Here is a 56338-nt window from a genome sequence, read left to right as displayed (position 1 = left end):
CGGTCGCCTTCCGGGCGCAGCGCCTGCTTGGCGCTGCAGTCGTCGATCGCCTTGGTGCGCATGCTCGGGCTCTCCTGCAGCACCGTGCGCGCGTTTGCGAACTGCTCCGCGTTCATCGTGCCGGCGGTCGGCGCGCAGGCACCGGCAACGGCCAGCGTCGCGCCGACCAGCAGGAGCGTGGCGGCGGAACGGGGCATGGGCGGTCTCCCTGGTCGTTCGGTCGTTTCCGGATGGTGGGTGGGCATATCGGGCCTGGCAGTGATTCCTGTCACCCCCCATCCGGGCGACCGCAGGCATCGCGCGCGGGCACCTGCCATGGGCCGGTCGTTGACAGACTTCGTGCTCCCCCCCATTGAACCCGCTTTCCCCATAAAGTGAGCCCGATCTCACGTTCCAAGCGAAACGAGCATGCAGAACGCCGTCGTTCCTTCCCTGCTTCCCGTCTACAAGCGCAGCGACCTCGCCTTCGAGCGCGGCGAGGGCGCCTGGCTGGTGGCGACCGACGGCCGACGATTCCTCGATTTCGGCAGCGGCATCGCGGTGACCGGGCTGGGCCATGGCCACCCGCATCTGGTCAAGGCGCTCCAGGACCAGGCGGCCAGGCTCTGGCACGTCTCCAACATCTACCGGATCCCCGAGCTGGAGCGGCTGGCCGACCGGCTGGTCGGGGCGAGCTTCGCCGAGACCGTGTTCGCCTGCAACTCGGGCGCCGAGGCAATGGAGGCCTGCATCAAGGCCGCGCGGCGCTACCAATTCGCGAACGGCCGGCCGGAGCGCAATCGGATCGTCACCTTCGAAGGCGCCTTCCACGGCCGGACCATGGCAACCATCTCGGCGGCCGGATCGCCGCGCATGACCGAGGGCTTCGCCCCGCTCCTGGACGGCTTCGACCATGTGCCGTTCGGCGACCTCGGCGCACTGGAAGCCGCGATCGGCGAGCAGACCGCGGCCATCATGCTGGAGCCGATCCAGGGCGAGGGCGGCATCCGGCCGGCACCGGCCGGCTTCCTCCACGAGATCCGGCGCCTGTGTGACGAGCACGGCCTGCTGCTGGTCTATGACGAGGTCCAGTGCGGCATCGGCCGGACCGGCAAGCTGTTCGGCTACGAGTCGCTGGACGCACCCGCCCCGGACATCATGGGCATCGCCAAGGGCCTGGGCGGCGGCTTCCCGGTGGGGGCGTGCCTGCTCACCGGCCGGGCCGCCAGCGGCATGACCGCCGGCACGCACGGCTCGACCTTCGGCGGCAATCCGCTGGCCTGCGCGGTGGCGAACGCCGTGCTGGACGAGATCCTGGCACCCGGCTTCCTGGACGGGGTGGTGGAGCTGGGCGAGCGGCTGGCAGCGGGGCTCGAGGCGCTCAAGTCCCGCCACCCGGCCATCGTCCTGGAGATTCGCGGGCAGGGCCTGATCCGTGGCCTGAAGCTGGCCGGGGACAATGCCGCGTTCGTCGCCAAGGGTCGCGAGCACGGCCTCCTGACCGTGGCCGCGGCGGACAATGTCGTCCGGCTCCTGCCGCCCATGACCATCACCCCGGACGAGATCGACCAGGCGCTGGAGATGCTCGACCGGACCTGTGCGGAGTTCTCGGCATGACCCCCCGGCACTTTCTCGACCTGAGTGCCGTCGATGGCGGGACGCTCCGGGGGATCCTGGACCGCGCCGTCCAGATGAAGAGCGGGCGCGACCTCGGCCTGCCGATGGCCGGCCGCTCGCTCGCGATGATCTTCGAGAAGCCGTCCACGCGCACCCGCGTCTCCTTCGAGGTCGCGGTGCGCCAGCTGGGCGGCCATCCGGTGGTGCTGTCGTCCAAGGAGATGCAGCTCGGCCGCGGTGAGACCGTGGCCGACACCGCCAAGGTGCTCTCGCGCTATGTCGACGCGATCATGATCCGCACCGATGCGCACGAGAAGCTCCTGGAACTGGCGCATCACGCGACCGTGCCGGTGATCAACGGGCTCACCGACCACAGCCATCCCTGCCAGATCATGGCCGACGTGCTGACCTTCGAGGAGCACAAAGGGCCGATCAAGGGGAAGAAGATCGCCTGGACCGGGGACGGCAACAACGTCGCCCATTCCTTCATCCACGCGGCGGTGCGCTTCGACTTCCGCCTGGACCTGGCCTGCCCTGCCGGCCTGGAACCGGCGCCGGAGGTGGTGCGCTGGGCCGAGCAGCACCAGGGTCGCATTCGGGTGCTGCGCGACCCATATGAGGCGGTGACGGATGCGGACGCCGTCGTCGCCGATACCTGGGTGTCGATGGGCCAGGCCGATGCCGAGGAACGGCACCGCCAGCTCGAGCCCTATCGCGTGGACGACCGTCTGCTGGATGCAGCCAACCAAGGGGCGATCTTCCTCCATTGCCTGCCGGCGCATCGCGGCGAGGAGGTCACCGCAGAGGTGATCGACGGGCCGCGCTCGGTCGTGTTCGACGAGGCCGAGAACCGCCTGCATGCGCAAAAGGCGATCCTCGCTTGGTGCGTAGAAGGAACGCGCGCGTGAGCAGCACCAATTCGGTGCCGATCGATACCAGCCGCCCCTTTCAGCTCGACCGGACCGGCCTTCGCGGCCGGTCCGTGCGTCTGGGGCCGGCGCTCGACGAGATATTGGAACGGCACGACTACCCGGAGCCGGTGGCAAGGGCGCTGGGCGAGCTCGTCATGCTGGCGGCCGCCCTTGCCGGCGAGCTGAAGTTCGACGGCAGCTTCAGCCTGCAGGTGCGCGGCGAGGGGCCGGTCACCCTGATGGTGGCCGACTGCACCAATGCCGGCATCCTGCGTGGCTATGCCGCCTTCGGCGAGGCGGTCCCGCCGCAGGCCAGCACAATCGGCGAGCTGTGCGGCAAAGGGATCCTCGCCGTGACCCTCGACCAGTCGGCGGTGGGCGGCGAGACCCAGCAGGGCATCGTGGAGCTGGAAGGGGCTACCCTGACCGACTGCATGCTGACCTATTTCCAGCGCTCGCAGCAGATCCGCACCGGCATGCGCTTTGCCGTGAGCCGGGAGGGCGGGAGCTGGTCGGGCGGCGGGATCGTCGTGCAGGCCCTGCCCGAGATCGGCGGCAAGGCGGTCCTGCGCAACGACGACGAGGACGGCTGGCGCCGCGCCATGGTCCTCCTGGGCACGGTCACGCCCGAGGAGCTGCTGGGGCCCGAGCCGGACGTCGACACGGTGCTGCACCGCCTGTTCCACGAGGAGGAGGTGCGCGTCTACCCGACCCTGGCCTTGGCCCATGGCTGCCGGTGCAGCGCCGAGCGGTTCGCCGCGATCCTGCGCGGCTTCTCTTCGGAGGAAGTGGAGGAGATGCGCCAGCCGGACCGCTCCATCAGCGCCACCTGCCAGTTCTGCAGCCGGACCTACCGCTTCCAGGCCGAAGAGGTCGATGCGATCGAGACCGGCGTCCGGCACTGAGCGGCCTGACGCCGGCAGCCTCTTGGGCATCGCGCGGCGCGGCCTGCTGCTGATGCCGCTGGGCCTGGCGGCTGGCTGTACAGCGCCGCCGCCCAAGGTGGTGGCACCACCGGCGCTGGCCCCGCTCCGGCTGCGCGTCGCCACCGCCAGCTTCGTGCCGGCACCCCGCCAGCCGGACCGGTCGGGCGACATCGCCGCTGAGAACCGGCAGGAGCGGGCCCGGCAGCAGGTGGAGCGGGCGCTCGGCGGGCTGATCGAGGCGGCAGGGGGCGATGCCCATGCACGGCTGGTGCTCCTGACGGCGGACCTGACCGAGGAGAAGCTGGCTGGGAGCGGCAGCCTGGCCGGCCGGCTCGGCCTGGAAGCCACAAGCGCGCTGCGCCTGCAGCTCGCCGCCGAGCTGCTGATCACCGACCGGTTCGGCTCTCAGCTCGGCCATGCCGAGGCGAAAGCGACGCGCAGCCGCCCGATCGAGCCCGGCATTGGGCTGGCGGGGGAGACGGCGCTGGCCGACGAACTGGTCGGGGGCGGGATCCGGCTGCTGGCCCAGACGCTGCACAGGGCCACGGCCGAGCGCCTGGGACCCTGGCTCGCCTGAACCGGGCCGTGCTGCCTCAGCGCCCGGCCGACAGATCCACGGCGTAGCTGGCCAGCGGCACCGTCTCGCTCAGGAGGCCATGCTCCTGGAGGAAGGCGGCGAAGTGCTGGTAGCGGCCATGGTCGAGGGCGGCCGGGCTGTGGGCGAAGCGTCGCACGGTCGCCTCCCAGGCCACCCGGTTCGGCTCGTCGTCCAGCAGCGGGTCGGAGCCGCGATAAACGTCCCAGGCTTCCTCGGGATGGTTCAGGATCCAGTAGGTCGCCGCCTCCACGGCGCGCAGGAAGCGCAGGAGTTCCGGCCGCCCCAGTCCGTCCCGGTGCGCCACGTAGATCAGCTCGTCATAGGGCGGGACACCCTCCTCCTCGGGATAGAAGCCGCGGCCCTCGTGGCCCAGCAGCGCCATCTGCGGAATCTCGACATTGCGGAAGGCGCCGATCACCGCGTCGACCTGGCCGCTGATCAAAGAGGGCGAGAGCGAGAAGTTGACGTTGACCAGCTCGACATCGGCAGCACTGAGCCCGTGCCTGGTCAGCATGGTGCCCAGCACCGCGTCCTCGAAGCCCGCCACCGAAAAGCCGACCCGCCTGCCCTTCAGGTCCGCCACCGAGCGGATCGGGCCGTCGGCCAGCACCACCAGCGAGTTGAGCGGCGTGTCGATCAGCGTGCCGAAGCGGGCCAGCGGCAGGCCCGCCGCCACCTGGAGGTGGAGCTGGGGCTGGTAGGACACGGCGATGTCGGCCTGCCTGGCCGCCACCAGCTTGGGCGGGTCGTTCGGGTCGGCCGGTGCCACCAGCTCGACCTCCAGGTCCTCACTTGCGAAGAAGCCCCGTTCCTTCGCGATCACCAGCGGCCCGTGGTCCGGGTTGACGTACCAGTCCAGGAGCACGGTCAGCTTGTCCGCCGCCTGCGCGGGCAGCGCTGCCAGCAGGAGGGCCAGGGCCAGGATCGGGATGCGCAGCAAGAGGGGCCTCCTTCGTCTCAGCGAGGGTTCTGGTAGGTGTCGGGCTGCCAGCGGACGAGTGCCGCCATGACCCGGTCGACCGTCCACCACAGGCCGACCGCCATGACCGCCAGGATCGCCAGGGCCGCGAACATCAGGTCGACCTGCATGCGGGCATTGGCGTGCAGCATCAAAAAACCGAGGCCGCCGGACGAGCCGACCCATTCGCCGACCACCGCACCGATCGGCGCCACCGCGGCGGCCACACGCAGGCCGGAGCCCAGCGCCGGCAGCGAGGCGGGCAGGCGGATCTGCCAGAGCATGGCACTGGGCCCGGCCCCCATGACCCGCGCCAGCTCCAGCCAGCCGGTCTCGGTGCGCCGCAGCCCGTCGAAGAAGGTGAGCGTCACCGGGAAGAAGATGATCAGCACCGCCATCGCGATCTTCGATCCGAGCCCGAAGCCCAGCCAGAGCACCAGCAGCGGGGCCAGGGCGAACACCGGCAGGGCCTGGCTCATCACCAGGACCGGCATCAGCCAGCGCCGGGCATGCCGCGATGCCACCAGCAGGAGGGCGGCCAGCGCACCGGCCAGGCTGCCGAGCGCGAAGCCCAGCAGGATCTCGGTCAGCGTGATCCCGGCATGGCCGGCGAGCAGGGAAGCGCGCCCTACCAGCGCCTGGCCCACCGCCAGCGGGCCCGGCAGGATGTAGGGCGGCACGCCGGTGAGCCACACGGCGAGCTGCCAGAACAGCAGCAGCCCCCCCACCGTGCCGAGCGGACGCAGCGCCCTCATGCCGGCTCCGTCGCTTCGGCCGAGGCCAGCAGCTCGTCCATCAGCCGGGCCTGCAGCCGCAGCAGTGCCGGTGCCGCCGGATCACGCGGGATCTGGCCGTCCGGGCGGATCGGCCCCTCCAGCCGCACCGGCCGCCCGGCCAGCACCCAGACCCGGTGGCCCAGGCGCAGCGCTTCCAGGGGATGGTGGGTCACCAGCAGCACGGTGCGCCCTGCCAGCAGCTCGGCCGCCAGGTCCTGCAGCCGGTGGCGGGTCACGGCGTCGAGGGCCGAGAACGGCTCGTCCATCAGGACGATCGGCCGCTGCTCCATCAGGGTGCGCGCCAGCGCCACCCGCTGGCGCATCCCGCCGGACAGGGTGGCCGGCCGGGCCTGCGCGTAGCCGGCCAGCCCCACCCGCGCCAGGAGCTCCTCCGCCTGCTCCGCCAGTGCTGAACGCTCCCCGCGCGGCATGCCGCGCAGGCGGTGGCCCAGCAGGACGTTGTCGCGCACGCTGAGCCAGGGCAGCAGCAGGTCCTGCTGGGCCATGAACGCCACCGCGGCCGGCCCTGCCCGACCGTCCACGCGTAGCTGGCCGCCCGGCTCCAGCCCGGCGATCAGGCGCAGAAGCGTGGTCTTGCCCACGCCGGACGGCCCGAGCAGGCAGGTCCAGCGCCCGGCCGGCAGGGTGAGGTGGAGATCCTGGAAGAGAGGCTGCCCGTCGAAGCGCAGGCTCGGCACGGTCAGGGCCAGCTCGGGTCCCGGCACCGGCGCTGCGGCGCGCAGCGGATCGGGACGTGAGGAAACTGTCGATATGGCCATGCCGCTCCCATCCCTTCGCCAGTGTGAACTGGATCAGGTTCGAAGGGTCGTCATGCTGCACGGCCGGCCGCCGCGCCAATGACCTCTCAGCCCCTCGCCGGGACCCCCCTTGGACAAGGAGGGCATAGGCGTTCCCGATGCGTTTGAGAACGGTCTTTTGCCGCTGCCCGGAACCACGACCGGGCCACAGCCATTATTGCCACACTGAACTGGGTGGAGAACCGGCATGGGGACGACGGGACGGGCAGGAGCGGCCGCAGCACTCGTGCTCCTGGCCCTGGCGGGTTGCGCCGACCGGCCGGTGAGCTCGCTGGACCCGGACGAGCAGCGCGAGGTCAACGCAGCCGAGGAAGGCAGTGCCGGGGTCGGCGGCGCAACGGCGGGTGGCGTGGGCGGTGCCGGCGTCGGCGGCCCGACGGCCGGGAGTGCCAGCGGCGGCTTCGATGGTTTCGGCGGCAGCGGGGCCGGTTCGTTCACTCCCTGAGCCACGCCTGCCGCACAGTCGGCCGGCCGGTTGCAGGCATCAGGCGCCGGGAGGGAGGGCTTCTGCCTGCCGTGCCTCCTGCTCCTCGACCTCGAGATGTTCCTGCATCAGGCGGAACGACTCCTCCATGGTCGCGAGCAGCTCGCGGGACGGGGTGGCCTCGTGGCCGTCCCTCTCCAGCTCGGCGACCCGCGCCCGCTGTTCGGTCAAGCGCGCGGTCGCCTCGCGCACATGCCGCCGCGCCTGCTCCAGATTGGTTTCGTCGTCGGCCATGAGCATCGCCATCCTTGGATCCTGTCCCAATCGGCCGATGGACAGCGAGGTTCCGGAGATGCGCCCCGGCCGGATCGTCAGCGACGGGGATAGCGCAGGATCGGCATGTCGCGATGGACGTCGGCGGAGAGGAGGATGCCGAAGCCGATCAGCACGGTGAGCATCACCGTCCCGCCATAGCTGATCATCGGCAAGGGGATGCCCACCACCGGGATCAGGCCCATCACCATGGCGGTGTTGATCACGGCATAGACCGCGAAGTTCATGCTGAGCCCGATGATCACCAGCCGGGCGAACTGGCTGCGCGCGCGCGTGGCGGCATGGATGCCCATCAGCACCACGCCCAGGAACAAGGCGAGCGTCGCGGTGGCGCCGACGAAGCCGGTCTCCTCGGCGAGCGTGGTGAAGGCGAAGTCGGTGTGCTTCTCGGGCAGGTAGTTGAGCTGGGCCTGCGAGCCATGGAGGTAGCCCTTGCCCCAGAAGCCGCCCGAGCCCAGGGCGATCTTGGACTGGATGATGTGGTAGCCGGCCCCCAGCGGGTCGTTCTCGGGGTCGAGAAAGGTGAGCACGCGCTGGCGCTGGTAGTCGTGCATCATCTCCCAGCCGACCGGCAGCACCGCCAGCACCAATGCTATCACCAGCGCGAACTTCCACCAGCGCACCCCGGTGGCGAAGAACAGCGTGCCGCCCAGCGTGATCAGGGTGATCGCGGTGCCGAGGTCGGGCTGCACCATCACCAGCGCCACCGGGACCGCCACCATCAGCAGCGGCACGACCAGGAACAGGGGCCGGCGCACGTCGTCCAGCCAGGCTGGATGGAACCAGCGCGCCAGCACCAGGATCAGCGCGATCTTCATGATCTCCGACGGCTGGAGCTGGACCGGCCCCAGGTCGATCCAGCGCTGCGCCCCCTTGGCGGCAAAGCCCATCACGTCCACCGCGACCAGCAGCGCCACGCCGAACGCGAACAACGGATAGGCGATCTTGAACCAGACCCGCACGTCGACGAGCGCCAGCAGCAGCATGAGGCAGAGCCCGGCCGCCAGGCGCACGGCATGGCGGAACGCCCAGGGCTCGGGCGAGCCGCCGGCCGCCGAGTAGAGCACGGCATAGCCGACGGCACCGATCAGGCAGAGCAGGGCCACCAGCAGCCAGTTGATCGACCAGAGCTTGTCGGCCAGCGAGAGGGTAGGCGCCTTGAGGTGGAGTTCCATGCGGCAGCCCTCCTCAGGCCGGCTCGTCGGCACGCGGCGAGGCGGCCACGGTCGCGTCGAGCTGCAGGGCCCGGTCCAGCAGGTCGCGGGCGATCGGTGCAGCCACGGCCGAGCCGCCGCCGCCATGCTCGACCACCACCGCCACCGCGTAGCGCGGCTGCTCATGGGGCGCGAAGCCCACGAACAGCGCATGGTCGCGATGCTCCCAGGGGATGTCCTTGCGCTTGTAGGCGCCGGACAGGCGGTCGGCCTTGGTGATCCGCCGGACCTGGGAGGTGCCGGTCTTGCCGGCCATCAGCACGCCCGGCGTATGCAAGGCGGCCGAGCGGGCGGTGCCGGACGGGCTGTTCACCACCCGGAACATGCCGTCCAGCACCACGTCCAGATGCTCTTTGGCCACGCCCACCGGCTCCAGCGCGGTGCAGCAGGCGAGCTGGCGCTCGCCGCCCCGCACCAGCCAGGGTGCGATCTTCAGGCCGCCATTGCACAGCCGTGCTGTCATCACCGCGAGCTGCAAGGGCGTCGCCAGCACATAGCCCTGGCCGATCCCGGAGATCAGGGTCTCGCCGCGATGCCAGGGCTGGTCCAGCGTGGCGCGCTTCCAGGCGACGGTGGGCACGACGCCCGGGCGCTCGCCCGGCAGGTCGATCCCGGTGCGCTCCCCTAAGCCGAAGCGCCGGGCGTACTCGGCCAGGCGGTCGATGCCGAGCCGGCGCGCCACCTCGTAATGATAGCAGTCGCAGGAGCGCTCCAGGGACTGGGCGAGGTCGACCGCGCCATGGCCGCCCTTCTTCCAGCAATGGAACTCGATGCTGCCCATCCAGATCGAGCCGGTACAGCGGATCCTGGTGTCCGGCTTGATCACCCCGGTCTCCAGCCCGGCGATCGCGGTCATCATCTTGAAGGTCGAGCCCGGCGGGTACTCGCCCTTGAACGCCTTGTTGACCATCGGGGCGAGCTTGTCGTCGCGCAGGCTCGCCCAGTTGCGCTGCGAGATGCCGTTCTGGAACAGGCTCGGGTCGAAGCTCGGCACCGAGGCCAGCGCCAGGACGCCCCCATCGCGCACATCCAGCAGGGCCGCCGCGGCACCGGTCTCGGCGGACAGGCGGCTCATTGCGAAGCGCTGCAGGTCGAGGTCGAGCGAGAGGGTCAGGTCCTGGCCGGGCGTGCCCTCGCTGCGGTCGATCTCGCGCATCTCGCGGCCGACCGCGTTGACCTCCACCCGGGACAGGCCGGCCCTGCCACGCAGGAGCGGGTCATAGGCCCGCTCGACCCCCTGCTTGCCGATCCGGAACTCCGGCATCTGCAGGAGCGGGTCGCTCTCGCCCTTCAGCTCCGGCTCGCTCACCGGGCCGACATAGCCCAGCACATGGGCCAGCGTGGCGGCCTCGGGGTAGTGGCGGACGGTGCCCGCATCCAGGATGATGCCGGGCAGTTCGGGTGCGCGTACCGCGATCCGCGCCACCTCCTCCCAGGACAGGTCCTCGCGCACGCCCACCGGCACGAAGCGCGGCCGGGCCTGCGCCTGGGCCAGGATCTCGGCGATCCGCTCTCGTGAGAGGCCCAGCAGCCCGCCCAGGCGCTCCAGCGTGCCCGGCAGGTCGGGGGTCAGCTCGCGCACCACCCGGACCCGGTAGGTGGCGGCATTGTCCGCGAGCGGGCGGCCGCCGCGGTCCAGGATCCGGCCGCGCGACGGGAGGATCAGCCGCTCGCTGACCCGGTTGGATTCCGACAGGAGCTGGTAGCGCTGGCCTTCTGCCATCTGCAGGTACCAGAGCCGGCCGACCAGCGTGCCGAACAGCCCGCAGGTCCCCGCCCCCAGCAGGAGGGAGCGGCGCTTGAACCAGCGGAGGCGCTCAGCCTCCTGCTGCATGGCGCGCTCGCGGCAGCCGCGCATGGACCTGGATCAGCAGGACCGCGACCACCGGCCAGGCCAGCACGGTGAGCAGCGCCTGCACGGCCAGGGGGTCGATCGCCTGCCAGCGCAGGGCATGGGCGGAGGTGACGAGCCAGGCCGCCACCATCAACACCGCCACGTAGCCGGCAAAGCCGACCCAGCGCCCGAGCGGCGAGGCCGCCAGCAGGAGGCGCTGCTGCCGGGCCACCGCCTCGCGCAGCAGCAGGAGCATGGCCGGGCCCAGCCCGATCAGGCTGCCGGCGACCAGGTCGCCCGCCAGGCCCAGCAGGAACAGGGCCAGTGGCGGCAGCAGTTCCGGCCGGTGCAGCGCCCAGAAGAACACGACGGCGAAGGTCAGCCTCGGCGCCTGGGCCTGCGGGCCGGCATCGGGCAGCGGCGCCAGGTCGAGCAGCAGCGCCACGGCCACGGTGAGGATCGGCAGGAGCTGGCGCAGCCGCAGCTCGGCCTTGTGGGTGATGAGCCCGGTCACGGCAGCACCGTCCCGGTCGCGGCGATCGTCTCCACGCTGCCCGCCACGGAAGATGCGTCCATGACGGCCAAGTCCGCCCCGTCCGCCTCCGGTGCTTCCACCGGCTCGGCGCGCAGCACCTGGACATAGTCGAGCCGGCCCCAGTCGACATAGGCCGCGACCTCGACTCCGGCGGCACCGACCCGGCTGATCACGCCCACCGCGATGCCCGGCGGGATCAGCCCGCCCTCCCCTGAGGTGACCACCCGGTCGCCGAGCTGGAAGCGCGGGTCGCGCGGCAGGAAGCGCAGGCGCAGCCGGCGACCGCCGTCGCCCTCCATCAGGGCGCGGTCGCCGCTGCCCTCGACCATCACCGGGATCTTGGCGGCGGGATCGGTGATCAGCAGGACCCGGGCACTCCGCCGGCCCACCGCCACCACCCGGCCGACCAGGCCCGCCTCGTCGACCACCGCATGGCCCACCGCCACGCCGTGCCCGCTGCCGGCGTCGATCAGCCGGGTCTGGACGAAGCTGCCGGCACTGTCGCCCACGATCGCCGCGGTGGCGACCCGCATGGCCGGCGCCTCGACCGGCATGGCGGCCGCGATCCGCAGCTCGCGGTTCTCCACCGCCAGCCTGGTCGCCTCCGCCTGCCAGCCGAGCAACTGGTCGACCTGGCCGCGCAGGCGGGCGTTCTCCTCGGCCAGCGCCATGGTCTGGCCGACCGTGCGGGCGACGTCGCGCACCGCCTCGACCGGGGCGCTGACCAGGCGCAGGGCTGGGCTGGCGAGGTCACCGGCACTGGTGGCGAGCGCGTCGATCAGCTTCAGGTCGGCCTTGCCGATCACCAGCAGCATCAGGGAAGCGGCGACCAGGGCGCCCACGGTCATGCGGTCGACGACCAGCTTGAACGGCACCGACAGTCGCGGCAGGCGGCGGGCCATCGGGCTCAGGCCGGCTGCTGGGCCGAAGGCGGCGATGCGGCAGCAATGGCGTTCAAGCGGGACCTCCAGTCTTTCCCGATAACCGGGAGTGGCAGGACCGGTTTAAGGAATGAATGAAGAAACGTCCATGATATTGACATGATTTGGTGAAGGAGTTGTTGCCTCAGTAGGCGGCGTGCAACACATGGCGCAGCGACCGGTCCTCCAGGCAGCGGCCGGTGCCGGCCACCACGCAGCTCAGCGGGTCCTCCGCCCGGCTGACCGGCAGGCCGGTCGTGTAGCGCAGCACGAAGTCGAGATTGCCCAGCAGCGAGCCGCCCCCGGTGAGCACGATGCCCCGGTCGACGATGTCGGCGGACAGTTCCGGGGCGGTGTGCTCCAGGGCCGTCTTCACCGCCTCGATGATCTGGATCACCGGCTCGGCCAGCGCCTCGGCGATCTGCTTCTGGCTGATCACGATCTCCTTGGGCACGCCGTTCAAGAGGTCGCGCCCGCGCACCTCCATCACCTTGCCGTCGCCCTCCTCGGGCAGGCAGGCCGAGCCGATCGACTTCTTGATGTTCTCCGCGGTGGTGTCGCCGATCAGCAGGCTGTGGTGGCGGCGAACATAGTTGATGATCGCCTCGTCCATCTTGTTGCCACCGACCCTGACCGAGCGGGAATAGACGATGCCGCCCAGCGACATGATCGCGACCTCGGTGGTGCCGCCGCCGATATCGACCACCATCGAGCCGCTGGGCTCGGTCACCGGCAGGCCGGCGCCGATCGCTGCTGCCATCGGCTCCTCGATGAGCTGGACCCGGCGCGCTCCCGCCCCCTCGGCACTTTCCTGGATGGCGCGCCGCTCGACCGCGGTGGAGCCGGACGGCACGCAGATGATGATCGAGGGTGCGGCGAACGCCCGGCGGCGATGCGCCTTGCGGATGAAATGCTTGATCATCTCCTCGGCCACCTCGAAGTCGGCGATCACCCCGTCGCGCAGGGGGCGGATCGCCTCGATGTTGCCGGGCGTGCGGCCGAGCATCTGCTTGGCGTCGTTGCCGACCGCCACCACCTGCTTGCGGCCCTTCACCGTGGAAAGGGCCACCACGGACGGCTCGTTCAGGACGATGCCCCGGCCCTTCATGTAGACGAGCGTGTTGGCCGTGCCGAGATCGATGGCGAGGTCGGTGGAGAAGATCCCGAACAGTCTGGACAGGAACATGGGGCCGAGGTCCGTCAGGCAAGCCCGCGACAGGCGATACAACCTGCCGGCGAACCATCTCTGCCAGAAAAATCGTCACGGTTCTATCGCGCGTCGTGCGCGGCGAGTTTACCCGTGGCGGAGCCTCGGCGGTTTCTCGTGCGGTGCCCGATCGGCGGGCCGGTCAGGTCCCGGCGATCGGCGCGAAGCGTCCGTTCGCGTCCGGCGCGAATTGCGGGATGTGGCCCAGCCCGGTCACCAGGGCGGCGTCCGCGCCCAGCACGGCGCGCCACTCATGGGCCTCGGTCAGCACCACGCCGGCCCCCACCACCTCCGCACCCGCGGCACGCGCCAGCGCGATCGCACCCTTCAGGCTGGAGCCGCTCGCCACCACGTCGTCGACCACCACCGCCCGCTTGCCGGCCAGCAGCGGCACGGCGCGCCGATCGAGCAGCAGGCGCTGCTCGCCCTTGGAGGTGATCGAGGTGATCGGCTCCACCAGCGCGTCCGCCAGATGGATCTTCGGCGACTTCTGCAGGACGACATACTGGTCGAGGCCGAGTGCCCGGCTCACCTCGATGGCGACCGGGATGCCGAGCGTGGCAGGCCCCACGATCACGTCCGGGCGCAGGGGCTTCAGCCGCTCGGCCAGGGCCTTGCCGGCATGATCCAGAAAGCTCACGCCCAGGTCGATCACCATCATCAGGGAGATCGCGAAGTCCGGCTTGATCGCCACGATCGGCAGCTCGACCGGGCGGCCGGCCACGTCCACGGTCCAGTGCTGCGTCGTGACAGGGGATGGCGTCATGGTTTGCGGACCTCGTTGAGCGGCAGGCGGGGTTCCACCAGCAGGCCGACCTGGCGCCAGGTCGTGCGCTTGGTGGCGGCATCGAACCCGTTCACCGCGAGCGCAGTGGAGATCGCCTGCGCCATGCGGATGGACTGGACCAGGAGCGGGATGCCGCGGGCCAGGGCATAGCGCAGCCGGGTGTGGAAGGGCACCCCGTCGATCTCCATGCCGCGGGCACGCTGGGCATCGGCAATGCGCAGGAACTCCTCGCGCAGCATCGGGATGATCCCGAACACCAGGGACAGCACCAGCGTGGCCATGGGCGGGAAGCGCGCAGCACTGGCCGCCGCCAGGATCGAGCCGGGCGTGCTCGTCTCCATCACGAAGAAGAAGGCTGCGGTGGTGGCGACCAGCCGTGCCGCCATCCGCACCGCCGTGGGCAGTGCCTCGGCCAGCGGCTGGCCCTGCAGGCCCAGATTGATCGACCAGGTCACCAGCACCATGGCGACCAGGATGGCGGCACCCTTCAAATAGCCGCCCAGCCCCGGCACCCGCGTGACGCAGAGCAGCAAGACGACCAGGGCCGCGATCAGGACGGCCGGCCAGGGGCTGGCCACCAGCCAGGCGGCGGCCATCACGAGGAAGGCGGCCACGAGCTTCACCAGGAAATTGACCTCGTAGAGCCGCTTCACGATGCGATCCTCCAGGGCGCTTCGGGTGCCGGCCAGCCCAGGGCCTGGAAGGCTGGCGATGCCCAGCCCCCCTCGGTCGGCCCGTCCGCCGCGATCCTGCCGTCGGCCAGGATCAGGAGGCGCGGGCAGAGATCGTCGATCAGCTCCAGATCATGCGAGATCAGCAGCACGGCCCGGCCGGCCTCGTGCGAGCGGCGCAGGAACAGGTCGAGCATGGCGCGGCCCTGCCGGTCGCGGGCCAGCAAGGGCTCGTCCAGGATTGCCACGGCGCAGCCGGCCGCGTCCAGGCAGGCCAGGCCCAGCAGGGCCTGCTCGCGTGCCGACAGGGCGAACGGGCTGGCCTCCGCCTTGTCGGCCAGGCCGAACGGCGCCAGTGCCCTGGCGGCCCTGGCGCGTATCTCAGGATCGCCGATGGTCGCGGTCGAGCCGCCCACCGAGAAGGCGATCTCGTCCAGCACGGAGAGATTGAACAGCATCCGGCGCATGTTCTGCGGCAGGTAGCCGACCCGGCGCGCCCGGCGGGCGGCGGTCCAGCGCTCGGCAGGCTCGCCCTCGATCACGATCCTTCCCGCAGCGAGCGGTGCCAGACCCAGCACCGTCTGGATTAGGGTCGACTTGCCGGCACCGTTGCGCCCGACCAGGCCCGTCACCTCGCCGGCGCGCAGCTCCAGGGTGACGTCGTGCAGGACCGGCTCGCCGTTCGGCCGGGTCAGCCTGGTACGCAGCCCCTCCACCGCCAGCAGGACCCGTCCGCCCGCCGCCGCACCGGCCCGCACCGGCCGCTCCTGCCGGCGGGGCGGCAGCAGGCCGGCCTCAAGCCAGGGTGTCCGCAGCGCCAGTGCCTCCGCGGTCGGCCAGCTCCCGGCGAGCTGCCCGGCCTGCAGCAGGTGGATGCGCCCCATGGCGCCCGCCAGTGACGCCGCGTCCTGGTCGGCCGCCAGGATCAGCGGGATGCGGTCGCGCACGGCCGAGAGGCTGCGCTCCAGGCGGAGCCGGGCCGCCGGGTCGAGGCCGGTGGTGGGCTCGTCCAGCACCAGGAGCTCCGGCCGGGCGGCCAGCGCGCCGGCGAGCACGGCCATGCGCCGCTCGCCGCCGGACAGGGTCAGGACGCGCCGCCCGCCGAGGTCCTGGATCGCCAGTTCCTCGAACAGTTCCGCCAGCCGTGCCCGGATCTCGGCGCGCGGCACGCCCCGGTTCTCCAGCGGTGCTGCGACCACGTCCTCGACCTCCAGGTCGAAGAGCTGGTCGTCCAGGTTCTGGAACACGATCCCGACCCGCGAGAACAGCTCGGCCCGCTTGATCTCGGCGAAGTCGCGCTCACCCAGTTGCAGCCGGCCGGTCACCCGCTCGGCGTTGACCAGGCGCGGGACCACACCGCAGGCAGTGGCGAGCAGGGTCGACTTGCCGCTGGCCCCTGCCCCGCAGACCAGGGCACCGCAGCCCGGCTCGACCTGGAGGGATATGCCATGGAGGACGTCCTGGCCCTGATAGGCCACGACGAGGTCTTCGATCGCAAGCAAGCTGGATCCAGGTCGAAGATGGTCGGGAAGATGGGGCTCAGAAGCGGGTGAAGCCGCCCGGATGGGCGCTCTTGAGGATCTTGAGCGCGGGGATCACCAAAAGCGGCGTGCCGATCACCATCGGCACCACGTCGGACAGGCCCAGATAGGTCAGCGCCCACAGGAACGGGAAGATGCCGAGATAGGCCAGGCTGGCCGAGACCACCACGACCATGCCGAGCCCGACCAGGAGGCAGACCAGGGCGATCCTGACCAGGGCGCCGCGGCCCATGCTGGTCCGGGCCGGGTCGAACAGCATGCCGGGGATGAAGCCGGTCAGGCCCACCGCGATGCCGTCGATGATCAGCGAATGGGCCGGGATGAAGGTGCCGGCCAGCAGCGACCAGATCACCGTGCCGAGATAGCCGCAGATGAAGCCGCTCCTGGGCCCCAGCAGGATGCCGACCAGGCAGGGCAGGAAAGCGAAGATCCGCCACTGGATCACGCCCGGGACGAGCTGGATCGGGTTGGCATAGGCCCACAGCACCCCGGTCGCCGCGGCACCGACCAACGCCAGCACGATGGGAAAGAGGGTATTCTGTTCCTTGGTGTAGGTCGTCGCCATCGCCGTCCGTCCGTTGAGGCCTCTTGACGCAAACCTTCAGCAAAAACGGGACCAGGCCGCACTACGCTGCGGCCCGGCCGAAAAAATGCCCGATGTCTGGGCAGACTGCCTGAAAATTGCCCAGACGTGCCTGCGGTTTAGGCTGAGAGAGCCGCCGGCGCGGTCTTACGCCGCTTGGTGATCAGCTTGTTCAGCGCGGAGATGTAGGCGCGCGCCGAGGCCACGATGATGTCGACGTCGGAGGCCTGGCCGTTCACCGACTTGCCGTCCTCCTCGAGCTTCACCGACACCACCGCCTGGGCATCGGTGCCCTCGGTCACGGCGTTGATCTGGAAGACCTGGAGCTTGGCACTGTGCGGCACCAGCCGCTCGATCGCCTTGAAGGTGGCGTCCACCGGGCCGTCACCGAGCGAGACCGAGGTCAGCGGCTTGCCGTCGACCTCCATGTCGATCGAGGCTTCCGGCTTGATGTCCGAGCCGCACATGACGCGCAGCCGGTTGAACTTGATCGCCTGCTCACCGGTCTGGATCTCGTCGTCGACGAGCGCCACCAGGTCCTCGTCGTAGATGTCCTTCTTCTTGTCGGCGAGCGCCTTGAAGCGGACGAACGCCTCGTTCAGCGCATTGTCACCCAGCTGGTAACCCAGCTCCTCCAGCTTCTTCTTGAAGGCATGGCGGCCAGAATGCTTGCCCATGACCAGGCTGGAGCGGTGCAGGCCGACATCTTCCGGCCGCATGATCTCGTAGGTCTGCGCGTTCTTGAGCATGCCATCCTGGTGGATGCCGCTCTCGTGCGCGAACGCGTTGGCGCCGACGATCGCCTTGTTCGGCTGCACCGAGAAGCCGGTGATCGCCGAGATCAGGCGCGAGGCCTTCATGATGTCCTGGGAGATCACCCGGGTCTTGTACGGCAGCACGTCCGGCCGGGTGCGTACCGCCATCACCAGCTCTTCCAGCGCGGCGTTGCCCGCGCGCTCGCCGATGCCGTTGATGGTGCACTCGATCTGCCGGGCCCCGGCCTTCACCGCGAGCAGGCTGTTGGCGACCGCCAGGCCCAGGTCGTTGTGGCAGTGGACCGAGATGATCGCCTTGTCGATGTTCGGCACCGTGGAGCGGATCTCGCGGATCAGCTCCGCGAACTCCTCGGGATAGGCGTAGCCCACCGTGTCCGGGATGTTCACCGTGGTGGCCCCGCAGGCGATCGCCGTCTCGATGCAGCGGAACAGATAGTCCTTCTCGGTGCGCGACGCGTCCATCGCACTCCACTCGACATCGTCGGTGTAGCGGCGCGCGCGGGTCACGCTGTCGATGATCCGCTGGTGGACCTGCTCCTGGTCCAGGTTCAGCTGGTACTGGCGATGGAGCGGCGAGGTGCCGATGAAGGTGTGGATGCGCTTGCGCTTGGCCGGCTCCAGCGCCTCGGCGGCGCGATCGATGTCGGCGGCGTTGGCGCGGGCCAGCGAGCAGACCACGCTCTCGCTGACGAGCTTGGACACCTCGTTGACGCACTGGAAGTCGCCTTCGCTGGCGATCGCGAAGCCGGCCTCGATGACGTCGACACCCATGTGCTCGAGCACTTCGGCCACGCGCAGCTTCTCGCTGACGTCCATCGAGCAGCCGGGCGCCTGCTCGCCGTCACGCAGCGTCGTGTCGAAGATGATGATGCTGTCGCCGTCCTGGGTCGGGATCATGGGAGGATTTCCTGATGAGCGTGCATGATGGGTCGACGAATCACAAATCCCCTGAACGCGCGCAAAAACGCGCCGCACTCAGGGGCGGATAAGTCGAAGCAGGCCCGGCAGCGTCCGCACACGCGCCGCCGCGGGCGGGAAGCCCAGCATTGCGACGTGGTCCTGCGGACGAGAAATCATCGATCCATCCAATGCAGGCGGCGAGGCTTGCCGCTGGCAGGGCGCTTAGATGCAGCCAACCGGCCCTGACTGTAAAGGGGCAAGTGGCCGCCTCCCTGCCGGCCGGCTTGCGTACGGCACCGCCCCTGCATCACCTTCCCCGGACCTGACGACGCATTCGGCCGCTCGTGGAGCGTGAGCCATGCACCGACGCGATCTGCTTCTGGCCCCCGCCGCGCTGCTGCCGGCAGCCGGAACGCCCTCTGCCGCCGGGGCGCCGGTGATCGCGCAGCCGGGCCAGGCGGCCGCCCTGCAGCCCGACTGGGCCGAGCTCGCCCGGCAAGGTGGGGGATCGGCTCCAGCCGGTCTCATGGCCCATCGGCGACTGCCGGCAGGATCCTGATGCCTGTGCCGACTTCTTCGCCGCGGTCAGGAACCCCTACTTCCTGGGTGACCATCCCGGCCTGACCCAGACGTTCGGCTGGGTGGACGCCTGGACGATGGAGCCGGCCGGCGCCGTCCTGGCCGCGCGCTCGGCCGGGGATGTCGCGGCCGCGATCCGCTTCGCGCGCCGGCACCGGCTGCGGCTCGTCGTCAAGGGCGGCGGCCACAGCTACCAGGGCGGCTCCAACGCAGCCGGCTCCCTGCTGGTCTGGACCCGGCAGATGCGCGCCATCACGCTGCACGACGCCTTCGTGCCGACCGGCAGCGAGGCCGCGCCGGTACCGGCGGTAACGGTCGAGGCGGGGGCCCTGTGGGGCGAGGTGTACCGGGAGGTCTGTGTCCGGGGTGGGCGCTATGTGCAAGGCGGCGGCTACCTGACCGTCGGTGTCGCCGGCCTCGTGCAGAGCGGCGGCTTCGGCAGCTTCTCCAAGGCGTTCGGCACGGCTGCCGCCAGCCTGCTGGCGGCCGAGATCGTGACGGCCGACAGCAGGGTGCGGACCGTCAACGCCACCCAGGAGCCCGACCTCCTGTTCGCGCTCAAGGGCGGTGGCGGCGGTACGTTCGGCGTGGTCACCCGGCTGACGCTGGCAACCCACGACCTGCCGCCCACGCTGGGCGCGGTGTTCGCCGAGGTCCGCGCCAGCTCGCCGACCGCGTTTCGGCGGCTGATCGCCGAGATGCTGACCTTCTATGCCGAGAACCTGCTCGATCCGCATTGGGGCGAGCAGATCGTCCTGCGCCCCGGCAACGTCCTGGCTCTGTCCATGTCGCTCCAGGGCCTGAGCCAGGCGGCGGCGGAACGGGTCTGGGCACCGTTCTGGGCAAGACTGCGCGCCGAGCCGGAAGCCTTCAGGTTCCCGGCGGAGCCGACCATCCTGGCGGTACCGGCGCGCAGCTACTGGGATCCCGCCTTTCTGCGCACCCTGCCCGGCGTGGTGCTCGGTGACGACCGGCCGGGAGCGCCACCGGAGCGCATCTTCTGGGCGGGCAACCGGGAAGAGGCCGGACAGATCCTGCATGCCTACCAGTCCGCCTGGCTCGGCGCGGACCTGCTCGCCGTGGAGCGGCGTGACGCTCTGGCAGATGCCCTGTTCGCCGCGAGCCGGCAATGGAGCCTGTCGCTGCACACGAACAAGGGGCTGGCCGGCAGTCCCGCGAGCGTCGAAAGCGCCGCCGCAACGGCGATGAACCCCGCCGTGCGCCATGCCTTCGCGCTGGTGATCTGCGGTGCCGAGGGTCCGCCCGCCTATCCGGGAATCCCCGGCCACGAGCCGGACGTGGCGCGGGCACGGCAGGATGCGGCACGGGTGCGCGCAGCCATGGCCGCCCTGAAGGAGCGGATCCCGACCGGAGGCAGCTATCTGGCGGAGAGCGACTTCTTCGAGCCGGACTGGCAGCAGGCTTTCTGGGGCGCCAACCATGCCAGGCTGACCGAGATCAAGCGCCGCTACGATCCTGATGGCATGTTCACCATCCACCATGGAATACAGGCAGCCGGCTGACCGGCCGGCCTCAACGCGCGACCGGCCGCGTCTGTGCCAGATGATGGGCGAACAGGGCCGCTACCGCGCAGGACGCCATGCGGGTGCGGACATTGTCGGCGCGGCTGGTCAGGATGATCGGCACGCGCGCCCCCACCACCACGCCCGCGGCATCGGCACCCGCCAGAAAGGACAGGTTCTTGGCCAGCATGTTGCCGGCCTCCAGGTCCGGGACCACCAGCACCTGGGCGCGGCCCGCGACCTGGCCGCCGATCCCCTTGATCGTCGCCGCCTCCGGGCTGATCGCGTTGTCCAGCGCCAGCGGCCCGTCCAGGAGCCCGCCTACGATCTGGCCGCGCTCGGCCATCTTGCACAAGGCCGCCGCCTCGATCGTGCTCGGGATCTTCGGGTTGATCGTCTCCACCGCCGAGACGATCGCGACCCTGGGCGCCCCCAGGCCCAGGCCCTGGTGCAGGTCGATCACGTTGCGGACGATGTCGGCCTTGGTTTCCAGGTCCGGGAAGATGTTGATCGCCGCATCGGTGATGAACAAGGGCTCCGGGTAGCTCGGCACGTCCATGATGAAGACGTGGCTGACCCGCCGCTCGGTGCGCAGCCCGCCCTCCTTGCGCACCACCTCGGCCATCAGCTCGTCGGTATGGAGGCTGCCCTTCATCAGGAGCTGCGTCCGCCCCTCGCGCACCAGTTCCACCGCCCTGGCCGCTGCGGCATGGCTGTGCGGGGTGTTGACCAGCTCGAAGGCGGTGATGTCGAGCCCGGCCTGCTCGGCCACCGCGCGGATCTTCGCCTGCGGCCCCACCAGGATCGGCACGATGATCCCGGCTTCCGCGGCTTCCACCGCACCTGTGAGCGAGCTGGCGTCGCAGGGGTGCGCCACCGCGCAGACAATCGAGGGAATCGCCTGGGTGGCCTCGATCAGCCGCTCGTATTTCTCATGCCGGTTCTCGGCCACCTGCACCGCCTCCATGGGATTCCCTTCGCCGTCGCCGCTGCGGCGTGCCGCACGCACTGCCCCGCAGCCTAGGGGATTTGCCGGCCGCTGGCAGCCGCCTGTGCGGCGCCGCCCCGATCGGGCATGCTCTGCCGCGAGGAAATGCGGGTCGGGGCGCCGGCCGACGCGATCGGCAGCTGGAGCGGTCTGGATGAAGGACAAGAGCGAGGGTCTCGGCCGGGGGCTGACCAACTATGGGGACCGCGCGTTCAGCCGCTACCTGCGCCGCTCGTTCGCCAGCTCCATGGGCTACAGCCGGGAGATGCTGGACCGGCCGATCGTCGGCATCGCGGATACGCGCAGCGGCTTCAACAACTGCCACCGGCACTTCCCGGAGCTGATCGAGGCGGTCAAGCGCGGGGTGCTGGCGGCAGGTGCCCTGCCGCTGGTCTTCCCGACCGTCTCGCTCGGCGAGGTATTCCTCAGCCCGACCAGCCTGAAATTCCGCAACCTGATGTCGATGGACACCGAGGAGATGATCCGCGCCCAGCCGATGGACGCGGTGGTGCTGGTGGGCGGCTGCGACAAGACCGTGCCGGCCCAACTCATGGGTGCGGTCTCGGCAGGGCTGCCGGCGGTCCAGCTCGTGGCAGGCCCGATGTCGACCAGCCGCTATCGCGGCGAGCGCCTGGGCGCGTGTACCGACTGCCGGCGGTTCTGGGGGCGCTACCGGGCGGGCGAAGTCGGCGACGACGACATCCGGCAGGTGGAAGGCCGGCTCGCCACCACGGCCGGGACCTGCGCGGTGATGGGCACGGCCAGCACCATGGCGATCATCGCCGAGGTGCTGGGCATGATGCCGGCGGGCTCGGCGGCCGTGCCGGCGGTGGATGCCGAGCGCCTGCGGATCGGCGAGGAGACCGGCAGGATCGCCGCCGGCCTGATCGGCTCCGACCTCACCCCGGCGAAGATCGTCACCGAGCGCTCGGTCGAGAACGCGCTGCGCGTCCTGCTCGCGATCGGCGGCTCCACCAACGGCATCATCCACCTGACCGCGATCGCCGGGCGGGTCGGCATCCGCATCGACCTCGACCGGCTGAACCAGCTCAGCGACACCACGCCCGTGCTGATCGACCTGAAGCCCAGCGGCCAGCACTACATGGAGGATCTGGATGCGGCCGGCGGCGTGCCGGCGCTGCTGGCGGAACTGCGCGACCTCCTGCACCTGGACTGTCCCACCGTCACCGGCGAGACGATCGGCGAGCGGATCGAGCAAGCACCTTCATGGGTCGACCGGAGCGTGATCCGCGCCCGCACCGAGCCGGTGACCCCGCAGGGTGGTCTGGTCACCCTGTTCGGCAACCTCGCCCCGCGCGGTGCCATCCTGAAGCGCTCGGCGGCCGATCCCACGCTGTTCGAGCGCACCGGCCGCGCGGTGGTGTTCACCTCGCTGGCCGACCTCGCCCAGCGGATCGACGATCCGGCGCTCGACGTCCAGCCGGACGACTTTTTGGTGCTGCAGCATGCCGGCCCCACCAGCGAGGCGGCCATGCCGGAGGCGGGCTACCTGCCGATCCCGACCAGGCTGGCGCGCGCGGGGGTGAAGGACATGGTCCGGATCTCGGATGCGCGGATGAGCGGCACCGCGTTCGGCACGATCGTGCTGCATGTCACGCCGGATGCCGCATCGGGCGGGCCGCTGGGCCTCGTGCGCGACGGCGACCGGATCAGGCTGTCGGTGGCCGAGCGCCGCCTGGAGCTGCTGGTGCCCGAGGAGGAGCTGGAACGGCGCCGCCAGTCGGCACCGGCCGCTTCCAGGCCGGTGGCGCGCGGCTATGACCGGCTCTATCAGGAGCAGATCCTCCAGGCCGACGAGGGCTGCGACTTCCGCTTCCTCCAAGCACCCTCCCTGGCAGGCGGTGGATGAGGTGCCTGCAGGTCGGCTTTGCGGCAGGCGGTGTTGCCGGTGATCCCGCGCCGCCCTAGCTGCGCTGCGAGCCCCTCTCGTCGAAGGACCATCATGACCGCCCCTACCGCCCTGCCGCCACGGCTGCTGGGCCTGTCCGGCAGCCTGCGCCGCATCTCGATCAACACTGCATTGCTGCGCGCGCTCCAGGCCCGGCTGGCCGGCCGAGCCGAGCTCGTCATCTTCCCGCTGGACGAGATCCCGCCCTACAATGGCGATCTGGACGGGGAGAACGCGCCTGCACCGGTGCTGGCGCTCAAGCAGGCGATCGCCCGGGCCGACGGCGTGATCGTGTCGTCGCCGGAGTACAATTACGGCATGTCGGGCGTGCTCAAGAACGCGCTGGACTGGGCGTCCCGGCCGGCGATGCGCTCGCCGCTGAAGGGCAAGCCGGCCCTCGCCATGACCGCATCGCCGGCGTTCACCGGTGGCGTGCGCGCCCAGTACCAGCTCCGCGAGACCCTGTCCGCGACGCTGGCCCGGGTGATCGCGCGCCCGCAGGTCGTGGTCTCGGCCACGGTCGAGCAGGTGCAGGACGGCTTGCTGGTCGACACGGTCAAGGTCGACTTCGCGCTGGCGGCGGTCGACGACCTGCTCGCCGAAATCGCGCTGCTGCGCAAGGCGATGGGCTGAGCTTCCTGCCTGGCACCGGCCTTCAGGCCGAGCTGCCGGGCACCAGTTCCAGGGGCAGCACCTGCTCGCGCCGGGCGAAGCTGCCCTGCTCCAGCCGCTCGAGCAGGCTCGCCGCACCGGCCTCGCCCAGCTCGTAGGCCCGGGACCGGACCGAGCAGAGCGGCAGGTCGCCCCAGCCGGTGAAGGGGAAGGCATTGAAGCCGGCGACCCCGACATCCTCGGGCACGTGCAGCCCGCAGCGCCGGAGCACCTGGAGCGCGATGGCAGCGATCTGGTCGTTCTGGCCGAGCAGGAGATCGGGCGGGGGATTGGCTTCCAGGTGCGCCGCGATCGCCCGTGCGATCGCCTCGCCGCTGGTCTCGTCGCACGGGACCAGCTCCAGCGCGGCCCCTTCCGGCTCCAGCGCTTGGCGAAACCCGGCCACCCGCTCCTCGACCGCCGGCCACGGCACCTCCGAGACGATCACCCAGACCCGCTTCGGCCGGCGCCGCAGGAGCCCGGTCGCCAGTGCGGCCGCCCCGCCCCGGTCGTCCTGGCGGATGAAGCAGGCGTCCTCCAGCAAGGCCGCGGGCCGTTCCTGGAACACCACGAACGGCTTGCCCAGTTCCGCCACCCTGCGCATCGCCGCCAGCCGCTGGCGGCGTGTGCCGGACAGATCCAGGCACAGCCCGTCCACCTCGGAATGCTGGATCAGGAAGGAGGCGTCGAGGGCGCCCGGCCGGATCCCGTGCAGGAGCAGGCCGAAGCCGCGCGAGTTCAGGTAGTTGGCGAGGCCCGCCACCAAGTTGGCGGTGAACGGGTCGGCCAGAAAGCGTGGCGAGGGGTCCAGGATCGCCAGGCCGATCGTGAAGTTGCGGGCGGTGCGCAGGCTGCGGCCCAGGCGGTTCGGCCGGTAGCCGAGATCGCGCACGGCCGCCTCGACGCGCGCCCTGGTGCTCTCCGCCACGCCGGCAGTGATGCCGTTGACGACCTTGGAGACGGTGGCGGTGGACACGCCGGCGCGGGCGGCGACGGCATGGATGGTGGGGCGTTGGGGCATCGATGACCTTGCTTCCTGCGTGCTCCGAGACGGGCCGTTGACGCGCCGACGGAACGCTCTTAGCGTTGTTGTTAATCGTTTAACACGCAATCAGGCAGGCAGGGCATGGAGCTGGACTTCGCGGCGTTGAAGCAGCGTCTCTACACGGCGGTACTGTCCGACGTGCTGGACGAGTTCGGCCGCATGGATCAGGCGATGCGGCCCTTCGTGCGGCCCCTGGACGAGACCAAGGTCATGTTCGGCCGGGCGCGGACCGGGCTCTTCATGAACACCTACTCGGTGGCGCCAGGGGAGAACCCCTACGAGATCGAGATCGCGCTGATCGACGACCTGAAGACCGACGACGTGGTGGTGTTCGGCTGCGACGGCCCGACCAACCGGATCGCACCCTGGGGTGAGCTGCTGACCACCGCCTCGCGGATGCGCGGCGCCACGGGCTGCGTGACCGACGGCCTAGTGCGCGACGTCCGCCAGATCCGCGCCCTGGGCTTCCCGGTGTTCCACGGCGGCATCGGCCCGCTCGATTCCAAGGGGCGCGGCAAGATGATGGCGATGGACGTGCCGATCATGTGCGGCGGGGTGCGGGTCGCACCGGGCGACCTGGTGTTCGGCGACGTGGACGGGGTGGTCGTGATCCCGAGCGAGATCGCGGATGACGTCATCGCCGCGGCCCTGCGCAAGGTCGAGAGCGAGAACAACACCCGCCGGGAGCTGGAGCAGGGCAGCCTCCTGGGCGAGGTCTACGCGAAATACGGCGTTCTCTGACGCCGGGAACGGATGGGGGGTCCGGACCGGCATTTTCAATCAGCGAGGGAGGTATTCGACATGGCAGTGAAAGGCTTGATCGCCGCATTTGCAGGGGCGCTCCTGGCCCTGGGCAGCTCGGGAGCGCTCGCGGCCGAGTTCACCATCCGCGGCAGCCACAGCGAATCGACCGAGAGCCCGCTGCACAAGGGCTGGCAGGTCTTCGAGTCCTATGTCGAGAGTGCGAGCGGCGGCCGGATCGAGGTAACCGTCTCGCCAGCGGGGCAGCTCGGCTCGATCAAGGACGGGATGGAGCAGGCCAAGCTCGGCGCCATCGAGATGGCCCAGGGCGACGAGCAGACGATCGACAGCTTCTACAAGCCGATGATGGTCCTGGCGACGCCCTATCTGTTCGCCAATGACGAGGAAGGCCGGGCGTTCCTCAATTCCGACTTCTTCATGGAAGTCCGCGAGAAGATGGCCAAGGAGTCCGGCCTGCGCCTGCTGGCGGCCTCCTCCTACGGCTTTCGCTGCTTCACCAACAACGTGAAGCCAATCCGTTCCGCGGCCGATATGGAAGGCGTGCGCATGCGCGTGCCGCCGAGCCCGATGTCGCTGGCCATGGTGCAGGCCATGGGCGGCTCGCCCACCCCGGTCCCGTGGGAGGAGCTCTACGGCGCCATGCAGTCGGGCGTGGTCGACGGCCAGGAGAACCCGGTCGGCGTGGTGCTCGACTACTCCTTCTTCCAGGTCCAGAAATACCTGACGCTCGACAACCACCAGCTCGGCTTCAACACCCTCATGATCGGCGAGCAGTTCTTCCAGAGCCTGCCGCCCGACCTGCGGGTGATCGTCGTGACCGGGGCACAGATGGCGGCCGCCACCGAGTATGGCGAGCGCAACTACCAGGCCCGGGTGAGCGCGGTCGACCAGCTGCGCGAGCAGGGCATGGAGGTCTATGCCCCGACCCAGGAGGAGCTCGAGACCTTCCGCACGGCGACGCGCGAGCCGATCCAGGCCTATCTTAAGCAGGAGCTGGACCCGGAATATGTCGATGCGGTCTTCGGCGAGGTCGCCGCGATCCGGCAGAAGCTGACCGAATCCGTCAGCCAGTGACGTCCTGAACAGCGGACCATGCCCCTGCCGGCCGGCAGGGGCAGATGGAGACTCACTTGAGATCGCTGGCTGCCTGGCTGAACGGCCTCGTCGACCTTTTGCTCGTCCTGTCGCTCGCGGTGATCACGAGCGTTTTGGCCCTGCAGGTCATGTTCCGGTATTTCCTGCATGCTGCCCTGCCCTGGCCTGAGGAACTGGCCCAGTTCCTGCTCATCCTGATCTCGTTCCTCGGCATGTACCGGGCGTTCGGCAGGAACCAGCATATCGGCATGAGCTGGATGCCCGAGCGCTCCCGTACGGCGCACATGGTGAAGGCCGCGGGCCTGCTGCTGGTCGGGGTGTTCCTCGTCTATGTCGGCTTCGGCGGCTGGAAGCTGGCGATGAGCGCCTGGCACCAGCCCTCCACCGCATTGCGCCTGCCGATGGCGATCCCGTACCTGATCGTGCCGATCTCCTGCCTCCTGTCCGTGCTGGCGGTGCTGGACCGGATCCGCCGGCTCCTGTCCGACCAGACAAGCGCGCTCGCGGGGGAGCAGGTTCGATGAACACCGCCATCGTCATCCTGCTCCTGGTGGTGCTGCTGGCGATCGAGACGCCGATCGCATTCGCCGTGGGCCTGTGCGCCCTGGCGGGATTGCTGATCACCGACCTGGGCAACGCCCAGATCGCCGCCCAGCGTCTGTTCGCGGGCATGAACAGCTACGGCCTCCTGGCCCTGCCCCTGTTCATCCTGGCCGGCAACCTCCTGGTCGCCGGCGGCATCATCCAGCGCCTGGTCGACTTCGCCGACGTGATCGTCGGCCGCATCCGCGGCGGCCTGGCCTACGTCAACATCATCGCCAACCTGATGATGGCCGGCGTCTCGGGCTCGGCCACCGCCGACACCGCGGCCCTCGGCTCGGTGATGGTGCCGATGATGAAGGCGCGGCGCTATTCCGTGGACTTCGCCGCGGCACTCACCGTGTCCGGGGCGATCATCGCGCCGATCATCCCACCCAGCCTGATCATGGTGATCTACGCCATCCCGACCAGGCTCTCGATCGGCGCCATGTTCTTCGCCGGCATCCTGCCGGGCCTGCTGATCGCTCTGCTGCTGGCAGCCTATGTGGCCTATGCCTGCCGCAACCACCCGCTCGTGGAAGCGGCCGACCGCCCCAAGCGCAGCTTCGCCCGCTCCTGCCTGGACGCCGTGCCGGTGCTCATCGCCCCGGTCATCATCGTGGGCGGCGTGCGCGGCGGCGTGTTCACCGCCACCGAGGCGGCGGCCGTGCTGTGCGTCTATGCCCTGTTCCTGACCTGCGTGCTCTACCGCTCGGTCGGGCCGAAGCAGTTGTTCCACGTCTTCCAGGAAAGTGCGCTGACCACCGCCACCGTGATGATCGTGGTGGGTACTGCCAGCCTGTTCGCCTGGTTCCTGGCGATCGAGGACATCCCGCGCGCGGCCAGCGCCCTGTTCCTGTCGCTCACCGACAATCCCATCGTCTTCCTGATGATCGTCAACGTGTTCCTGCTCATGGTGGGCGCGTTCCTGGATACGGTGCCGGCGATCCTGATCTTCGTGCCGATCCTGCAGCCGGCGGCCGTGCAGTTCGGCATCGACCCGATCCATTTCTCGATCGTGGTGATCGTGAACCTGATGATCGGGCTGAACACCCCGCCGGTCGGCACCAACCTGTTCGTGATCTCCTCGATCACCAACCGGTCCATGGCCGCGATCAGCCGCGCACTCCTGCCGCTCTACGTGGTCAAGCTGGTTGCCCTGGCGATCATCACCTACGTGCCGTTCCTTTCGCTCTGGCTGCCCCGCATGGCGGGTCTGATGCGCTGAGCCTGATACCGGAACCGACCATGCCCCGCCTGATCCTGCATCCCGACGTCCAGTTCGACGGCCCCGCCGACCTGGAGGCCGCCGTCTACGGCAACCGCTTCGCCATCCATGCCTCGCGCTCCGCGGACCTGAACGCGATCCCGGCGGAGGTCTGGCGGGCCGCGGAGGGGCTGGTCTGCTATCACGAGATCACGGTGGACGAGACCGTGCTCGACCGGATGCCCGCCTGCCGGGTGGTGGTCCGCGCCGGGGTGGGCTTCGACAATATCGACCTGGACGCTGCCGGGCGGCGCGGCATCGCGGTCTGCAACACGCCGGACTACGGCACCACCGACGTCGCCGACCATGCCATCGCGCTGACCCTGGCAGTGCTGCGTGGCGTGGTGGCCTATAATGACCTCCTCCAGGCGGATCCGGTGGCCGGCTGGGACTTCAGCAAGGTGCCGACCGTGCGCCGGCTCTCGACCCAGACCTTTGGCGTGGTCGGGCTCGGGCGGATCGGCACCGCCACGGCACTGCGGGCCAAGGCGCTCGGGATGCGGGTCCGCTTCTTCGACCCCTATCGCCCGACCGGCAGCGAGCTGGCGCTCGGGATCGAGCGGGCCGGCTCGCTGGAAGACCTGCTCGGTTCGGCCAACGTCGTGTCGCTGCACACGCCGCTCACTACCGAGACCCGCCACCTGATCAGCACGGCGGCGCTCGCCGCGATGAAGCCGGACGCGGTGCTGGTGAATACCGCGCGCGGGGGCGTGGTCGATCTCCTGGCCCTGTACGCGGCGCTGGCGGAAGGCCGGCTCGGTGCGGCGGCGCTGGACGTGCTGGAAACAGAGCCTCTGCCGGCCGACCATCCGCTGCTGCAGGCCTGGCGGGCGCCGGGCTCGCCGCTGCGCCACCGGCTGATCGTCACCCCGCATGCCGCCTTCTACAGCCCCTCCAGCCTGATCGACCTCCGGCAGAAATCGGCAGCGACGGCGGCCGGCTATCTGCAGGACGGCCATTCGCGCGACTGCGTGAACGCCGACCGGCTGGACCTGGCCAGGGCCGCGGCCCGCCGGCCGGCCCTTTGACCCAAATCATGCAAGGACCTGTTCAGTCATGACCCGCTGTTCGTTCGACCGCTCCCGCCAACGGATCGCCGAGGCCAGCCGGATCATCCCGGGCGGGGTCAGCAGCCATTTCCGCCATGGCGTCTCGCCGACACCGCTCGTGTTCGAGCGGGCCGAGGGCGCCTGCCTGTTCGACATCGATGGCAACCGCCTGATCGACTACTACCTGGCACTCGGCCCGATGATCCTGGGCCACACGCCCGCGGACGTCATCGCCGCGGTCCAGGAGCAGGCCGGGCGCGGGATCCTGTTCGGCGGGCAGAGCGAGCTGGAGTTCGAGGCGGCCCGGCTGGTCTGCGAGATGGTGCCCTGCGCCGAGCGGGTCCGCTTCGCCTCCTCGGGCTCCGAGGCCGACCAGCTGGCGCTGCGCCTCAGCCGTGCCGTGACCGGCCGCAGCAAGGTCCTGAAGTTCGAGGGCCATTACCATGGCTGGATGGACAGCGTGCTGTGGAGCGTGGCCACACCCTCCGAGCAGCTCGGGCCGGAAGCCAGGCCCAGCCGGTTCGCCGGCAGCCTCGGCCAGGACGCGTCGGCCGGCGAGAATGTCGAGGTCCTGCCCTGGAACCAGGCGGAGCTCGTGGTCGAGCGGCTGAAGCGGGGCGACGTCGCCGCCGTGATCATGGAGCCGATCATGTGCAACAGCGGCGGGATCCTGCCCGAGCCCGGCTATCTGGAAGCCGTGCGCGCCGCCTGCACCGAGACCGGCACGGTCCTGATCTTCGACGAGGTGGTCACCGGCTTTCGGGTGGGGCCGGGCGGCGCGCAGGGGCGCCTGGGCGTGACACCCGACCTCGCGACCTTCGCCAAGGCGATCGCCAACGGCTTCTCCGTGGCGGCGGTGGCGGGTCGTGCCGACCTGATGGACCGGCTGGCCGGCGGCGGCATCCTCCATGGCGGCACCTACAACGCCCAGGCGGTCGCCATGGCCGCGACGGTCGCGACGCTGCGCCGCCTCGGGACGCCCGGCACCTACGAGGCGATGGAGGCCCGGGGCCGCCGCCTGATGGACGGGATCGACCAGGCGCTGAAGCGGGCCGGGATCACCGCCACGGTGACCGGGCTGCCGCAGATCTTCCACGTGGCGCTCGGCATGGCCGAGCCCGGCCGGCACTATCGCGACATGCTGACGTCCGACCGCCAGGCCTATGTCCGCCTGACCACCGCACTGCTGGAGCGGGGCGTGCGGGCACTGGAGCGGGGTGCCTGGTTCCTCTCGACCGAGCATGACGACGCGATCGTGGATCAGACGCTGGCCGCCTTCGAGGATGCGGTTTCGGTCCTGAAGCCGGCCTGACGCCCTTGTCCGGGGGGTGGTGTCGCGCCCAGATGTCGTGAATGACCAGCACCATCCCCTTCGACAACAGCTATGCCCGGCTGCCCGACCGCTTCTTCGCCCGCACCCGGCCGGCCGAGGCGCCGGCCCCGCGGCTGATCGAGCTGAACCGCCCGCTCGCCGAAGCCCTGGGCCTGGACCCGGACTGGCTGGCCAGCCCGGAGGGGGTGGCGATGCTGTCCGGCCGTGAAGTGGCGCCCGGTAGCGAACCCATCGCCATGGCCTATGCCGGCCACCAGTTCGGCTCCTTCGTGCCGAGCCTGGGCGACGGAAGGGCGATCCTGCTGGGCGAGGTGATCGGCCGGGACGGCCAGCGCTACGACCTGCAGCTCAAGGGCTCCGGCCGCACCCTGTTCTCGCGCGGCGGCGACGGCCGCGCCGCGCTGGGCCCGGTGCTGCGCGAGCATCTGGTCAGCGAGGCGATGGCGGCGATGGGCATTCCCACCACACGCACCCTCGCCTCGGTGATCACCGGCGACGAGGTGTATCGCGAGACGGCGCTGCCGGGGGCGGTGCTGACCAGGGTCGCGCGCAGCCATGTCCGGGTCGGCACCTTCCAGTATTTCGCGGCCCGGCAGGATCGGGAGGCGGTGCGCCTGCTGACCGACTATGTGGTAGCGCGCCTTTATCCCGAGGCGGCGGCGGCCGAGCGGCCGGCCCTGGCGTTCCTGGACCTTCTGGTCGGGCGGCAGGCGGAGCTGGTCGCGTCCTGGCTCCTGGTCGGGTTCATCCACGGGGTGATGAACACGGACAACATGTCGGTGGCCGGCGAAACGATCGACTACGGGCCCTGCGCGTTCATGGACGCGTTTCACCCGCAGACCGTGTTCAGCTCGATCGATCAGCAGGGGCGCTACGCCTATGCCAACCAGCCGGGCATCGCCCAGTGGAACCTGACCCGGCTGGCGGAATGCCTGCTGCCGCTGCTCGACCCCGACGAGGACCGGGCGGTGGAACTGGCCAAGGAGGTGCTGACCGCGTTCGGCCCCCGGTTCGAGGCGGCCTTCCATGCCGGGCTGCGGCGCAAGCTCGGCCTGCTCCAGGCGGAGCCCGAGGATGTGGCGCTCGCCCAGGAACTGCTGGGGCGGATGGCGGCGAACAATGCCGACTTCACCCTGACCTTCCGCCGGCTGGCCGATGCGGCGGCCGATGCCGGCGCGGATGCAACGGTGCGGGCGCTGTTCTCGGACCCCGTGGCCTATGATGGCTGGGCTGCTTCCTGGCGGGAGCGCCTGGCGCGGGACGGGGGCGAGCCGCAGGCGCGTCGGCTGGCGATGCGGCAGGTCAACCCGCTCTACATCCCGCGCAACCATCAGGTGGAGGCGGCGATCCGGGCCGGGGTCGATGCCGATGATTTCGGGCCGTTCCGCACGCTCCTGGCCGTGCTGGCCGACCCGTACGCCGACCAGCCGGAGCATGCCGGCCTGGCAGAGCCGCCCCGGCCGGAGGAGCGGGTGCTCCAGACCTTCTGCGGGACCTGAGGCGGCTCAGCCCGGCTGGGCATCCTCGTAGCGACGCTGGTTCTCGATCAGCACCTCGCCGAGGCTGCGGCCTTCGCGATAGGCGGTGAGGTCCGGGCCGCGGGCGATGCCGTCCAGCAGGCGTGGCGAAGGCTCGGCGGCGCCGATCGTGGTCCGTACCGGGATCACGCCCGCCCAGACCGGATGGTCGCCGTCCAGCTCGTCGTCGCCGACATTCTTGGCGCGGACCTTGGCGGAGGCCTGCTCGATCGGCATGCCGATCACCGTGGTGGCCTTCACCTCCTGGGCCGTGGTCGGGCGCAGGGCCGCCTGCCGGCCGGGAAAGAAGCGCTCGACGATGCCGACCAGCGCCCGCCCCTTCTCCTCCGGATCCGTCACGATCCGCGCGGTGCCGAAGCACATGGCCGAGCGGTAGTTGGCCGAGTGGTTGAACCCGGAGCGGGCCAGCACCAGCCCGTCCAGGTGGGACACGGTCACGCAGGCGGGCGTGCCGGTCTCGAGATGGCGCAGCATCCGGCTGGCCGAGGAGCCGTGCCAGTAGAGCGTGTCGCCTTCGCGCCAGTGGATCGTCGGGGTGCAGAAGGGCTGGCCGTCCAGCACGTAGGCGACATGGCAGAGCAGGCCCGCGTCCAGGATCGCGTGGATCGAGGTGTGGTCGTAGCTGCCTCGGGCGTGCTCGCGCCGCACGCGGTTGCGCGAAGTGATCGGATAGCTCTGCCCAGGGGCCGGATGGTCGGTCACGTCGCTTGCGTCCTTCTTGCACCTGAAGCCAGTGTGTCGCCACCCATTGGTCCGAAACAGATCCAATTCACGACGAATGAAGCGAACCAATCCGCCGGACTGGTCGTCCCTGATCCCGGTGCTCCCGGCAGAGGGGCCACGCCCGCGCGCGATCTACCTGGCGATCCGCCGACTGATCGAAAGCGGTCTGGTGCCGCCCGGGGCCAAGCTGCCGACCACCCGCGACCTTTCCGGGAGGCTGGGCGTGTCCCGGTTGGCCGCGGTGACCGCGTTCGAGCTGCTGGTCGCGGAAGGGTTTGCGGAAGCACGGGTCGGTGCTGGGACCTTCGTCGCTGCGGCCGTCCCCTCGCTGCCGGCCGCGAACCCTGCCGAGCCGGCAGCGGAACCGCCGCCCGGGCCGGCCAGGCCGTTCGCGCTCGGATTCACCGAGCCGGACCGCCGCACCATGGCGAGCTTCCGCCAGCTCCTGGCACGGCGGCTGCGCGAGCCCGGGCCAGAGCATTTCCGCTATGGCGACCTACGCGGCGGGCTGGAGCTGCGTGCCGCCATCGCCGCCTATCTGCGGACCGCGCGCGGGGTGCGCTGCGAGGCGAGCCAGATCCTGGTGACCAGCGGCACCCAGCAGGCCCTCGACCTGATCATGCGCGCGATCCTCCTTCCCGGCGACGCAGTCTGGCTGGAAGACCCGGGCTACGCCCCTGCCCGCGCCGCGGTCGTCAACAATGGCGGGCGGGCGATCGGCGTGCCGGTCGATGCGGAGGGGCTGGACCTGACGGCCGCCGCGGTTCCGGCAGGGCGGGTGCGCGCGGTCTATGTCACGCCCTCCCACCAGTTCCCCCTGGGCGTCACCATGTCCATGCGCCGCCGCCTGGCCCTGCTCGACTGGGCAGCACGGAGCGGTGCCTGGCTGCTGGAGGACGATTACGACAGCGAGTTCCGCTATGCCGGCCCGCCGCTCACCGCCCTGCAGGGCATGGATGGTGCGGGGCGGGTGACCTATCTCGGCACCTTCTCCAAGGTGCTCTTCCCGGGGCTGCGGGTGGGATATGCGGTGCTGCCGCAGGAACTGATGGAGCGGATGCTGCGGCTGCGGGCGCAGACCGACCGCCATCCGCCGTCCCTAACGGAAGGCGCGCTCGCCGAGCTGCTGACCGGCGGCCATTTCGCCGCCCATCTGCGCCGTACCCGCCGCCGCTGCCAAGCGGCCCGGGACGCGCTGGTCGGAGCACTGCGCCGGCAACTCGGCCCGGTGCTGGAGCCACCCGGCCAGGGCCTGCATCTGGTGCTGCCGCTCGCACCGCCGGCGGACGACCAGGCCATCGCCACTGCCGCCGCCGCTGCAGGGGTGCAGGTGCAGCCGCTCTCGCCCTTGTTCATCGACGCGGCGCCGCGCCCTGGCCTGGTGCTGGGCTTTTCCGGCTTCGCGCCGCCCGAGCTGGAGGCCGCCGCTGCCGTGCTGGCGGGCGTCATCCGTGCGGCCGGCAGCCCGCTGCCCGGCTGACCGGTGCCTGCTCCACCCGGGTCAGGCGGCTCCCGGCACCGGCAGCAGTTCCCGGCGCACGACTTCCGCGCGGGTGGCGGCCACGGTGACGGCGAGCTGGCGCACCAGCTCGTCGACCGGCTGCCCCGCCAGCGCCTGCTGCTCGATGCTGCGCGCCAGCACGCCGACCCGCAGGAGGCCGAAGCTCGGCGCGGTGCCGGCCAGGCGGTGGGCCGGTCCCGCGACCTCGGGAAGGTCGCCCTGCAGCCGCTCGATCTCGAGCTGCGCCTGCTCCGCCGAGGTCAGCGCGTTCTCCAGGAACTGCGCGAACCTGGCCGGCCCCGCCAGCCCCTGAAGACCGGTGATCCGCGCCTCGTCCAGCAGTTCCTCGGTCGCCGCGATCGGCCGGTCCAGGGCCGGTGGTGCCACGGATGGTGCAACGGCTGGCGCCGTGCCGCTGCTGGCCGTGGCGGCGAGCGCCCGGAACAGCTCGTCCCAGGCGACCGGCTTGGTGAGCACGCCGTTCATGCCGGCCGCCAAGCAGCGGCGCCGCTCCGCGTCCATGACGTTGGCGGTCAGCGCCAGGATCGGCACGGTGCCGTGCGGCGGCGGCAGCGCCCTGATCCGGCGGGTGGCGTCGATGCCGTCCATGGTCGGCATCTGCACGTCCATCAGGATGATGTCGAACCGCTCCGTGCCCGCTCTTGCCAGGGCCTGCTCGCCGTTCTCGGCGAAGAACAATTGGTGGCCGTAGCGGCTGAGCGTGGCGTTCAGCAGGTCGCGGTTCACCTCGACGTCTTCTGCCACCAGGATGGTGAGCGGCCGGATCGTGGCGGGGTCGAAGCCGGCCTTCTCCGTGACCAGCACCACGTCGCCGATCTCGAAGCCCAGCCGGAACGAGAAGGTGCTGCCCTTGCCGGGCTCGCTCTCCACCTCGATCTCGCCGCCCATGGCTTCGACCAGTTGCCGGCAGATCGCCAGGCCCAGGCCGCTGCCGCCGAACCGCCGGGCCGTCGAGCGATCCGCCTGCGAGAAGGGCTGGAACAGCTCGCCCAGGCGGTCCGCGGGGATGCCGATGCCGGTATCCTCGACCTCGAACCGGAAATCGGCCCGGCCGTTCTCCAGCGAGCGGCAGAAGACCCGCACGCTCACCTGGCCGCTGGTGGTGAACTTCAGCCCGTTGCCGATCAGGTTGACCAGGATCTGGCGCAGCCGGGTCGGGTCACCGCGCACGACCGGCGGGGAATGCTCGTCCAGGGCGAAGACGAGGCTCAGGCCGCGCTCGGCCGCCTGCGGGGACATGATCGAGCGCAGCTCCTCCAGCAGCTCGGCCATGGAGAAATCGATGCATTCGAGCGTGACCCCGCCGGCATCGAAGCGCGAGAAGTCCAGGATGTCGTTGATGACGCTGAGCAGGTGCTGGCCGGAGAGGCGGATCGCCCGCACATAGCCCTGCTGGCGGGTTTCGAGCCGCTCGGCCGCCAGCAGGTCGGCCATGCCCAGCACGGCCGTCATCGGCGTGCGGATCTCGTGGCTCATCGCCGCCAGGAACTGCGCCTTGGAGCGCTCGCCGGCCTCGGCACGCCATTGCGCCACGCGCGCCTCGGTGGCCGCCGCCTTGGCCGCGGCGGCGGTGGCGCGCAGGCGCTGCATGGTGCGGTGGAGCAGTGTGGTCAGGACGGACGTGATCGCGGTGATGGCCAGGATGAGGGCAGCACCCAGATGGACGCGCGGCCACCAGGAGTGCAGCACGGTCTCGAGCGGCACCCCGGCCACCACGTAGAGGCCATAGCCTTCGACCTTGGCGCGCCGGACGAGATAGCCGCCGACCGTCCGCCCCGCGAGCGGCTGGGGTGCCGTGCGGTCCGTCACGAGAAAGGTTGGGGGCGACGGCACCTGCTGCTGGTCCGGCCAGTGACTGGCATCGAGCGCGTAGAGCCGGCCGACCCGGTCGGTCAGGGCCACGATCTGGGCAGGATCGTTGATCAGGGTGGCGAAGACCTGGGCGAACAGGCGCCAGCTCGCACCGACCACCACGATCCCGTGAAAGCCGCCGTCCCGGTCACGGAGCGCCCAGCTCAGCGGCACGGCTTCCTGTTCCGACACGAAGGGAGCGACCGTCGGCGTGTCGACGAACATCCCGGTCGCGACCCCGTCGCGATGCTGCCGGAAATACTCGTTGCCGCTCACGTCGGAGCCGACCCGGGTCACGTCGCTGGTGTAGCGGATGAAGCCGTCGGGATCGACGATCGCCAAGCGGCGCAGGGCCTCGAGCTGGTCGATCCGCTCTGCCTCCTGACGCAGCCGCAGATAGACCTCCCCCAGCCCGAGCTCACCCCGCCGGTACTGCTCCAGGATGATCGACACGGTGAGGTCCAGCGTGTCGAGCCCGCGGCTCACGAAGCCGGCGCCGGGCCGGGCGATGGCCACGAGCGCATCGGAAGCCTGGTCGATCAGGTCGGCGCGATCGCGCTGGAGCACGCCGAAGGCGCCGGCGCTGCACAGGATGCCGATGACGGCGCCGGTAGCCAGGCCGATGCGCGCGGAACGCAGGCCGCCCAGCCACTCGAGGCAGCGCCGGCAGGAGCGGATCAGGCCGGCCCAGCGGCGGGTCGCCGCCCTGGATCTCACCGCCGACACCCGGCCGCTTCCCTCATGGCCGGGAGCAACCCCGGCCGGCCGATTCGCCCCGGCGACCGTGGCGCACGCCGTCGGCGCTGACGCTATCCTCACGGGCCGGCCCGGTCAGCATGCGGCGGTGGTTCCAGACGCGCGGTTGGAATCTATACTTGCTTCCCCGAGACACCCGCATTCGCGCCTGCCGGATCGGTAGATGCACATGATGCATTGCAGGATTTCCGTAAGAAATCCAGACTAGGTTCAACCGCGTTGCGGATCTCGGGGTCGGAGAAGTGAGGATGAGGCTCGATCTGCGTGCCGGGCGCCGCATGTTCCTGGCCGGAACGGCTGGTGCGCTGCTTGCCGCCGGCGGCCCGAAGCGCCGCAGCGCCGCCCAGAGCCGCACCAGGATCACGTTCGCCTGGCCGTTCCTCAATGGCCCGGAGGGTGTCCAGGAACTGGCCGAGCGGTTCAACCAGCAGAGCCGCACGGTCGAGGTGACGGTCCAGATCGTGCCGCAGCTCCAGGCCCTGCCCCGGCTGACCGAGGCGTTCGACAGCGGCACCGGCCCGGACTGCCTGGCGATCTCCGACATCTGGCTGACCCAGCTGGCCTCGCGCGGCTGGCTGGAGCCGCTGGACGACCTGCTCGCCGCCGATGGCATCGAGGCCGACATAGCACCCGCCTCCATGGGCCTGGCTCGCATGTATCGCGGTACCGCCCATTATGTCGGCTTCGTGATCGAGTCCTTCCTCCTGTTCTACAACCGGCGGCTGTTCGAGGCGGCGGGGCTGTCGGCGCCGCCGGCCACGCTGGACGAGTTCGCGGACCATGCGCAACGGCTCACCGATCGCGAGCGCGACCAGTTCGGCTGCTATGTGGAAGGCGGCGACGGCTGGAGCTTCCAGCAATGGACCACCTGGGCGCTCGGGACGGGCGGGGTCGGGGTGGACCGGACCTTCTTCGATGCGTCCGGCCGCTGCGTGCTGAACAGCCCCCGCCATGCAGCGGGCCTGCAGCAATGGCTGGACCTGTACCAGAAGAGCAGGGTCTCGCCGCCCGAATCGGCGCTGGGCACCTTGCAGGACCAGACCGCGGCGTTCGCTGCCGGAAAGGCGGCGATGGTGATGGGCTGGGGCTCGTTCGTCACGCACATGGCCGCGGCCGTGGGCGAGGACAATCTCGGCACCGCACCCACGCCCAGCGGCCCCGCCGGCGCGCACTACTACTATGCCGGCAACGGCTTTGCCCTGAACGCGGCGTCGGCCAAGAAGGAGGCCTCCTGGGAGTTCATCCGGTTCATGCTGCAGCCGGAGAACAACGGCGCATGGAATCGCCGCCACGGCGCGATCCCGACCAACATGCAGGCCTGGCAGGAGGACTGGCTGCGCCAGGAACGGTTCCAGTCGATGCTGACCATGCTGCAGGACCGGGACGCCCTGATCCACCACCCGCGCTACCTGCCCGGCTACGGCAGCTTCCAGAGCCAGTTCTCGCCGCCGCAGATCCAGCAGACCCTGCTGGGCGGTCAGGATGCGTCGGAACATCTGGCCACGATCTCGGGCGCCCTGGAAAGGCTGCTCGCCGAGGCATGACCGGCATGGCCGCCCGTGGCAGGTGACCATGCCGCGGGTGCGCTCCAGGATCGACCGTCGCGACCTGCCCAGGATCCCGTTGGCCTTGCCGGCCGGACCAGTGGCGGGCCGGCCGCCCGGCAGTTCGAGCCCCGGCCGTCGCGGCCTACAGGCGCAGGACCCGGCCGCTCGCAGCCACCCCCAGCAGGAGCAGCGCGATGCCGAGCAGGGCGGTGGACAGGCTGCTGAAATGGGCGACCAGCCCGATCGCGGCCGGTCCTGCTAGGATGCCGGCATAACCGATCGTGGTGATCGCCGAGACCGCGGCATGCTCGGGCATCACCTTCTGCCGCCCGACTAGGCTGTAGAGCACCGGCACGATGTTGGCGCAGCCGGCACCGACCAGGGCGAAGCCCGCGAGTGCCGCCTGCCAGGCCGGGTGCAGGGTCGCCAGCGCCAGGCCCAGGGCAGCCAGGAGCCCGCCGGCGACCAGCACGCGGCGCCCGTCGACCCGCCGCACGATCCGGTCGCCGAAGAGCCGCCCGATCGTCATGGCCGTGGCGAACGCCGCATAGGCCAGGCCCGCCTGCGACGGCTCCACCGCACGCAGCCTGGTCAGGAACACGGCACTCCAGTCGAGCACGGCCCCCTCGGTCAGGAAGACGACGAAGCACAGGATGCCGATGAACAGCACCACGCCCCGCGGCCAGACGAACAGCTGCCCGCCCGCCGCGACAGCATCGGGCAGGAGATGCGGCGCCGCCCAGCTGATCGCCAGCAGCACCAGGGCCACCGCGGCCAGGGTGGCGCCCAGCGGCGACGCACCCAGGGTCAGGAGCAGGCTCACGCCGCCGGCACCGACGATCCCGCCCACGCTGAACAGGCCATGAAAGCCCGACATCATCGTCTTGCCGCTGGCCCGCTCGACGATCACGGCCTGGATGTTGACCACGCAGTCGACCGTGCCGATGGCGGCCCCGAAGCCGAACAGGGTCGCCGCCAGAAGCGGGAAGGTCGATGCGACTGCTAGGAGCGGCAGCGTCAGGCAGACCAGGGCGCTGCCCATGAGCAGGACGCTGCGGCAGCCGAACCGGCCGGCCAGCACGCCCGCCAGCGGCATGGCGACGATCGAGCCGCAGCCCAGGCAGAGCAGCAGCAGGCCGAGGCTGCCATCGCCCAGCCCCACCCGCGCCTGCGCGAACGGCACCAGCGGCGCCCAGGCGGCCAGGGCGAAGCCTGCGATGAAGAAGGCCATCCGCGTGGACCATTGCTGCTGCCGCCCGGGCACCGCCACGGCCGGCGTGATGAAAGCCTGCATCGATTGCCTGCTGCTGGAGGAACAGGATGGCCGGTTGCTGCCGCAAGCCACGGCAATCCGGGAGGCGCCTGGGCAGTTCGTTCTTCCGGGAACCAGGGCAACCGGCGGGATGCCGCGACCTGCCGGCGACGGCACGACGCATCTGCGCCAGCCGTCTCGATCAGCACTCGGAAGCCCTGCGCGAGCGTGCGAGCGGCCCTGAGCCAGAAACTGCGACGGGCGGGAAGGTCGCCCTTCCCGCCCGTGCGTCAGCCAACGCCGCTGAAACCGCTCAGTTCTTCGCGGTGTCGACCAGCTTGTTCTGGCCGATCCAGGGCATCATGGAGCGCAGCTTCTCGCCGACCTGCTCGATCGGGTGGGCGGCTTCCTTGGCGCGGATCGCCTTGAAGCTGGCCTGGGAGGCCTTGTTCTCCAGCACCCAGTCGCGGACGAAGCGGCCTTCCTGGATGTCGGCCAGGACGCGCTTCATCTCGGCCTTGGTCTCATCGGTGATGATGCGCGGGCCGGTCATGTAGTCGCCGTACTCGGCGGTGTTGGAGATCGAGTAGCGCATGTTGGCGAGGCCGCCTTCGTAGATCAGGTCCACGATCAGCTTCACCTCGTGCAGGCACTCGAAATAGGCCATCTCCGGGGCGTAGCCGGCCTCGACCAGGGTCTCGTAGCCGGCCTTGATCAGGGCGCAGGTGCCGCCGCACAGCACGACCTGCTCGCCGAACAGGTCGGTCTCGACCTCTTCCTTGAAGGTCGTCTCGATGATGCCGGCCCGGCCGCCGCCGATCGCCGAGGCGTAGGACAGGCCGAGGTCGAGGGCGCCGCCGGACGGGTCCTGGTGGACGGCGATCAGGCAGGGCACGCCGCCGCCCTTGGTGTACTCGGCGCGGACCAGATGGCCCGGGCCCTTGGGCGCCACCATCAGCACGTCGAGGTCGGGGCGGGCCTCGATCAGCTTGAAGTGGATGTTCAGGCCGTGCGCGAACATCAGGACAGCGCCCTGCTTCATGTTGGCGGCGAGTTCGTCGGCCCAGAGGTCGGCCTGGAGTTCGTCGGGCACCAGCACCATGACGACGTCGGCCCACTTGGCGGCCTCGGCGGGGGTCATGGCCTTGAGGCCGGCGGCCTCGACCTTCTTACGGGTGGGCGAGTTGGCGCGCAGGCCGACCACGACCTCGGCGACGCCGCTGTCCTTGAGGTTGTTGGAATGGCCGAAACCCTGGCTGCCATAGCCGATGATGGCGACCTTCTTCGACTTGATCAGGTTGAGATCGGCATCCCGATCGTAATAGACGCGCATGTTTCGCCCCTCCCGGCTCGACAATGACGGATGTTGACGGTGTGGATTACTCGCTGCGGTCGCTTTGCAGCATGCTCTGGCCGCGGGCCATCGCGACCACGCCGGCGCGGCTGACCTCGGCGGGCTCCACCAGCGAGATGAAGGCATCGACCTCGTCGGAGGTACCGGTGCATTCGAACACGAACGTGCCGGGCGTGCTGTCGACCAGGCGCGCGTGCATGAAGTCGGCGATCCGAAGGGCCTGGACCAGGCGCTCGCGGGTGCCGGTGATCTTGACCAGGGCCAGCTCGCGCTCGACGTGCGGGCCTTCCAGGGTCAGGTCCTGGACCTTGTGGACCGGCACCAGGCGGGCCAGCAGGTTCTGGATCTGCTCGATGACGAGGCGGGTGCCGGTGGTGACGATGTTGATGCGCGACAGGCCGCGCTCCTTGTCGACCTCGGCGACGGTCAGGCTCTCGATATTGTAGCCCCGGCCGGAGAACAGGCCGATGACCCGGGCCAGCACGCCCGGTTCATTGTCCACCAGCACCACGATGGTGTGGCGCTCTTCTGGCATCGTCATGTGCGGGGGTATCCCCGTTATCGGTATGTGCGGTGGCGGCCGGCACTCTCATGCCGGCCGCGGCGGGATCGAAGGAAGCGATGGTTCAGACGGTTACCATGCCGTCTTCGGAGCCCTTGACCACGCCCCAGTCATCGTCGGGTGCGAGCTGGATCTCGTTGTGGGCGGCACCGCCCGGGATCATCGGGTAGACGTTCTCGGCCTGGTCGGTGACGCAGTCGACGATCACCGGTCGGTCGACCTTCAGCATCTCGCGGATGACGTCGTCCACCTGGTCCGGGCTGGTGCAGCGCAAGCCCACCGCGCCGAAGGCTTCCGCCAGCTTCACGAAGTCCGGCAGGCTGTCGTTGTAGCTCTCGGCATAGCGGTTGCCGTGGAAGAACTCCTGCCACTGGCGGACCATGCCCATGTAGCTGTTGTTCAGGATGAACGACTTCACGGGCAGGCGGTACTGCAGCGCCGTCGACATCTCCTGCATGTTCATCAGCCAGGAGGCGTCGCCGGACACGCAGACCACCAGCGAGTCCGGGTGCGCGACCTGGACGCCGATCGCAGCCGGCAGGCCATAGCCCATCGTGCCGAGGCCGCCCGAGGTCATCCAGCGCAGCGGCTTCTCGAACTTGAAGTGCTGGGCCGCCCACATCTGGTGCTGGCCGACGTCCGTGGTGATGTAGACGTCCTGGTCCCTGGTCAGCTCGTAGAGGCGCTGGATCGCGTATTGCGGCTTGATCAGGCTCGAGCTGTTGCGGAAGCCCAGCGAGTTCTTGCCGCGCCACTCCTCGATCTGGCTCCACCAAGCCGCCGTGCGCTCGTTCTTCACGGGCTCGTTGTCCCGCCGGTTCCAGGCGTCCAGCATGGCGCGCAGGGTCGGCAGGGCGTCGCCCACGATCGGCAGGTCGACCGCGATGTTCTTGTTGATCGAGGACGGGTCGATGTCGACGTGGATCTTCTTCGAGTTCGGCGAGAACTTCGCCGTGGTGCCGGTCACCCGGTCGTCGAAGCGCGCGCCGATGCAGACCATCACGTCGCAATCGTGCATGGCCATGTTGGCCTCATAAGTTCCGTGCATACCGAGCATGCCCAGGAACTGCGGGTCGGAGGCCGGATAGGCGCCCAGGCCCATCAGCGTCAGCGTGACCGGGTAGCCGGTGGCCCGGACCAGCTCGGTGAGCGTCGCACAGGCTTCGGTGCCCGAGTTCACCACGCCGCCGCCGACATAGAAGACCGGCCGCTCGGCGCGCTTGAGCAGGTCGACCGCCTGCTCGATCCGCTCCATCGACGGCTCGCGCACCTCGACCCGGCCACGGATGCGCGCCTGCTCCATCGACTTGTAGGGGGCCTGGCCCATCTGCACGTTCTTGGGCAGGTCGACCACCACCGGGCCGGGCCGGCCGGTGCGCGCCACGTGGAACGCCTCATGGATGGCCGAGGCCAGATCCTCGACGTCCTTCACCAGGTAGTTGTGCTTGGTGCAGGGACGCGTGATGCCGACCGTGTCGGCTTCCTGGAAGGCGTCGTTGCCGATCATGTGGGTCGGCACCTGGCCGGTCAGGCAGACCAGCGGCACCGAATCCATCAGCGCGTCGGTCAGGCCGGTCACCGTGTTGGTGGCGCCGGGGCCCGAGGTCACCAGCACCACGCCGACCTTGCCGGTCGAGCGGGCATAGCCTTCCGCGGCGTGCACCGCGGCCTGCTCGTGACGCACCAGGACGTGGCGAATCTTGTCCTGCTTGAAGATCGCGTCGTAGAGCGGAAGGACGGCGCCCCCGGGGTAGCCGAAAATGACCTCTACACCCTGCTCTACGAGGGCCGCGAGCACTACCTCGGCACCCGTCATGGGGCGCGAGGCGGCCGTTGCGGTCGCGAGCTTGGTGGTGTCGGTCATCGGTCGAACTCCGCCGGAATCGCTGGTTCCGGGACTACGGTTTTGGTGGTGCCCCTCTTGGGCAAAGCGTCATCCTCACCCTTCTCGCGAAGGGCGCGGCAAGCTAACTTCGTGCATGGGCAGCGTCAACGAAGCCTGGACAGAATCCGGGCGCAAACTGCCTCCTGAACCGACAGATCGTCGCCGAAACCGGCACAAGGCTGAAGCGCCTTCAGCCGATGACGCAGAAACGTCACCTGTCGCTTCGCATATTGCCGGGTCGCGATCGCGGCGGCCGCCAATGCCTCGGCCGACGGGACCGCCTCGGTGACGGCGCGGGCAAGCTCGGGCACGCCCACCGCCTTGAGCAGCGGCGAACCGGCATGGGCCGGCTCGGCCAGGAATGCCGCCAGCTCGTCCAGCGCCCCTGCCGCCAGCATCTGCTCCAGGCGCCGGCCGATCCGGGCGACCAGCTCGTCCCGCGCCGGCAGCAGCGCCACGCCCTCGGGTTCTACACCCAGATCGATTCGTGCCGGCGGGTCCGCCTGCCAGGCGAGCAGGGAGCGGCCGGTGGCCCGCCGGACTTCCAGGGCGCGCATCAGCCGCTGCGGGTCGGTCGGGCGGAGGCGGTCGGCCATGGCCGTGTCCTCCTCCGAAAGGATCCGGTGCAGCGTTTCGGGCGGCAGGCTGCGCACCTTGGCCCGGATGTCCTTCGGGATGTCGGGCACAGGTGCGATGCCGTGCAGGAGTGCTTCCAGGTAGAGGCCGGTGCCGCCGGTGATGACCAGGGGGGTGTGCGGCTCGCGCGCGAGCAGATCGGCCAGCAGTGCCAGCCAGCGCCCCGCCGAGCCGACCTCCAGCGCGCCCCAGATGCCGTACAGGGCATGCGGAACCAGCCGCTCGTCCGCCGGCGACGGCCGGGCGGTCAGGATCGGCAGGTCGCGGTAGAGCTGCATCGAATCGGCGTTCACCACGATGCCGTCCAGGGCCTGCGCCAGCCGGATCGCCAGGGCCGACTTGCCGCTGGCGGTAGGCCCGCCTATCACGATCACCGGGCGCTTCATGTTGCAGCGCAGCATTCACGGGAGTCGGGGATGACGGTGGTCACGCTGGTGAGCGATCCGGACGCGCGCCTGCTGACACCCGCACTGGTGGCGGAAGCATCCCGGGCATTGCGGGCCGAGGCTACGGTGCTCTCGGATGGCGAGGCGGTGGCGTTCGAGGTTGGCCAGGACGCCAGTGCGCCCGTTGCGGTGCTGGCCGAGATGGTCGGAGAGCGGCGGATCGACGTGGCGGTGACGCCGTCCGAGGACCGGCGCAAGCGCGTCCTGCTCTGCGACATGGACAGCACGATCATCACCACCGAGTGCATCGACGAGCTGGCCGACCTCCTGGGCATCCGCGCGGAGGTGGCGGCGATCACCGAGCGGACCATGAACGGCGAGCTGGACTTCGCGAGCTCGGTCAAGGCGCGGGTGCAGCTCCTGGCCGGGCTGGAGGAGAACGCCATCGAGCGGCTGCTCGCCGAGCGGATCCAGCTCATGCCGGGCGCCAGGACCCTGGCGCGGACGATGCGGGCCCATGGCGCCCACACCGCCCTGGTCTCGGGCGGCTTCACCCGGTTCACCGGACCGGTGGCGGCCCGGGCCGGCTTCGACGAGCACCACGCCAACCTGCTGGAGATCAAGGACGGCCGCCTCACCGGCCGGCTGGTGCCGCCTCTGCTGGATGCCGATGCCAAGCTCAGGACGCTCAATGAGATCACCGGACGGCTGGGGCTCGGCCGCGCCGATGCCTTATGCGCCGGAGATGGTGCCAACGACATCCCGATGATCCGGGCGGCCGGGCTGGGCGTGGGCTTCCGCCCCCATGCCAAGGTCGCCGAGGTCGCCCCGGTCGTGATCCGGTATGGCGACCTCACCGCGCTGCTGTTCATCCAGGGCTACCCGCGCAGCGCGTTTGCCGCCGGCTGACGGGAAGCGGCGGGCCGCCCCCGTCCCCGCGGGCTTCAGCTGGCCAGGCGGAGTGCGACGAAGCGCAGGTCGCCCTGCCGCTCCACCATCAGGAGGATGTTGCGCTTGCCGGAGGAGCGGGCCTCCTCGACCTTCTCTGCCAGCTCCTTGGGCGTGTTGACCGGGTCCTGCCCCGCCTCAAGCACGACATCGCCCGGCTGGAGCGATTCCTCGGCGGCCGAGCCGTCGGGTGCCACCTCGGTGATCACCACGCCCTTGGTCACGCTGTCGCCGAGCTGGAACTGGCTGCGGCTCTCCGCAGTCAGTTCCTGGACCTTCAGGCCGAGCGGGTCGATCGCGACCGCTGCACCGGGCGGCGTGTCGGGCTGACCGTTGCCGGAGGACTCCTCGGCGGCCGCCAGCGTCTCGTCGTCCGGCAGCTCGCCCAGCGTCACCTTGACGGTCTGCTTCTCGCCCTTGCGCCAGATCAGGACCTCGACCTCCTTGTTGACGGCGGTCTCGGCGACGATGCGCGGCAAGGAGCGCATCCGGTCGATCTTCTTGTGGTCGAACTCGAGAATGACGTCGCCCGGCTGGATGCCCGCGGCGATCGCCGGGCCGCCCTCCTGGGTGGAGGCGACCAGCGCGCCGGCTTCCTCCTCCAGGCCCAGCCCCTCGGCGATCTCCTGGGTAACTGCCTGGATGCGCACGCCGAGCCAGCCGCGCGCCACCCTGCCGGTTTCCTTCAGGCTCTCGATGATCGGCTTGGCGATGTTGGCGGGAATGGCGAAGCCGATGCCGACATTGCCGCCCGACGGCGAGAAGATCGCAGTGTTGATGCCGATCACCTTGCCGTCCATCCCGAAGGACGGGCCGCCCGAGTTGCCGCGGTTGATGGCCGCGTCGACCTGGAGGAAGTCGTCATAGGGGCCGGCATTGATGTCGCGGTTGCGGGCGGACACGATGCCGGTGGTGACGGTCGAGCCCAGGCCGAACGGGTTGCCGATCGCCATCATCCAGTCGCCGACCCGGATCCCGTCGCTGTCGCCCAGCTCGACATAGGGAAACGGCTCGTCGCGCTCGATCTTGAGCAGCGCCAGGTCGGTCTTGCTGTCGGTGCCGATCATCTTGGCGACATACTCGCTGTCGTCGTTCAGGATGACCTTGATCTCGTCGGAATCGGCGATGACGTGGTTGTTGGTCACCACGTAGCCGGTGGGATCGACGAGGAAGCCCGAGCCCAGGGAGAAGGCACGCCGCTGCTGCTCGGGCGGCCGCTGCCCGCGGCGGTTCTGGTCGAAGAAGTCGCGGAAGAACTCCTCGAACGGCGAGCCCGGCGGGAACTGGGGCATCGGCATCGCCTGCTGGTCGTTAGGCTGGACCTGCCGGCTGGTGGAGATGTTGACCACGGCCGGCGCCACCCGCTCGACCAGCGGTGCGAAGCTCGGTGGCGCGAAGCTGCGCGAGTCGGCCGGCACGCTGTCGCCGAGCGGCGCCGCGTCCTGGGCCTGCAGGCTGCCCGGCGCCAGGCTGCAGCCGAGCAGCATCATCGCAAGTGCCGGCAGGCTGGCGGCCGGCCTGGGCGGGAGCGAGAGAAGCTTGCGAACGATCATACCCGAAATCCTGCTGGCACGGCGTCTGACCGCCATGGCATCTCGGCCCGCGCGCGACCCACCGGACCTGACATCGTCAATGTAGGCGCGCTACGGCCGCGCGGCCATAGCAGCCTGTCGTCATGGCGAAGGGGCGTCATGGCGCAAGCCACGCACCGCCCGGCCCGTCAGCCGCGCAGCAACCATACCGCGACGACCCCGGTGACCGCAAAGGCCAGCCCGCCATAGCGCAGCATTCCCTCGTCGCTTTCCGCAGCACGGGCGGCGAACCGGCGCATCGTGCCGGGGAACAGGGTCCAGAGAACACCCTCCACCACCAGGACGAGCGCCAGGGTCTGCAACAAATTCATCATCGGGAGCCTGTTCCCATGCGAACGGGCGGGACGGATCCCGCCCGCGCCATTCAGGGCTGTTGCGCCTGGGGTTCAGGCGCCAGGGCGCCCAGCCGCCGGTCCGCCTCGTCCGCGGCCGGCGCCGCCTGTCCGGCGGGTGCAGCGGGAGGCGCTGCGGCCGCCTGGCTCTGCATGGGGTCCAATTCACGGAAGTAGCGGAAGAAGTCGCTGTCCGGCGAGATCACCAGGTTGGTGTTCCCGTCAGCCAGGGCCGTGCGATAGGCCTCCATCGAGCGGTAGAACTGGAAGAAGCTCGGGTCCTGCCCATAAGCCTCCCCTGAGATCCTGGTCGCCTCCGCATCGCCCTCGCCGCGGAACACGTCCGCCTGGCGCATGGCATCCGCGATCAGCACGCGCCGCTCACGATCGGCACGCGAGCGGATCCGCTGCGCCACCTCGGCACCCTGGGCGCGCAGCTCGTTGGCCTCGCGCTGGCGCTCGGTCTGCATCCGCTGGAAGATCGCTTGGCTGTTCTGCTCGGGCAGGTCGGCCCGCTTGATGCGCAGGTCGACCAGCTCCACGCCGAAGCCCTGCATCGAGCGATTGGTCTGCTCCCGGATCCGCTGCATGAGCGTGCCACGCTCGGCACTCAGCACCTGCATCAGCCCGGCCTCGCCCAGCACGCCGCGGAGGTTGGAGGACAGGATCGGCCCGAGCCGGCTCCGGAAGGCCTCCTCGTCCCCCGCCGCCTGACGGAAGCGGGTTGCCGAGTTGATGCGATAGCGGGCGAACGCGTCCACCACGAGCCGTTTCTGATCGCCGAGGATCAGCTCGACCGAGGTGGCATCGTAGTCGAGCACCCGCTTGTCGAAATAGGTGACGTTGTCGACGAACGGCACCTTGAAGTGCAGGCCGGCATCACGGACCTCACGGACCGGCTCACCGAACCGCACCACCAGCGCCTGCTGCGCCTCGTTCACGGTGAACAGGCTCGAGTAAAGGCCGATCACCACGACAGCGGCGGCGGCTCCGACGGTTGCGACGACGCGGTTGGTCATTGCGTGCCTCCGGTCGTCGGTGGGTTGGGCAGGATCGTCGGTGAGCCTGCGCCGCTGGCGGGGGTCCGCGCAGAAGGCGCCGCGCCACGCGGCAGTTCCGAGAGAGGCAGGTAGGGCACCACACCCTGGCTGCCGTTAGGCTGGTCGATCAAGGTCTTCTGCGTACCGTTCAGCACGGATTCCATGGTTTCGATGTAAATGCGCTGGCGAGTCACGTCCTGGAAGCTACGGTACTCGGTCAGCACCGAAAGGAAGCGCTGCGCCTCGCCCTGCGCCCTGGCGATCTTCTCCTGCTGGTAGGCCTGGCCTTCCTGGAGGATCCGCTCCGCCTCGCCTCGGGCACGCGGGATGATGTCGTTGGCGAACGCTTCCGCCTCGTTCTGGGCACGCTCGCGGTCGGCCATGGCGCGCTGCACATCCCGGAACGCGTCGATCACTTCCTGCGGCGGGTCAGCCTTCTGCAGCTGGACCTCGTCGATGACGACGCCGGCGCCGTACTCGTTCATCAGGGCCTGAATGATCTCGCGGCCGCGCTGCTCGATCTGCCGGCGACCTTCGGTGGTGACCTCCGCGATCGGGGTCTGGCCGACCAGCTCGCGGATAGCGCTTTCCGATGCGGCCTTCACCGTGTCGGCCGGGTCGCGGATGTTGAACAGGTAGAGGGCCGGGTCGCTGATCCGCCAGAACACGACGAAGTTGATGTCGACGATGTTCTCGTCGCCGGTCAGCATCAGCGCCTCTTCGGTCACCTCGCGGGCGTTCGCCCGGGTGCCGGCCGGGGTCACACCCGAGGAACGGAAGCCCACCTCGACGCGGTTGACGCGGGTTACCTGCGGCTTGAGCACCGAGCCGATCGGCCAGGGCCAGTTGTAGTTCAGGCCGGAATCGGTGACGGCGTTGAGCTCGCCGAACACCAGCTCCACGCCCTTCTCTTCCGGCTGGACGAAATAGAAGCCGCTGAGCAGCCACACGCCGACCGCGAGGCCGGCGATCGTGGCGATCACCGGCGTGCTGGGCAGCCCGCCGCCGCCGCCCCCGCCACCACCGCCGGGGAAGAGTTGCCGGACCCGTTCCTGGCTCTTGCGGATCAGCTCTTCCAGGTCAGGCGGCTGCGAGCCGCCTCCGCCGCCGCCAGGGCGCGGCGCCCAGGGACCACCGCCGCCCTGTCCGCCGTTCCATCCGCCACCACCATTCGGGTTCCAGGGCATCAAGCCTCACCTAGTCAGGGGGACCAAGGTCCCTGTTCGTCATCCAAAACCTCCCCTCGCGAGATCGGACACCTGCCGTCCGCCCTCCAAGTCGGGCTGTCTGTCCGCTATATGACCACGACAACAGGCGGGTTCAACATGGCTGACTTGACCAAGGAACAGGTTCTGCAGGCGCTGGCGGCGGTGACGCTGCCGGGCAGCGGCAGGAACCTGGCGGAATCGGGCATCATCGGCGGCATCGTCATCAAGGGGGCCAATGTCGGCTTCTCCATGGAGATCGACCCGTCCCGGGCGGAAGCAATGGAGCCGGTGCGCCGGGCGGCCGAGGCCGCGGTACGGGCATTGCCGGGCGTGACCTCGGCCACGGCGGTGCTCACCGCCGAGCGGCCGGCCGGCGCCGGCCGCCCCCAGGAACCGGCGGCCCGCGGCGCACGGCCGCAGGGGCAGCCCGCACCACAGGGCGTGCCGGGCGTGCGCGGGATCATCGCGGTGGCGTCCGGCAAGGGCGGGGTCGGCAAGTCGACCACGGCGATCAACCTGGCGCTGGGCCTGGCCGCGATCGGCCAGCGGACCGGCATCCTCGACGCCGACATCTACGGCCCCTCGATCCCCCGCATGGTGGGCGCATCGGGCCGGCCGACCTCGCCGGACGGCAAGCGGCTGGAGCCGGTGCGCGCCTGGGGCATCCCGACCATGTCGATGGGCTATCTGGTCGAGGAGGACACGCCGATGATCTGGCGTGGGCCCATGGTGCAGAGCGCCATCCAGCAGATGCTGAACGACGTGGCATGGGGCGAGCTCGACGTGCTGGTGGTCGACCTGCCGCCGGGCACGGGCGATGCGCAGCTCACCATGGCGCAGAAGGTGCCGCTCACCGGGGCGGTGATCGTCAGCACGCCCCAGGACATCGCCCTGCTGGACGCGCGCAAGGCGATCCAGATGTTCCGCAAGGTCGACGTGCCGATCCTCGGGATCGTCGAGAACATGAGCTATTATTGCTGTCCGAACTGCGGGCATCGCGCCGACATCTTCGCCCATGGCGGGGCGAGAGAGTGCGCCGAGAAGTACGGCGTGCCGTTCCTGGGCGAGGTGCCGCTCGACATCCGGATCCGCGAGACCTCGGACGGCGGTGCGCCCGTGGTGGCGTCCGACTCGGCCTCGCATCATGCCGAGGTGTATCGCGCGATCGCCGCCGAGGTCCGCCGGCAGATGGACGAGGTCACCGGCACGGCCAGGCCCTTCCCGCGCATCGTCTGGCAGTGACGGGTCCGGCAGTGATGCTGGACCATGTCTCGATCACGGTGAGCGATCCGGCGCGCTCGCTCCCGTTCTACCAGGCGGTCATGGCGGCGCTGAGCCATCCCTGCGTCTGGGCGGAGGCCGATGCGGCGGGCTTCGGCGAGCGCGCCGACGCCCACCACCCGGCGCGCAGCTATCTGACCGTGCGGGCGGGCCTCGCGGGGGCGCCCGACCGCCGCCACTGGGCGTTCAAGGCCGAGACCCGCGCGGCGGTGCGAGCCTGCCACGCCGCCGGGCTGGCCGCGGGCGGGCGCTGCGACGGCCCGCCCAGCCTGCGCCCGCATTATCATCCAGACTATTACGCCGCCTTCCTGCTCGACCCGGACGGCAACCGGGTGGAAGCGGTCTGCCACGCCGCGGGCGATGGCTGAGCGGCCTTCCTCCGTTCCGGAACATCTGCCACTAGTTCGGCGATCTGGAACCGCAATGGCGCCGGAGTCGCATGTACCACCCCTGGCCGGCGCCAGCGAGGATCATGGATGGCTGATTCGATCGTGGCCGATATCGAGACGGTCGGCCGGCTGAGAGCGGTTCCAGCCATCCTCGAGATCGTCTCGACGACCACCGGGCTGCGCTTTGCCGCGGTGGCCAGGGTGACGGGCGAACGGTGGGTGGCCTGCGCCGTCCTGGACAAGCTCGGCTTCGGCCTGAAGGTCGGCGGGGAGCTGGAGGTCACCACGACGCTCTGCCACGAGATCCGCGGTGCCAAGGCGCCGATCGTCATCGACCATGCCAGCCAGGACCAGATCTACTGCGGCCACCCGACCCCGCGGCAGTACGGCTTCGAGAGCTACCTCTCGGTGCCGATCATCCGCCGCAACGGCGAGGTGTTCGGCACCATCTGCGCGCTCGATCCGCGGCCGGCCAGGCTGCGCGACAGCAAGATCCTGGAGATGGTGCAGCTCTACGCCGAGCTGATCTCGGCCCAGCTCGAACTCGAGGACCAGTCCAGCGCCAGCAGGCTGGCACTGCACGACGCGCTGGAAACCGGGTCGCTGCGCGAGCAGTTCATCGGCGTGCTGGGCCACGACCTGCGCAACCCGCTGTTCTCGGTGATCTCCGGCCTCCGCCTGCTGGGCAGGCTGCCGCCCGGCCAGGATGCGCAGCCGATCCTGCGCCAGATGGAGCAGAGCTGCACCCGCATGTCCCGGCTGATCGAGGACATCCTGGACTTTGCCCGCGGCCGCCTGGGCGGCGGCTTCCAGCTGGCACTGCGGCCCGTGGCTGACCTGGGCGCGGAACTCGGCCGGGTCGTGGCGGAGCTGGCGGCGAGCTTTCCGGAGCGGCGGATCGAGTCGGATATCCGGTTCGGCGGGTCGGTGGCCTGCGATCCCGACCGCATCGGGCAGCTCCTCTCCAACCTCCTGGCCAACGCGCTGACCCACGGGCGGCCGGACGGGCCGGTCCAGGTGCGGGCGGGAATGGCGGATGGCGGTTGCGTGCTGGAGGTCACCAACCAGGGGCCGCCGATCGATCCGGAGATCATGGCCCGGATGTTCCAGCCCTATACCCGTGCGACGCGTGGCGGGGGTTCTGCCGGCCTGGGCCTCGGTCTCTACATCGCCGACGAGATCGCCAAGGCGCATGGCGGCACGCTTTCGGTGCGCTCCACGGAGGCGACCGGCACGGTGTTCACCTTCACCTGGCCGGGCGGCACCAGCCCGAGCGGCGTCTGAGCAGCTTTCGGCCGGAACGCGAAACGGCCACCGGAAGCATCCTCCCGGTGGCCGTTTTCGTTGCGGATGACGGCGGGGCGGCTCCAGGAGCCCCCTCGCCGCATCAGGGTGCCGTGTAGGCCTCGCTTCGGGCCCGGGCGATCGCGACCGCCTGCTCGAGCCTGGCACGCTCCGCCTCGCTCGCGGCATTGGCGGACTGGAGGTCCTCCTCCGCGTTGCGCAGCATCTGCATGGCACGCTCCTGCGGCAGCTCGCCCAGGTCGTCGGCGTTCTCGGCCAGGACGATGATGCCGCTCGGATTCACCTCGGCAAAGCCGCTGGCGACGAAGATCCGCCGGGCCGGGCGGTCGTTCTCGTAGGTGGTGATCAGGCCCGGGCGCAGCAGCGCCATGACCGGGGCATGCCCGGCCATGACACCGAAGTCGCCCTCCGCACCCGGCACCACCACCATGTCGACGGCGTCGCTGACGAGCACCCGCTCGGGCGAGACCAGGTCGAACTGCAGCTTGTCGGCCAAGGCCGCTCCTCCCGCTTCCGGCTCAGGCCTCGGCCATCTTCTTGGCCTTCTCGAGGGCTTCCTCGATCGTGCCGACCATGTAGAACGCCGCCTCCGGGATGTGGTCGTACTCGCCGTCCACGATGCCCTTGAAGCCCTTCACCGTGTCCTCGATCGCGACCAGCTTGCCCGGCGAGCCGGTGAAGACCTCGGCGACGAAGAACGGCTGGGACAGGAAGCGCTGGATCTTGCGCGCGCGCGCCACCACCAGCTTGTCCTCTTCCGACAGCTCGTCCATGCCCAGGATCGCGATGATGTCCTGCAGGCCCTTGTAGCGCTGGAGCGTCGACTGCACCGCACGGGCGACGTCGTAATGCTCCTGGCCGACCACGCCCGGCTCCAGGATCCGCGAGGTGGAGTCGAGCGGGTCCACGGCCGGGTAGATGCCGAGTTCGGCGATCTGCCGCGACAGCACCGTGGTGGCGTCCAGATGGGCGAAGGTCGTGGCCGGCGCCGGGTCGGTCAGGTCGTCGGCGGGCACGTACACGGCCTGCACCGAGGTGATCGAGCCCTTCTTGGTCGAGGTGATCCGCTCCTGCAGAGCACCCATGTCGGTGCCCAGCGTCGGCTGATAACCCACCGCCGAGGGAATGCGGCCCAGCAGCGCCGACACTTCCGAGCCCGCCTGGGTGAAGCGGAAGATGTTGTCGACGAAGAACAGCACGTCCTGGCCTTCCTGGTCGCGGAAATATTCCGCGACGGTCAGGCCCGACAGCGCCACGCGGGCACGCGCACCCGGCGGCTCGTTCATCTGCCCGTAGACCAGCGCCACCTTGGACTGCGTCTGGTCTTCCAGGTTGATGACGCCCGATTCCATCATCTCGTGATAGAGGTCGTTGCCCTCGCGGGTCCGCTCACCGACACCGGCGAAGACCGACACGCCGCCGTGCGCCTTCGCGATGTTGTTGATCAGCTCCATGATGAGCACGGTCTTGCCGACGCCGGCACCGCCGAACAGGCCGATCTTGCCGCCCTTCGGGTACGGGGTCAGCAGGTCCACGACCTTGATGCCGGTGACCAGCACCTCGGACTCGGTGGCCTGGTCCTGGAACAAAGGCGCCGGGGCGTGGATCGGTGCGGTCAGCGAGTTGTTCAGCGGGCCGCGCTCGTCCACGGGCTCGCCGATCACGTTCAGGATGCGGCCCAGCGTCTCGCGGCCGACCGGGACCGAGATCGGCGCGCCGGTGTTGATCACCTCGGAGCCGCGGAACAGGCCGTCGGTGGAGTCCATCGCGATGGTGCGGACGGTGTTCTCGCCCAGATGCTGCGCCACCTCGAGCACCAGGGTCTTGCCCTGGTTGTCGACGTGCAGCGCCGTCAGGATCTCGGGAAGGTTGCCGCCGTCGAACCGGCAGTCCACCACCGCGCCCAAGACCTGGGTGACCCGGCCGGTGGCGATGTTCTCTTTGGTCATGTCGCTCATGTGACTCTTTCCCTCACACCGCCTCGGCGCCGGAAATAATCTCGATCAGTTCCTTGGTGATCTGCGCCTGACGCGTCCGGTTGTAGGTCAGCGTCAGCCGCTTGATCATGTCGCCCGCGTTGCGGGTCGCACTGTCCATCGCCGCCATCCGGGCACCCTGCTCGGACGCCCCGTTCTCCACGAGCGCGCGATAGACCTGGACACCCAGGTTGCGCGGCAGGAGCTCGGTGAGGATCTGCTCCTCGTCCGGCTCGAACTCGTAGGGAGAGGACTGCTCCTCCGCCTGGGCCTCGGTCCGCTGCACCTGCGGGATCTCGGCCGGAACGAGCTGGAGGAAGGTCAGCTCGTTGCGGATGGCAGAAATGAACCGGTTGAAGACGATCTCGCAGACGTCGAACTCGCCCGCCTCGAACATCTCGAGGATGCGCTCGGCGATGTCGTGCGCGTCGGCGAACTCCATCCGCTTCTTGCCGGCGATACCCTCGTAGGTGTGCAGGATCAGGTTGCCGTAGTCACGGCGCAGCGCATCGCGTCCCTTGCGGCCGACGCAGATGAGCCGCACGTCCTTGCCCTGGCCCTGCAGCTCCTGGATCCGCCGCCTGGCACCGCGCGCGATCGAGGTGTTGAAACCGCCGCACAGGCCGCGGTCGGCCGTGGCGACGATCAGGAGGTACTTCTGCTCCTCGCCGGTGCCGGCGAGCAGGCGCGGCGCCTCGGGCTGCCCCTGCACCCCCGCCGCCAGGTTGCCCAGCATCTGGGCCATCCGGGTGGCGTAGGGCCGGGACGCCTCGGCCTGCTCCTGCGCGCGCTTGAGCTTGCTGGCGGCGACCAGCTTCATCGCGCTCGTGATCTTGCGCGTCTGCTTGACGCTCGAGATCCGGGCGCGTTGGTCCTTGAGGCTTGGCATGGTTCAGCGACCTTTGCGGATCAGGCGAAGGTCTTGCCGAACTCTTCGAGCAGAGCCTTGAGCTTGGCCTCGGTCTCGGGAGTAAGGTCCTTGGTGTCGCGGATCGAGACCAGGATCTCGTTGCCGCGGCCGCGCAGCAGGCCCAGCAGTTCCTGCTCGTAGCGGCCGACGTCGGACACCTTGACCTTGTCGAGGTAGCCGTTGACGCCGGCATAGATGACCGCGACCTGCTCCTCGTTCACCATCGGCACGTACTGCGGCTGCTTGAGCAGCTCGGT

The 56338-nt window shown here is 70.0% G+C and carries 53 protein-coding genes and 1 riboswitch (2 of these 54 cut by a window edge); of the genes, 21 read left to right on the top strand and 32 right to left on the bottom strand.

Annotation, left to right across the window (positions count from 1 at the left end; all coding sequences use genetic code 11):
* On the bottom strand, positions 1-197 hold the 5' portion of the coding sequence (locus tag HLA95_RS01010; protein WP_191060497.1) for a hypothetical protein. Its footprint begins 181 nt before the window's first position; only the first 197 of its 378 coding nucleotides appear in the window; the start codon lies at positions 195-197; the stop codon falls past the left edge of the window.
* A 211-nt stretch (positions 198-408) separates the two neighbouring features.
* Between HLA95_RS01010 and HLA95_RS01005 the strand changes: the two genes are divergently transcribed.
* Genes HLA95_RS01005 through HLA95_RS00990 form a run of 4 tightly spaced genes read left to right on the top strand, consistent with a single transcriptional unit; the run spans position 409 to position 4010 of the window.
* On the top strand, positions 409-1596 hold the full coding sequence (locus tag HLA95_RS01005) for an aspartate aminotransferase family protein (RefSeq protein WP_191060498.1): 1188 nt from the start codon (positions 409-411) through the stop codon (positions 1594-1596).
* Positions 1593-2504, top strand: coding sequence for an ornithine carbamoyltransferase (gene argF, locus HLA95_RS01000; RefSeq protein ID WP_191060499.1), 912 nt, complete (start codon positions 1593-1595; stop codon positions 2502-2504). The genes HLA95_RS01005 and argF overlap by 4 nt, the downstream gene beginning before the upstream one ends.
* A complete protein-coding gene (gene hslO / locus HLA95_RS00995; RefSeq protein WP_191060500.1) occupies positions 2501-3412 on the top strand; it encodes an Hsp33 family molecular chaperone HslO in 912 nt (303 codons plus the stop codon). The genes argF and hslO overlap by 4 nt, the downstream gene beginning before the upstream one ends.
* Positions 3384-4010 carry a hypothetical protein gene (locus HLA95_RS00990; RefSeq protein WP_222182076.1) on the top strand — a complete coding sequence of 209 codons (627 nt, stop codon included), beginning with the start codon at positions 3384-3386 and terminating at the stop codon, positions 4008-4010. The genes hslO and HLA95_RS00990 overlap by 29 nt, the downstream gene beginning before the upstream one ends.
* Positions 4011-4026: 16 nt before the next feature.
* On the opposite strand, the gene HLA95_RS00985 is transcribed toward HLA95_RS00990, so the two are convergent.
* From HLA95_RS00985 to HLA95_RS00980, 3 genes are all read right to left on the bottom strand, one after another.
* Positions 4027-4971: an ABC transporter substrate-binding protein gene (locus HLA95_RS00985; RefSeq protein WP_191061990.1), complete on the bottom strand. Its 945-nt coding sequence runs from the start codon at positions 4969-4971 to the stop codon at positions 4027-4029.
* A gap of 17 nt (positions 4972-4988) precedes the next feature.
* Positions 4989-5744: an ABC transporter permease gene (locus tag HLA95_RS27945; protein WP_191061991.1), complete on the bottom strand. Its 756-nt coding sequence runs from the start codon at positions 5742-5744 to the stop codon at positions 4989-4991.
* Positions 5741-6544 carry an ABC transporter ATP-binding protein gene (locus HLA95_RS00980; RefSeq protein WP_222182072.1) on the bottom strand — a complete coding sequence of 268 codons (804 nt, stop codon included), beginning with the start codon at positions 6542-6544 and terminating at the stop codon, positions 5741-5743. The genes HLA95_RS27945 and HLA95_RS00980 overlap by 4 nt, the downstream gene beginning before the upstream one ends.
* Positions 6538-6664, bottom strand: a riboswitch (TPP riboswitch). (Overlaps the previous gene by 7 nt.)
* 106 nt (positions 6665-6770) lie before the next feature.
* Between HLA95_RS00980 and HLA95_RS00975 the strand changes: the two genes are divergently transcribed.
* Entirely contained in the window at positions 6771-7028 is a 258-nt protein-coding gene (locus HLA95_RS00975) for a hypothetical protein (protein ID WP_222182070.1), read from the top strand.
* Between the two features lie 39 nt (positions 7029-7067).
* On the opposite strand, the gene HLA95_RS00970 is transcribed toward HLA95_RS00975, so the two are convergent.
* The 11 genes from HLA95_RS00970 to HLA95_RS00920 form a co-directional block, all read right to left on the bottom strand.
* The gene (locus HLA95_RS00970; protein WP_191062311.1) at positions 7068-7313 is read right to left on the bottom strand and encodes a hypothetical protein; all 246 of its coding nucleotides are present in this window, start codon (positions 7311-7313) and stop codon (positions 7068-7070) included.
* Positions 7314-7378: 65 nt separating this feature from the next.
* The gene (rodA, locus tag HLA95_RS00965; RefSeq protein WP_191062310.1) at positions 7379-8515 is read right to left on the bottom strand and encodes a rod shape-determining protein RodA; all 1137 of its coding nucleotides are present in this window, start codon (positions 8513-8515) and stop codon (positions 7379-7381) included.
* Positions 8516-8528: 13 nt separating this feature from the next.
* Positions 8529-10388 carry a penicillin-binding protein 2 gene (mrdA, locus tag HLA95_RS00960; protein WP_222182068.1) on the bottom strand — a complete coding sequence of 620 codons (1860 nt, stop codon included), beginning with the start codon at positions 10386-10388 and terminating at the stop codon, positions 8529-8531.
* The gene (mreD, locus tag HLA95_RS00955; protein ID WP_222182066.1) at positions 10372-10902 is read right to left on the bottom strand and encodes a rod shape-determining protein MreD; all 531 of its coding nucleotides are present in this window, start codon (positions 10900-10902) and stop codon (positions 10372-10374) included. Before mreD ends, mrdA begins: the two co-directional genes overlap by 17 nt.
* The gene (mreC, locus tag HLA95_RS00950) at positions 10899-11825 is read right to left on the bottom strand and encodes a rod shape-determining protein MreC (protein ID WP_222182064.1); all 927 of its coding nucleotides are present in this window, start codon (positions 11823-11825) and stop codon (positions 10899-10901) included. Before mreC ends, mreD begins: the two co-directional genes overlap by 4 nt.
* A 163-nt stretch (positions 11826-11988) precedes the next feature.
* Complete coding sequence (locus tag HLA95_RS00945; RefSeq protein ID WP_159718023.1) at positions 11989-13029, bottom strand: rod shape-determining protein; 1041 nt, start codon at positions 13027-13029, stop codon at positions 11989-11991.
* Between the two features lie 163 nt (positions 13030-13192).
* Entirely contained in the window at positions 13193-13816 is a 624-nt protein-coding gene (locus HLA95_RS00940; RefSeq protein WP_191062228.1) for a phosphoribosyltransferase family protein, read from the bottom strand.
* Entirely contained in the window at positions 13813-14490 is a 678-nt protein-coding gene (locus HLA95_RS00935; RefSeq protein ID WP_191062227.1) for an energy-coupling factor transporter transmembrane component T family protein, read from the bottom strand. Before HLA95_RS00935 ends, HLA95_RS00940 begins: the two co-directional genes overlap by 4 nt.
* Entirely contained in the window at positions 14487-16010 is a 1524-nt protein-coding gene (locus HLA95_RS28880) for an ABC transporter ATP-binding protein (protein WP_222182062.1), read from the bottom strand. The genes HLA95_RS00935 and HLA95_RS28880 overlap by 4 nt, the downstream gene beginning before the upstream one ends.
* A 37-nt stretch (positions 16011-16047) precedes the next feature.
* The gene (locus HLA95_RS00925) at positions 16048-16614 is read right to left on the bottom strand and encodes an aminotriazole resistance protein (RefSeq protein WP_191061539.1); all 567 of its coding nucleotides are present in this window, start codon (positions 16612-16614) and stop codon (positions 16048-16050) included.
* A 137-nt stretch (positions 16615-16751) separates the two neighbouring features.
* Entirely contained in the window at positions 16752-18305 is a 1554-nt protein-coding gene (locus tag HLA95_RS00920; RefSeq protein WP_191061540.1) for a 2-isopropylmalate synthase, read from the bottom strand.
* A 503-nt stretch (positions 18306-18808) separates the two neighbouring features.
* Here HLA95_RS00920 and HLA95_RS00915 point away from each other — a divergent pair.
* A complete protein-coding gene (locus HLA95_RS00915; RefSeq protein WP_222182060.1) occupies positions 18809-20410 on the top strand; it encodes an FAD-dependent oxidoreductase in 1602 nt (533 codons plus the stop codon).
* A 10-nt stretch (positions 20411-20420) separates the two neighbouring features.
* Here the strand turns inward: HLA95_RS00915 and HLA95_RS00910 are convergent, their stop codons facing one another.
* Positions 20421-21377, bottom strand: coding sequence for a phosphate acetyltransferase (locus HLA95_RS00910; RefSeq protein ID WP_222182144.1), 957 nt, complete (start codon positions 21375-21377; stop codon positions 20421-20423).
* Between the two features lie 175 nt (positions 21378-21552).
* Between HLA95_RS00910 and HLA95_RS00905 the strand changes: the two genes are divergently transcribed.
* Positions 21553-23268 carry a dihydroxy-acid dehydratase gene (locus tag HLA95_RS00905; RefSeq protein WP_191058105.1) on the top strand — a complete coding sequence of 572 codons (1716 nt, stop codon included), beginning with the start codon at positions 21553-21555 and terminating at the stop codon, positions 23266-23268.
* A gap of 93 nt (positions 23269-23361) precedes the next feature.
* Positions 23362-23940: an NADPH-dependent FMN reductase gene (locus tag HLA95_RS00900; protein WP_191058104.1), complete on the top strand. Its 579-nt coding sequence runs from the start codon at positions 23362-23364 to the stop codon at positions 23938-23940.
* A 22-nt stretch (positions 23941-23962) separates the two neighbouring features.
* Here HLA95_RS00900 and HLA95_RS00895 read toward each other — a convergent pair whose 3' ends face one another.
* Entirely contained in the window at positions 23963-24979 is a 1017-nt protein-coding gene (locus HLA95_RS00895; RefSeq protein ID WP_191058103.1) for a LacI family DNA-binding transcriptional regulator, read from the bottom strand.
* A gap of 105 nt (positions 24980-25084) precedes the next feature.
* Here HLA95_RS00895 and HLA95_RS00890 point away from each other — a divergent pair, with 105 nt between their 5' ends.
* From HLA95_RS00890 to HLA95_RS00860, 7 genes are read left to right on the top strand one after another with little or no spacing between them, the layout of a single operon-like run.
* On the top strand, positions 25085-25744 hold the full coding sequence (locus HLA95_RS00890) for an RraA family protein (RefSeq protein ID WP_191058102.1): 660 nt from the start codon (positions 25085-25087) through the stop codon (positions 25742-25744).
* 60 nt (positions 25745-25804) lie between these two features.
* Entirely contained in the window at positions 25805-26839 is a 1035-nt protein-coding gene (locus HLA95_RS00885) for a TRAP transporter substrate-binding protein (protein ID WP_191058101.1), read from the top strand.
* 56 nt (positions 26840-26895) lie between these two features.
* Positions 26896-27384: a TRAP transporter small permease gene (locus HLA95_RS00880; protein ID WP_222182058.1), complete on the top strand. Its 489-nt coding sequence runs from the start codon at positions 26896-26898 to the stop codon at positions 27382-27384.
* Entirely contained in the window at positions 27381-28667 is a 1287-nt protein-coding gene (locus HLA95_RS00875; protein WP_191058099.1) for a TRAP transporter large permease, read from the top strand. The genes HLA95_RS00880 and HLA95_RS00875 overlap by 4 nt, the downstream gene beginning before the upstream one ends.
* A gap of 20 nt (positions 28668-28687) precedes the next feature.
* Positions 28688-29734 carry a C-terminal binding protein gene (locus tag HLA95_RS00870; protein WP_191058098.1) on the top strand — a complete coding sequence of 349 codons (1047 nt, stop codon included), beginning with the start codon at positions 28688-28690 and terminating at the stop codon, positions 29732-29734.
* A gap of 28 nt (positions 29735-29762) precedes the next feature.
* A complete protein-coding gene (locus HLA95_RS00865; RefSeq protein WP_191058097.1) occupies positions 29763-31067 on the top strand; it encodes an aspartate aminotransferase family protein in 1305 nt (434 codons plus the stop codon).
* A 41-nt stretch (positions 31068-31108) separates the two neighbouring features.
* Positions 31109-32587, top strand: a complete 1479-nt coding sequence (locus HLA95_RS00860) for a protein adenylyltransferase SelO (RefSeq protein WP_191058096.1) — start codon at positions 31109-31111, stop codon at positions 32585-32587.
* 6 nt (positions 32588-32593) lie between these two features.
* On the opposite strand, the gene HLA95_RS00855 is transcribed toward HLA95_RS00860, so the two are convergent.
* Positions 32594-33328: a pyridoxamine 5'-phosphate oxidase family protein gene (locus HLA95_RS00855; RefSeq protein WP_222182056.1), complete on the bottom strand. Its 735-nt coding sequence runs from the start codon at positions 33326-33328 to the stop codon at positions 32594-32596.
* Positions 33329-33404: 76 nt separating this feature from the next.
* On the opposite strand from HLA95_RS00855, the gene pdxR reads away from it, so the two are divergent.
* The gene (gene pdxR, locus HLA95_RS00850; protein WP_222182055.1) at positions 33405-34829 is read left to right on the top strand and encodes a MocR-like pyridoxine biosynthesis transcription factor PdxR; all 1425 of its coding nucleotides are present in this window, start codon (positions 33405-33407) and stop codon (positions 34827-34829) included.
* 21 nt (positions 34830-34850) lie between these two features.
* Here the strand turns inward: pdxR and HLA95_RS29020 are convergent, their stop codons facing one another.
* Positions 34851-37448: a hybrid sensor histidine kinase/response regulator gene (locus tag HLA95_RS29020; RefSeq protein ID WP_222182054.1), complete on the bottom strand. Its 2598-nt coding sequence runs from the start codon at positions 37446-37448 to the stop codon at positions 34851-34853.
* Between the two features lie 278 nt (positions 37449-37726).
* Between HLA95_RS29020 and HLA95_RS00840 the strand changes: the two genes are divergently transcribed.
* Positions 37727-39022, top strand: a complete 1296-nt coding sequence (locus HLA95_RS00840) for an ABC transporter substrate-binding protein (RefSeq protein ID WP_191062055.1) — start codon at positions 37727-37729, stop codon at positions 39020-39022.
* A 145-nt stretch (positions 39023-39167) separates the two neighbouring features.
* Here HLA95_RS00840 and HLA95_RS00835 read toward each other — a convergent pair whose 3' ends face one another.
* From HLA95_RS00835 to miaA, 5 genes are all read right to left on the bottom strand, one after another.
* Positions 39168-40319 (bottom strand): MFS transporter, encoded by a 1152-nt coding sequence (locus HLA95_RS00835; RefSeq protein WP_222182053.1) that lies wholly within the window; start codon positions 40317-40319, stop codon positions 39168-39170.
* Positions 40320-40590: 271 nt separating this feature from the next.
* Positions 40591-41610 (bottom strand): ketol-acid reductoisomerase, encoded by a 1020-nt coding sequence (ilvC, locus tag HLA95_RS00830; RefSeq protein WP_191059702.1) that lies wholly within the window; start codon positions 41608-41610, stop codon positions 40591-40593.
* Between the two features lie 46 nt (positions 41611-41656).
* Entirely contained in the window at positions 41657-42172 is a 516-nt protein-coding gene (ilvN, locus tag HLA95_RS00825; protein ID WP_191059701.1) for an acetolactate synthase small subunit, read from the bottom strand.
* 85 nt (positions 42173-42257) lie between these two features.
* The gene (locus tag HLA95_RS00820; protein ID WP_191059700.1) at positions 42258-44057 is read right to left on the bottom strand and encodes an acetolactate synthase 3 large subunit; all 1800 of its coding nucleotides are present in this window, start codon (positions 44055-44057) and stop codon (positions 42258-42260) included.
* A gap of 125 nt (positions 44058-44182) precedes the next feature.
* Positions 44183-45115, bottom strand: coding sequence for a tRNA (adenosine(37)-N6)-dimethylallyltransferase MiaA (gene miaA, locus HLA95_RS00815; RefSeq protein ID WP_191059699.1), 933 nt, complete (start codon positions 45113-45115; stop codon positions 44183-44185).
* Between the two features lie 15 nt (positions 45116-45130).
* Between miaA and serB the strand changes: the two genes are divergently transcribed.
* Positions 45131-46009: a phosphoserine phosphatase SerB gene (gene serB, locus HLA95_RS00810; protein ID WP_191059698.1), complete on the top strand. Its 879-nt coding sequence runs from the start codon at positions 45131-45133 to the stop codon at positions 46007-46009.
* A 35-nt stretch (positions 46010-46044) separates the two neighbouring features.
* Here the strand turns inward: serB and HLA95_RS00805 are convergent, their stop codons facing one another.
* From HLA95_RS00805 to hflK, 4 genes are all read right to left on the bottom strand, one after another.
* Positions 46045-47601 (bottom strand): DegQ family serine endoprotease, encoded by a 1557-nt coding sequence (locus tag HLA95_RS00805; protein ID WP_222182052.1) that lies wholly within the window; start codon positions 47599-47601, stop codon positions 46045-46047.
* Positions 47602-47768: 167 nt separating this feature from the next.
* Entirely contained in the window at positions 47769-47954 is a 186-nt protein-coding gene (locus HLA95_RS00800; protein ID WP_222182051.1) for a DUF2065 domain-containing protein, read from the bottom strand.
* A gap of 50 nt (positions 47955-48004) precedes the next feature.
* Positions 48005-48991 (bottom strand): protease modulator HflC, encoded by a 987-nt coding sequence (gene hflC, locus HLA95_RS00795; RefSeq protein WP_222182050.1) that lies wholly within the window; start codon positions 48989-48991, stop codon positions 48005-48007.
* Positions 48988-50199 carry an FtsH protease activity modulator HflK gene (gene hflK / locus HLA95_RS00790; RefSeq protein ID WP_222182049.1) on the bottom strand — a complete coding sequence of 404 codons (1212 nt, stop codon included), beginning with the start codon at positions 50197-50199 and terminating at the stop codon, positions 48988-48990. Before hflK ends, hflC begins: the two co-directional genes overlap by 4 nt.
* Positions 50200-50337: 138 nt before the next feature.
* On the opposite strand from hflK, the gene apbC reads away from it, so the two are divergent.
* From apbC to HLA95_RS00775, 3 genes are all read left to right on the top strand, one after another.
* Positions 50338-51462, top strand: a complete 1125-nt coding sequence (gene apbC / locus HLA95_RS00785; RefSeq protein ID WP_222182047.1) for an iron-sulfur cluster carrier protein ApbC — start codon at positions 50338-50340, stop codon at positions 51460-51462.
* 14 nt (positions 51463-51476) lie between these two features.
* Positions 51477-51869: a VOC family protein gene (locus HLA95_RS00780; RefSeq protein ID WP_222182140.1), complete on the top strand. Its 393-nt coding sequence runs from the start codon at positions 51477-51479 to the stop codon at positions 51867-51869.
* Positions 51870-51977: 108 nt separating this feature from the next.
* Complete coding sequence (locus HLA95_RS00775) at positions 51978-53174, top strand: GAF domain-containing sensor histidine kinase (RefSeq protein WP_191059520.1); 1197 nt, start codon at positions 51978-51980, stop codon at positions 53172-53174.
* Positions 53175-53277: 103 nt separating this feature from the next.
* Here the strand turns inward: HLA95_RS00775 and atpC are convergent, their stop codons facing one another.
* The 4 genes in view from atpC to atpA are tightly spaced (at most 22 nt apart) and all read right to left on the bottom strand, a layout consistent with a single transcriptional unit that may run on beyond the window.
* Entirely contained in the window at positions 53278-53691 is a 414-nt protein-coding gene (atpC, locus tag HLA95_RS00770) for an ATP synthase F1 subunit epsilon (RefSeq protein WP_191059519.1), read from the bottom strand.
* 22 nt (positions 53692-53713) lie between these two features.
* Complete coding sequence (gene atpD / locus HLA95_RS00765) at positions 53714-55144, bottom strand: F0F1 ATP synthase subunit beta (protein WP_191059521.1); 1431 nt, start codon at positions 55142-55144, stop codon at positions 53714-53716.
* A gap of 22 nt (positions 55145-55166) precedes the next feature.
* Positions 55167-56060, bottom strand: coding sequence for a F0F1 ATP synthase subunit gamma (locus tag HLA95_RS00760; protein ID WP_191059518.1), 894 nt, complete (start codon positions 56058-56060; stop codon positions 55167-55169).
* A 20-nt stretch (positions 56061-56080) separates the two neighbouring features.
* Positions 56081-56338: the 3' end of a F0F1 ATP synthase subunit alpha gene (atpA, locus tag HLA95_RS00755; RefSeq protein ID WP_191059517.1), read on the bottom strand. 1278 nt of this gene lie beyond the right edge of the window; the window shows 258 of its 1536 coding nt (coding positions 1279-1536); its start codon lies off the right edge, out of view — the gene reads right to left on this strand; the stop codon is at positions 56081-56083.

The sequence above is a fragment of the Geminicoccus harenae genome (genome assembly GCF_019800005.1).
In the GTDB taxonomy this organism is placed as follows: domain Bacteria; phylum Pseudomonadota; class Alphaproteobacteria; order Geminicoccales; family Geminicoccaceae; genus Geminicoccus; species Geminicoccus harenae.
Note: the sequence above shows the minus strand (reverse complement) of the source record. Positions and strands in the feature narration are given on the sequence as shown.

Coding starts and splice junctions, on each gene's coding strand:
- HLA95_RS01005 (WP_191060498.1), top strand. CDS start 409: ATGCAGAACGCCGTCGTTCCTTCCCTGCTTCCCGTCTACAAGCGCAGC.
- argF (WP_191060499.1), top strand. CDS start 1,593: ATGACCCCCCGGCACTTTCTCGACCTGAGTGCCGTCGATGGCGGGACG.
- HLA95_RS00990 (WP_222182076.1), top strand. CDS start 3,384: ATGCGATCGAGACCGGCGTCCGGCACTGAGCGGCCTGACGCCGGCAGC.
- HLA95_RS27945 (WP_191061991.1), bottom strand. CDS start 5,744: ATGAGGGCGCTGCGTCCGCTCGGCACGGTGGGGGGGCTGCTGCTGTTC.
- HLA95_RS00980 (WP_222182072.1), bottom strand. CDS start 6,544: ATGGCCATATCGACAGTTTCCTCACGTCCCGATCCGCTGCGCGCCGCA.
- HLA95_RS00975 (WP_222182070.1), top strand. CDS start 6,771: ATGGGGACGACGGGACGGGCAGGAGCGGCCGCAGCACTCGTGCTCCTG.
- HLA95_RS00970 (WP_191062311.1), bottom strand. CDS start 7,313: ATGGCGATGCTCATGGCCGACGACGAAACCAATCTGGAGCAGGCGCGG.
- rodA (WP_191062310.1), bottom strand. CDS start 8,515: ATGGAACTCCACCTCAAGGCGCCTACCCTCTCGCTGGCCGACAAGCTC.
- mrdA (WP_222182068.1), bottom strand. CDS start 10,388: ATGCAGCAGGAGGCTGAGCGCCTCCGCTGGTTCAAGCGCCGCTCCCTC.
- mreC (WP_222182064.1), bottom strand. CDS start 11,825: ATGGCCCGCCGCCTGCCGCGACTGTCGGTGCCGTTCAAGCTGGTCGTC.
- HLA95_RS00945 (WP_159718023.1), bottom strand. CDS start 13,029: ATGTTCCTGTCCAGACTGTTCGGGATCTTCTCCACCGACCTCGCCATC.
- HLA95_RS00940 (WP_191062228.1), bottom strand. CDS start 13,816: ATGACGCCATCCCCTGTCACGACGCAGCACTGGACCGTGGACGTGGCC.
- HLA95_RS00925 (WP_191061539.1), bottom strand. CDS start 16,614: ATGGCGACGACCTACACCAAGGAACAGAATACCCTCTTTCCCATCGTG.
- HLA95_RS00920 (WP_191061540.1), bottom strand. CDS start 18,305: ATGATCCCGACCCAGGACGGCGACAGCATCATCATCTTCGACACGACG.
- HLA95_RS00910 (WP_222182144.1), bottom strand. CDS start 21,377: ATGGAGGCGGTGCAGGTGGCCGAGAACCGGCATGAGAAATACGAGCGG.
- HLA95_RS00905 (WP_191058105.1), top strand. CDS start 21,553: ATGAAGGACAAGAGCGAGGGTCTCGGCCGGGGGCTGACCAACTATGGG.
- HLA95_RS00900 (WP_191058104.1), top strand. CDS start 23,362: ATGACCGCCCCTACCGCCCTGCCGCCACGGCTGCTGGGCCTGTCCGGC.
- HLA95_RS00895 (WP_191058103.1), bottom strand. CDS start 24,979: ATGCCCCAACGCCCCACCATCCATGCCGTCGCCGCCCGCGCCGGCGTG.
- HLA95_RS00890 (WP_191058102.1), top strand. CDS start 25,085: ATGGAGCTGGACTTCGCGGCGTTGAAGCAGCGTCTCTACACGGCGGTA.
- HLA95_RS00885 (WP_191058101.1), top strand. CDS start 25,805: ATGGCAGTGAAAGGCTTGATCGCCGCATTTGCAGGGGCGCTCCTGGCC.
- HLA95_RS00875 (WP_191058099.1), top strand. CDS start 27,381: ATGAACACCGCCATCGTCATCCTGCTCCTGGTGGTGCTGCTGGCGATC.
- HLA95_RS00870 (WP_191058098.1), top strand. CDS start 28,688: ATGCCCCGCCTGATCCTGCATCCCGACGTCCAGTTCGACGGCCCCGCC.
- HLA95_RS00865 (WP_191058097.1), top strand. CDS start 29,763: ATGACCCGCTGTTCGTTCGACCGCTCCCGCCAACGGATCGCCGAGGCC.
- HLA95_RS00860 (WP_191058096.1), top strand. CDS start 31,109: ATGACCAGCACCATCCCCTTCGACAACAGCTATGCCCGGCTGCCCGAC.
- pdxR (WP_222182055.1), top strand. CDS start 33,405: ATGAAGCGAACCAATCCGCCGGACTGGTCGTCCCTGATCCCGGTGCTC.
- HLA95_RS00840 (WP_191062055.1), top strand. CDS start 37,727: ATGAGGCTCGATCTGCGTGCCGGGCGCCGCATGTTCCTGGCCGGAACG.
- HLA95_RS00835 (WP_222182053.1), bottom strand. CDS start 40,319: ATGCAGGCTTTCATCACGCCGGCCGTGGCGGTGCCCGGGCGGCAGCAG.
- ilvC (WP_191059702.1), bottom strand. CDS start 41,610: ATGCGCGTCTATTACGATCGGGATGCCGATCTCAACCTGATCAAGTCG.
- ilvN (WP_191059701.1), bottom strand. CDS start 42,172: ATGACGATGCCAGAAGAGCGCCACACCATCGTGGTGCTGGTGGACAAT.
- HLA95_RS00820 (WP_191059700.1), bottom strand. CDS start 44,057: ATGACCGACACCACCAAGCTCGCGACCGCAACGGCCGCCTCGCGCCCC.
- miaA (WP_191059699.1), bottom strand. CDS start 45,115: ATGCTGCGCTGCAACATGAAGCGCCCGGTGATCGTGATAGGCGGGCCT.
- serB (WP_191059698.1), top strand. CDS start 45,131: ATGACGGTGGTCACGCTGGTGAGCGATCCGGACGCGCGCCTGCTGACA.
- HLA95_RS00805 (WP_222182052.1), bottom strand. CDS start 47,601: ATGATCGTTCGCAAGCTTCTCTCGCTCCCGCCCAGGCCGGCCGCCAGC.
- HLA95_RS00800 (WP_222182051.1), bottom strand. CDS start 47,954: ATGATGAATTTGTTGCAGACCCTGGCGCTCGTCCTGGTGGTGGAGGGT.
- hflC (WP_222182050.1), bottom strand. CDS start 48,991: ATGACCAACCGCGTCGTCGCAACCGTCGGAGCCGCCGCCGCTGTCGTG.
- hflK (WP_222182049.1), bottom strand. CDS start 50,199: ATGCCCTGGAACCCGAATGGTGGTGGCGGATGGAACGGCGGACAGGGC.
- apbC (WP_222182047.1), top strand. CDS start 50,338: ATGGCTGACTTGACCAAGGAACAGGTTCTGCAGGCGCTGGCGGCGGTG.
- HLA95_RS00780 (WP_222182140.1), top strand. CDS start 51,477: ATGCTGGACCATGTCTCGATCACGGTGAGCGATCCGGCGCGCTCGCTC.
- HLA95_RS00775 (WP_191059520.1), top strand. CDS start 51,978: ATGGCTGATTCGATCGTGGCCGATATCGAGACGGTCGGCCGGCTGAGA.
- atpD (WP_191059521.1), bottom strand. CDS start 55,144: ATGACCAAAGAGAACATCGCCACCGGCCGGGTCACCCAGGTCTTGGGC.
- HLA95_RS00760 (WP_191059518.1), bottom strand. CDS start 56,060: ATGCCAAGCCTCAAGGACCAACGCGCCCGGATCTCGAGCGTCAAGCAG.